Annotated in this window: 58 protein-coding genes, 4 tRNA genes, 1 pseudogene and 1 riboswitch; of the genes and pseudogenes, 26 read left to right on the plus strand and 37 right to left on the minus strand. The window is 32.5% G+C overall.

The window, feature by feature from the left end; all coding sequences use genetic code 11:
• Positions 1-23: 23 nt before the first annotated feature.
• The 6 genes from OWK30_RS09735 to OWK30_RS09760 all read right to left on the minus strand — a co-directional run bounded on the left by OWK30_RS09735 (position 24) and on the right by OWK30_RS09760 (position 1876).
• Positions 24-97: transfer RNA gene (locus OWK30_RS09735), tRNA-Thr, on the minus strand.
• A gap of 67 nt (positions 98-164) precedes the next feature.
• A tRNA-Gly gene (locus OWK30_RS09740) sits at positions 165-238 on the minus strand.
• A 6-nt stretch (positions 239-244) separates the two neighbouring features.
• Positions 245-327, minus strand: a tRNA-Tyr gene (locus OWK30_RS09745).
• Positions 328-337: 10 nt separating this feature from the next.
• Positions 338-410: transfer RNA gene (locus tag OWK30_RS09750), tRNA-Thr, on the minus strand.
• A 192-nt stretch (positions 411-602) separates the two neighbouring features.
• Positions 603-1070 carry a universal stress protein gene (locus OWK30_RS09755; RefSeq protein ID WP_423326004.1) on the minus strand — a complete coding sequence of 156 codons (468 nt, stop codon included), beginning with the start codon at positions 1068-1070 and terminating at the stop codon, positions 603-605.
• Positions 1071-1156: 86 nt separating this feature from the next.
• Complete coding sequence (locus OWK30_RS09760) at positions 1157-1876, minus strand: SDR family oxidoreductase (RefSeq protein ID WP_423326006.1); 720 nt, start codon at positions 1874-1876, stop codon at positions 1157-1159.
• Positions 1877-2174: 298 nt separating this feature from the next.
• Between OWK30_RS09760 and mazG the strand changes: the two genes are divergently transcribed.
• The 3 genes from mazG to murI all read left to right on the plus strand — a co-directional run bounded on the left by mazG (position 2175) and on the right by murI (position 4196).
• The gene (gene mazG / locus OWK30_RS09765) at positions 2175-2948 is read left to right on the plus strand and encodes a nucleoside triphosphate pyrophosphohydrolase (protein ID WP_423326008.1); all 774 of its coding nucleotides are present in this window, start codon (positions 2175-2177) and stop codon (positions 2946-2948) included.
• Between the two features lie 81 nt (positions 2949-3029).
• A complete protein-coding gene (locus OWK30_RS09770) occupies positions 3030-3290 on the plus strand; it encodes a hypothetical protein (RefSeq protein ID WP_423326010.1) in 261 nt (86 codons plus the stop codon).
• A 135-nt stretch (positions 3291-3425) separates the two neighbouring features.
• Complete coding sequence (gene murI / locus OWK30_RS09775; protein WP_423326012.1) at positions 3426-4196, plus strand: glutamate racemase; 771 nt, start codon at positions 3426-3428, stop codon at positions 4194-4196.
• Here murI and OWK30_RS09780 read toward each other — a convergent pair.
• From OWK30_RS09780 to OWK30_RS09870, 19 genes and pseudogenes are all read right to left on the minus strand, one after another.
• Positions 4183-4353: a uracil-DNA glycosylase gene (locus OWK30_RS09780; RefSeq protein WP_423326014.1), complete on the minus strand. Its 171-nt coding sequence runs from the start codon at positions 4351-4353 to the stop codon at positions 4183-4185. The two genes, murI and OWK30_RS09780, sit on opposite strands and share 14 nt — an antisense overlap.
• A complete protein-coding gene (locus OWK30_RS09785) occupies positions 4340-4645 on the minus strand; it encodes an MTH1187 family thiamine-binding protein (RefSeq protein WP_423326016.1) in 306 nt (101 codons plus the stop codon). Before OWK30_RS09785 ends, OWK30_RS09780 begins: the two co-directional genes overlap by 14 nt.
• 60 nt (positions 4646-4705) lie before the next feature.
• Entirely contained in the window at positions 4706-5407 is a 702-nt protein-coding gene (locus OWK30_RS09790) for a tRNA1(Val) (adenine(37)-N6)-methyltransferase (RefSeq protein ID WP_423326018.1), read from the minus strand.
• A 29-nt stretch (positions 5408-5436) separates the two neighbouring features.
• The gene (locus OWK30_RS09795; protein WP_423326019.1) at positions 5437-5853 is read right to left on the minus strand and encodes a F0F1 ATP synthase subunit epsilon; all 417 of its coding nucleotides are present in this window, start codon (positions 5851-5853) and stop codon (positions 5437-5439) included.
• 2 nt (positions 5854-5855) lie between these two features.
• Positions 5856-7262, minus strand: coding sequence for a F0F1 ATP synthase subunit beta (atpD, locus tag OWK30_RS09800; RefSeq protein WP_423326020.1), 1407 nt, complete (start codon positions 7260-7262; stop codon positions 5856-5858).
• A gap of 22 nt (positions 7263-7284) precedes the next feature.
• Positions 7285-8142, minus strand: coding sequence for an ATP synthase F1 subunit gamma (gene atpG, locus OWK30_RS09805; RefSeq protein ID WP_423326021.1), 858 nt, complete (start codon positions 8140-8142; stop codon positions 7285-7287).
• 13 nt (positions 8143-8155) lie between these two features.
• On the minus strand, positions 8156-9664 hold the full coding sequence (atpA, locus tag OWK30_RS09810; protein WP_423326022.1) for a F0F1 ATP synthase subunit alpha: 1509 nt from the start codon (positions 9662-9664) through the stop codon (positions 8156-8158).
• A 22-nt stretch (positions 9665-9686) separates the two neighbouring features.
• Positions 9687-10229 (minus strand): ATP synthase F1 subunit delta, encoded by a 543-nt coding sequence (gene atpH / locus OWK30_RS09815; protein ID WP_423326023.1) that lies wholly within the window; start codon positions 10227-10229, stop codon positions 9687-9689.
• Positions 10226-10783, minus strand: a complete 558-nt coding sequence (locus OWK30_RS09820; RefSeq protein ID WP_423326025.1) for a F0F1 ATP synthase subunit B family protein — start codon at positions 10781-10783, stop codon at positions 10226-10228. The genes atpH and OWK30_RS09820 overlap by 4 nt, the downstream gene beginning before the upstream one ends.
• Before the next feature lie 9 nt (positions 10784-10792).
• A complete protein-coding gene (locus OWK30_RS09825; RefSeq protein ID WP_423326027.1) occupies positions 10793-11215 on the minus strand; it encodes an ATP synthase F0 subunit B in 423 nt (140 codons plus the stop codon).
• Between the two features lie 116 nt (positions 11216-11331).
• Positions 11332-12483, minus strand: coding sequence for a phosphoglycerate kinase (locus OWK30_RS09830; protein WP_423326029.1), 1152 nt, complete (start codon positions 12481-12483; stop codon positions 11332-11334).
• 62 nt (positions 12484-12545) lie between these two features.
• Entirely contained in the window at positions 12546-13544 is a 999-nt protein-coding gene (gene gap, locus OWK30_RS09835; RefSeq protein WP_423326031.1) for a type I glyceraldehyde-3-phosphate dehydrogenase, read from the minus strand.
• Positions 13522-14859 carry a PAS domain-containing protein gene (locus tag OWK30_RS09840; protein ID WP_423326033.1) on the minus strand — a complete coding sequence of 446 codons (1338 nt, stop codon included), beginning with the start codon at positions 14857-14859 and terminating at the stop codon, positions 13522-13524. Before OWK30_RS09840 ends, gap begins: the two co-directional genes overlap by 23 nt.
• Positions 14856-15302, minus strand: coding sequence for a ComF family protein (locus OWK30_RS09845; protein ID WP_423326106.1), 447 nt, complete (start codon positions 15300-15302; stop codon positions 14856-14858). Before OWK30_RS09845 ends, OWK30_RS09840 begins: the two co-directional genes overlap by 4 nt.
• A 114-nt stretch (positions 15303-15416) precedes the next feature.
• A pseudogene (locus OWK30_RS09850) lies at positions 15417-15524 on the minus strand (ComF family protein); the annotation flags it as partial.
• Positions 15514-17037: a 2,3-bisphosphoglycerate-independent phosphoglycerate mutase gene (gpmI, locus tag OWK30_RS09855; protein ID WP_423326035.1), complete on the minus strand. Its 1524-nt coding sequence runs from the start codon at positions 17035-17037 to the stop codon at positions 15514-15516. The pseudogene OWK30_RS09850 and the gene gpmI, both read right to left, overlap by 11 nt.
• Position 17038: 1 nt before the next feature.
• Positions 17039-17401, minus strand: coding sequence for a TraR/DksA family transcriptional regulator (locus tag OWK30_RS09860; protein WP_423326037.1), 363 nt, complete (start codon positions 17399-17401; stop codon positions 17039-17041).
• A gap of 10 nt (positions 17402-17411) precedes the next feature.
• Entirely contained in the window at positions 17412-17843 is a 432-nt protein-coding gene (locus tag OWK30_RS09865; RefSeq protein ID WP_423326039.1) for a 23S rRNA (pseudouridine(1915)-N(3))-methyltransferase RlmH, read from the minus strand.
• Between the two features lie 170 nt (positions 17844-18013).
• Positions 18014-18619 carry a LolA family protein gene (locus tag OWK30_RS09870; protein WP_423326041.1) on the minus strand — a complete coding sequence of 202 codons (606 nt, stop codon included), beginning with the start codon at positions 18617-18619 and terminating at the stop codon, positions 18014-18016.
• Between the two features lie 69 nt (positions 18620-18688).
• Here OWK30_RS09870 and OWK30_RS09875 point away from each other — a divergent pair, with 69 nt between their 5' ends.
• Positions 18689-19036, plus strand: a complete 348-nt coding sequence (locus tag OWK30_RS09875) for a response regulator (protein ID WP_423326043.1) — start codon at positions 18689-18691, stop codon at positions 19034-19036.
• Between the two features lie 5 nt (positions 19037-19041).
• Here the strand turns inward: OWK30_RS09875 and def are convergent, their stop codons facing one another.
• The 6 genes from def to OWK30_RS09905 form a co-directional block, all read right to left on the minus strand.
• Positions 19042-19560 (minus strand): peptide deformylase, encoded by a 519-nt coding sequence (gene def / locus OWK30_RS09880; protein ID WP_423326045.1) that lies wholly within the window; start codon positions 19558-19560, stop codon positions 19042-19044.
• 44 nt (positions 19561-19604) lie between these two features.
• Complete coding sequence (locus OWK30_RS09885; RefSeq protein WP_423326047.1) at positions 19605-20057, minus strand: DciA family protein; 453 nt, start codon at positions 20055-20057, stop codon at positions 19605-19607.
• Positions 20044-21057 (minus strand): GTPase ObgE, encoded by a 1014-nt coding sequence (obgE, locus tag OWK30_RS09890; protein ID WP_423326049.1) that lies wholly within the window; start codon positions 21055-21057, stop codon positions 20044-20046. Before obgE ends, OWK30_RS09885 begins: the two co-directional genes overlap by 14 nt.
• A gap of 80 nt (positions 21058-21137) precedes the next feature.
• Entirely contained in the window at positions 21138-21398 is a 261-nt protein-coding gene (gene rpmA / locus OWK30_RS09895; RefSeq protein WP_149266071.1) for a 50S ribosomal protein L27, read from the minus strand.
• Between the two features lie 10 nt (positions 21399-21408).
• Positions 21409-21723, minus strand: a complete 315-nt coding sequence (gene rplU, locus OWK30_RS09900; RefSeq protein ID WP_423326051.1) for a 50S ribosomal protein L21 — start codon at positions 21721-21723, stop codon at positions 21409-21411.
• A 132-nt stretch (positions 21724-21855) separates the two neighbouring features.
• The gene (locus tag OWK30_RS09905; RefSeq protein WP_423326053.1) at positions 21856-22917 is read right to left on the minus strand and encodes a DUF362 domain-containing protein; all 1062 of its coding nucleotides are present in this window, start codon (positions 22915-22917) and stop codon (positions 21856-21858) included.
• A gap of 90 nt (positions 22918-23007) precedes the next feature.
• Here OWK30_RS09905 and OWK30_RS09910 point away from each other — a divergent pair, with 90 nt between their 5' ends.
• From OWK30_RS09910 to OWK30_RS09970, 13 genes are all read left to right on the plus strand, one after another.
• Positions 23008-23517: a nitroreductase family protein gene (locus tag OWK30_RS09910; protein ID WP_423326055.1), complete on the plus strand. Its 510-nt coding sequence runs from the start codon at positions 23008-23010 to the stop codon at positions 23515-23517.
• The gene (locus OWK30_RS09915) at positions 23510-24988 is read left to right on the plus strand and encodes a mechanosensitive ion channel domain-containing protein (RefSeq protein WP_423326057.1); all 1479 of its coding nucleotides are present in this window, start codon (positions 23510-23512) and stop codon (positions 24986-24988) included. Before OWK30_RS09910 ends, OWK30_RS09915 begins: the two co-directional genes overlap by 8 nt.
• A gap of 33 nt (positions 24989-25021) precedes the next feature.
• Entirely contained in the window at positions 25022-25903 is an 882-nt protein-coding gene (gene argB, locus OWK30_RS09920) for an acetylglutamate kinase (protein WP_423326059.1), read from the plus strand.
• The gene (locus OWK30_RS09925) at positions 25900-26502 is read left to right on the plus strand and encodes a protein-L-isoaspartate(D-aspartate) O-methyltransferase (RefSeq protein WP_423326061.1); all 603 of its coding nucleotides are present in this window, start codon (positions 25900-25902) and stop codon (positions 26500-26502) included. Before argB ends, OWK30_RS09925 begins: the two co-directional genes overlap by 4 nt.
• Before the next feature lie 62 nt (positions 26503-26564).
• Entirely contained in the window at positions 26565-27005 is a 441-nt protein-coding gene (locus OWK30_RS09930) for a TIGR00725 family protein (protein ID WP_423326063.1), read from the plus strand.
• Complete coding sequence (locus OWK30_RS09935) at positions 27002-27907, plus strand: sigma-70 family RNA polymerase sigma factor (RefSeq protein WP_423326065.1); 906 nt, start codon at positions 27002-27004, stop codon at positions 27905-27907. Before OWK30_RS09930 ends, OWK30_RS09935 begins: the two co-directional genes overlap by 4 nt.
• Positions 27904-29088 carry a M24 family metallopeptidase gene (locus tag OWK30_RS09940; protein WP_423326067.1) on the plus strand — a complete coding sequence of 395 codons (1185 nt, stop codon included), beginning with the start codon at positions 27904-27906 and terminating at the stop codon, positions 29086-29088. The genes OWK30_RS09935 and OWK30_RS09940 overlap by 4 nt, the downstream gene beginning before the upstream one ends.
• Before the next feature lie 8 nt (positions 29089-29096).
• On the plus strand, positions 29097-30635 hold the full coding sequence (locus OWK30_RS09945; RefSeq protein WP_423326070.1) for an AAA family ATPase: 1539 nt from the start codon (positions 29097-29099) through the stop codon (positions 30633-30635).
• A gap of 147 nt (positions 30636-30782) precedes the next feature.
• A riboswitch (SAM riboswitch) is annotated at positions 30783-30891 on the plus strand.
• A gap of 65 nt (positions 30892-30956) precedes the next feature.
• Positions 30957-32087, plus strand: coding sequence for a homoserine O-acetyltransferase MetX (gene metX / locus OWK30_RS09950; RefSeq protein WP_423326072.1), 1131 nt, complete (start codon positions 30957-30959; stop codon positions 32085-32087).
• A complete protein-coding gene (locus tag OWK30_RS09955; protein WP_423326074.1) occupies positions 32087-32800 on the plus strand; it encodes a class I SAM-dependent methyltransferase in 714 nt (237 codons plus the stop codon). Before metX ends, OWK30_RS09955 begins: the two co-directional genes overlap by 1 nt.
• A complete protein-coding gene (locus tag OWK30_RS09960) occupies positions 32797-33489 on the plus strand; it encodes an ABC transporter ATP-binding protein (RefSeq protein WP_423326076.1) in 693 nt (230 codons plus the stop codon). Before OWK30_RS09955 ends, OWK30_RS09960 begins: the two co-directional genes overlap by 4 nt.
• The gene (locus OWK30_RS09965; protein WP_423326078.1) at positions 33473-34255 is read left to right on the plus strand and encodes an ABC transporter permease; all 783 of its coding nucleotides are present in this window, start codon (positions 33473-33475) and stop codon (positions 34253-34255) included. The genes OWK30_RS09960 and OWK30_RS09965 overlap by 17 nt, the downstream gene beginning before the upstream one ends.
• Positions 34248-36032, plus strand: coding sequence for a chloride channel protein (locus OWK30_RS09970; protein ID WP_423326080.1), 1785 nt, complete (start codon positions 34248-34250; stop codon positions 36030-36032). The genes OWK30_RS09965 and OWK30_RS09970 overlap by 8 nt, the downstream gene beginning before the upstream one ends.
• 39 nt (positions 36033-36071) lie before the next feature.
• Here OWK30_RS09970 and ade read toward each other — a convergent pair whose 3' ends face one another.
• Both ade and OWK30_RS09980 read right to left on the minus strand, forming a co-directional pair.
• Entirely contained in the window at positions 36072-37694 is a 1623-nt protein-coding gene (gene ade / locus OWK30_RS09975) for an adenine deaminase (protein ID WP_423326082.1), read from the minus strand.
• Complete coding sequence (locus tag OWK30_RS09980; RefSeq protein WP_423326084.1) at positions 37695-38993, minus strand: NCS2 family permease; 1299 nt, start codon at positions 38991-38993, stop codon at positions 37695-37697.
• Between the two features lie 453 nt (positions 38994-39446).
• Between OWK30_RS09980 and katG the strand changes: the two genes are divergently transcribed.
• Positions 39447-41648, plus strand: a complete 2202-nt coding sequence (katG, locus tag OWK30_RS09985; protein ID WP_423326086.1) for a catalase/peroxidase HPI — start codon at positions 39447-39449, stop codon at positions 41646-41648.
• Between the two features lie 204 nt (positions 41649-41852).
• Here the strand turns inward: katG and OWK30_RS09990 are convergent, their stop codons facing one another.
• Positions 41853-42401, minus strand: a complete 549-nt coding sequence (locus tag OWK30_RS09990; protein WP_423326088.1) for a hypothetical protein — start codon at positions 42399-42401, stop codon at positions 41853-41855.
• Between the two features lie 212 nt (positions 42402-42613).
• On the opposite strand from OWK30_RS09990, the gene OWK30_RS09995 reads away from it, so the two are divergent.
• Genes OWK30_RS09995 through OWK30_RS10010 form a run of 4 tightly spaced genes read left to right on the plus strand, consistent with a single transcriptional unit; the run spans position 42614 to position 46372 of the window.
• Positions 42614-43093 carry a 4Fe-4S dicluster domain-containing protein gene (locus OWK30_RS09995; protein WP_423326090.1) on the plus strand — a complete coding sequence of 160 codons (480 nt, stop codon included), beginning with the start codon at positions 42614-42616 and terminating at the stop codon, positions 43091-43093.
• A gap of 1 nt (position 43094) precedes the next feature.
• Positions 43095-44891 (plus strand): aldehyde ferredoxin oxidoreductase family protein, encoded by a 1797-nt coding sequence (locus tag OWK30_RS10000; protein ID WP_423326092.1) that lies wholly within the window; start codon positions 43095-43097, stop codon positions 44889-44891.
• Between the two features lie 10 nt (positions 44892-44901).
• A complete protein-coding gene (locus OWK30_RS10005; RefSeq protein ID WP_149266093.1) occupies positions 44902-45141 on the plus strand; it encodes a hypothetical protein in 240 nt (79 codons plus the stop codon).
• A gap of 1 nt (position 45142) precedes the next feature.
• Complete coding sequence (locus tag OWK30_RS10010) at positions 45143-46372, plus strand: NAD(P)/FAD-dependent oxidoreductase (protein WP_423326094.1); 1230 nt, start codon at positions 45143-45145, stop codon at positions 46370-46372.
• A gap of 233 nt (positions 46373-46605) precedes the next feature.
• Here OWK30_RS10010 and groL read toward each other — a convergent pair whose 3' ends face one another.
• Positions 46606-48237, minus strand: coding sequence for a chaperonin GroEL (gene groL, locus OWK30_RS10015; RefSeq protein ID WP_423326096.1), 1632 nt, complete (start codon positions 48235-48237; stop codon positions 46606-46608).
• Between the two features lie 30 nt (positions 48238-48267).
• Positions 48268-48561, minus strand: a complete 294-nt coding sequence (gene groES, locus OWK30_RS10020) for a co-chaperone GroES (protein WP_149266096.1) — start codon at positions 48559-48561, stop codon at positions 48268-48270.
• A 349-nt stretch (positions 48562-48910) separates the two neighbouring features.
• On the opposite strand from groES, the gene leuC reads away from it, so the two are divergent.
• The 4 genes from leuC (at position 48911) to ppdK (ending at position 55958) form a co-directional block, all read left to right on the plus strand.
• A complete protein-coding gene (gene leuC / locus OWK30_RS10025; protein WP_423326098.1) occupies positions 48911-50302 on the plus strand; it encodes a 3-isopropylmalate dehydratase large subunit in 1392 nt (463 codons plus the stop codon).
• Between the two features lie 95 nt (positions 50303-50397).
• Positions 50398-51000: a 3-isopropylmalate dehydratase small subunit gene (gene leuD / locus OWK30_RS10030; protein ID WP_423326100.1), complete on the plus strand. Its 603-nt coding sequence runs from the start codon at positions 50398-50400 to the stop codon at positions 50998-51000.
• Between the two features lie 256 nt (positions 51001-51256).
• A complete protein-coding gene (glyS, locus tag OWK30_RS10035) occupies positions 51257-53308 on the plus strand; it encodes a glycine--tRNA ligase subunit beta (protein WP_423326102.1) in 2052 nt (683 codons plus the stop codon).
• A 25-nt stretch (positions 53309-53333) separates the two neighbouring features.
• On the plus strand, positions 53334-55958 hold the full coding sequence (gene ppdK, locus OWK30_RS10040; protein ID WP_423326104.1) for a pyruvate, phosphate dikinase: 2625 nt from the start codon (positions 53334-53336) through the stop codon (positions 55956-55958).
• Between the two features lie 106 nt (positions 55959-56064).
• Here ppdK and OWK30_RS10045 read toward each other — a convergent pair whose 3' ends face one another.
• Positions 56065-56214: a hypothetical protein gene (locus tag OWK30_RS10045; protein WP_423326108.1), complete on the minus strand. Its 150-nt coding sequence runs from the start codon at positions 56212-56214 to the stop codon at positions 56065-56067.
• Between the last annotated feature and the right edge of the window lies 1 nt (position 56215).

Here is a 56215-nt window from a genome sequence, read left to right on the forward strand (position 1 = left end):
GTTCTCCCTCCAACGTCTTTAAAAGCCCACGACCGGAATCGAACCGGTGACCTCGTCCTTACCAAGGACGCGCTCTAACCGACTGAGCCACGTGGGCATCTATATACAAAAAAATCAGGCGAAGACATCACGCACTTCGCCCTTTTATATCTCCTATTGAAAAAAGCGGGCGACGGGATTTGAACCCGCGACCCTCAGCTTGGAAGGCTGATGCTCTAGCCAGCTGAGCTACACCCGCTTTACATGGGGAGAGGAGGATTCGAACCTCCGAAGGCAAACGCCAGCAGATTTACAGTCTGCCCCCTTTGGCCGCTTGGGTATCTCCCCTTACCAATAAAGCTGGCGAAGGGACTTGAACCCCCAACCTGCTGATTACAAGTCAGCTGCTCTACCGATTGAGCTACGCCAGCTTATGTTTTTAGCGGATGTGGATACTATAAAAAAAAGAATATCTTGTCAAGTACTTTTAATAAATTTTATAAAAAATCTCTACCATCCTCAAATTGGATATTACATAATATAATAACATAACATCACTAAACAAATAACTAACTTCTTGACATATTATATATTTACAATTTTAAACCATAAAACTCAGTAAATTAAGGCATTACAAATTTATGCCCCTTAAGTCTGACTGAAAACACTGGACAAGGAGACTTTCTCACCACTTTTTCTGCTGTCGATCCAAATAACACATGCTCAAGTCCTGATCTTCCATGCGTCCCTATAACAATCATGTCAAAATTATTTTCTTTAGCTTCATTTATTATCTCCAAAAAAGGTGTGCCTTTAGCAAATTTAGTGGTAAATCTTATTTGATTTAATGCTGGAAAATCATCAATCAATTTGTTCATCTCCTTTTCAGCTGCATCTTCAAGCTCTTTATCAAAGTTTTGAAATGTTACCTGTGGTAGATAAAATGCAACAATCTGAGTCTCGTCAAAAATAACATGGAATATTTCTAACTCAGCATTAAAAACAATCGCAAAATCAATAGCATATTTTAATGCAAATCTAGAAGTCTCAGAAAAGTCTACTGGACATAAAATTTTCCTTATACTCACCATTTTAGCACCTCTCTATAAACTTTATTAAAGTATAACATATAATACTAAATAATCAAACTTATACTTAAAAAATATCACAAACACTATTATCTTGGCTGATTTGTAGGTCTAATCAAAATTTCATTTAAACTAACATGTTCTGGTTGCTTCAATACAAATAATATTGTTTCAGCAACATCTTCGGGTGTCAGCATTTTTACACTTTTTTTATATTCTTTAAACCCTTCAGGTAAATTCTCTCCCCAATCCGTATCCACAAGTCCAGGCTCTACAGTAATAACTCTTACATTTTTGGAGCATAATTCATCTCTTAAACTTTCGGAAAAACCAACTACAGCCCATTTACTAGCACAATAAACCGATAAACCTGCAAATCCCTTCCTACCAGCAACTGAAGCGATATTCACTATTGTCCCTTTATTATCAATTAAATCTTGAATGAATAAAGATGTTAAATAAATTAATCCTGTAACATTTAAACTTATAATCTCATTTATCGTTTCAAAACTTTCATCCTTTAGAAAATTAAATATACCTCTACCCGCATTATTTATCAAAATATCAATCACCCACCCATTTTTCTTCACATTTTCATAAACTCTATCCGCACCATCTCTTGTAGAAAGATCAGCATCGACAAAAAGAGGCTCAATCCCTAAATTCTTAAAGTAATTTCCTAACTCACTATTACTACTAATATTCCTAGCAACAAGTACTATCTTATTAACAATCTTTTGTTCTGCCATTTTTTTTGCAATATGATACCCAATCCCTTTGCTTGCTCCAGTGATCAATGCAATCTTCATTGTCTCCTCCCACATTTGTTATATATAACCCTAAAATAATTCTTACCATAAATATTGCAATATAAACTAGTTACATCAAAACCATCTCCAATATACTTATGTAACTCGTTAATCCATATATGAACCTAGTTAAATATAAACTAAACTAGTATTTGACATAAAGATGTGAAATTAATAAAATTGAGTATTGTAAAAAAATATAAATATGTCTTAACTCTAATAATAACAAAGATTTTGAACATAAAGCAGTTCTAGCTAATGGAAAAAATTAAATTAAAATTAAAAATTAGGAGCAAAAATGGAAAAAAAATTCAGAAACCTTGTAAATATTATAAAAAAATTAAGAGCTCCAGATGGTTGTCCTTGGGATAGAGAGCAAAATCTTTATTCACTTAAAGATTACATCATCGAGGAAGTGTTTGAGTTTATTGATGCTTTAGATAGAAAAGATATAACTAATATTATAGAAGAACTTGGAGATATTTTATTACATGTACTATTTCATTCTATCATAGCTGAAGAAGAAGGGCTTTTCACATTAAATGAAGTTATCGATACAATTTCAGAAAAACTGATAAGAAGGCATCCACATGTTTTCGGAGACATAAAAGTTAAAAGTACGGATGAAGTCATGATAAACTGGGAAAAAATCAAGGCTGAAGAAAAAAAGAAAGGAAAAAGATCAATATTAGATGATATTCCTGCAAAAATGCCTTCCATTCAGCGTTCTTACAAATTACAAGAAAGAGCCAAAAAGGTCGGTTTTGACTGGCAAAGTAGTGACGAATGTATGATGAAAGTTCATGAAGAATTCAACGAGTTGCAGGACGCCATCAAAACAGGAAACTTAAATGATATTGAGCACGAATTTGGTGATTTATTATTTGCACTCATAAATTTGTCCAGATTTTTGAATGTAAATGCGGATGAAGCTTTAAGAAAAGCAAACAACAGATTTGTAGATCGCTTCAAGCATATTGAAAATAGACTTGCCGAAAAAGGTTTGTCTCCTGAAGATGCAACTCTAGATGAATTAGAACAACTATGGAAAGAAGCGAAAAAAGTAAAATAATAAATTTAATATTCTGCTATATTTTTATTGCATTAAATCAAAATAAAAGTAGATTAGTCTTAAAAATAACAGGAGATTAAAATGAGTAGAGAAGATTTACTTGAATTAAAAAAAGAAATAACAATCGTGGAAGACTTTGCTGAGGAACTTGACGAACAGGAATTGAAACAATTGGATGAACTGAAAAAAATGTTTGATGATGGATTTAATAAGTTATCAGATGATGATAAAAAATGGTTGAATATGGAATTCTTCAAATGGATTGAGCTCTATATTAACGAAGTTTCCTGCACTGCTAATGGATGTTCCTGTTGTGCTGGCGGATGTGATATCGAATTTTAATCATTAAATCAAAATTTATGCGCTCAATTTACTTATAAATTGAGCGTCCTTCTTCCCTAATTTTATCAAATTCTTTTGTTGCAAACTTAAAAATAAAAAGTAATATACCCGTCAAAATAAATATTGAGGTATTTTATGGCAATTGGTGTATTTGATTCAGGGGTTGGCGGATTAACTGTTTTTAAAAGTATTGCTAACTATTTCCCAACACTTGACATCTTTTATTTAGGTGATACGGCTAGAGTTCCTTACGGCATAAGGTCTAAAGATACCATAATCAAATACAGTATTGAGTGCGCCCAATATTTGTGCAATCACTATAACATAGAAGCCTTAATCATTGCATGTAATAGTGCTTCAAGTTGTGCCATTGAGGCTTTAAAGGAAAAGTTTAATATTCCTGTGATAGGTGTGATTAAACCAGGTATTAGAGCCGCTTTAAAAACAACTAAAAACAAAAAAATACTTATAATCGGTACACAAGCTACCGTTAATAGCAACGCTTATTTACAAGGTATCAAAGAAATTGATCCATCCATTCAGATATTCCAAAAAGCCTGTCCACTATTCGTACCCATAGTTGAAGAAGGTTTATTTAACCATCCTGTTGCCACACTAATGATTAAAGAATACCTTGAAGATTTTATCTCAAAAAATATAGACACAATAATTTTAGGTTGTACCCATTATCCTTTATTAAAAAATAAAATTAAGGAAATTTTCACAAACATTAATATTGTAGATTCTTCTACTGCAATCTTAGAAGATATTGAAAAGCTTAACATAAATTTCGACAATTCAGGAAAAAAGTTGATTCATATAACCGATTATTCTCAGTCTTTTGAAAATCTAAAAAATACTCTCGTTGGTCAAATACCTTACAGAATTATTTCTATTTCTGAGTAAAATACATACATTTCACACCTGAACTTTTGTATACCTCCACTGATGGCAAATATTTCGACTTAAATCCTAAAATTCTACATCCATAAGGGAAATTTTTATCCCAGGTTATATAAAATCCTTTACATTTATGACAATTTACTTTTTTATCTGACTTCATCAATTTTGTTCATCACACTCTTAACTTTATTTTCCATTCCACTTTTCCTATCTCTACGATAATCTATTTTTATTGAAATCGACAGTCTATTACAATCCTTCAGCTCTTCTGCACCCTCATTTATCACTTTCAAAACATCTTCCAATGTCTCTCCTTCAATTACTGTTCCCATAGGTGTAAGTGTCCATTGCAAACCACTTTCTTCAACTTTTTTTACAACTCTTGCCACATATTTAGATACACTTTCCTCTTTACCTATGGGGGTAATACTAAAAAACGCCATCGCACTCATTCTTCCCTCCACATACTTAATAAGAATATCCAACGCTATTTACAGAAAAGTTAAGTGATTTTATTTTGATTTCAATAGATTTTCAAATTCTTCACTTTTTTGAATAAGAGGTGGCTCAATTCTCAATTCAGCACCACCACCCAAGATAAACTCTACAAATGCCAATCTTGCTTGCTTTTCAAGAGAAGAGTGCAAAAATCTAATCCTTTTTGGCTCAAGCCTTTTTTCCCTTCCAAAGGAAATTATATCCACTAACATATCTGCATCATAACTCAAATAAAATAATCCTCTATTCTTCAGTACCTTACTTACATAATCCATTAAATCTTCAATATTCATACTTTCATTGAATCTTGCTATATTTTCTCTATCTTCTTTACACAACCTACCTGTACCAATTTTTCTGTATGGCGGGTTACAAACAACTAAATCATACTTTTTGGAGGGTTTAAATTTAAAAATGTCACCATGATATGGCATTACACTATCGGATAAACTGTTAATTTCCACCGTCTTACACAGACATTCAAACATCAAATTATCTATTTCCACAGCATCAATTTGAGCTTTCGAAAACTTTTTTAACAAAAGTACAGAAAGAATTCCGCTACCACTTCCAATATCAAGTATATTTTTAATACCAGCTTTTTTTCTTACAAATTGATAAAGTAACGGAGAGTCTATAGAAAACCTAAAACCATTTATGGGTTGAACAATCTTAACATCAGAATATATAATCGAATCGATAGTAAACCATGACATAAAAAAAAAAAAAACGGCCTAGCGGCCGCTTATTTTTTATATTTTTCTGCTACTGCTATTCTTAGTAACTCTCTTTGTAGTTGGGCTTCCACTTTTCTAAACTTAATCTCATCCTCTTTTCTAACTGACTCAAGCTCTTTTTCAGCTTCAAGCTTTCTTCTGATAGCTTCTTCTAAATTTATTTCGCGCCCAAGCTCAGCACTCTCTGCTAAAACAGTTACCTTATTATCAGAAACTTCTAAAAAACCTCTATCAATAGCTACATACTCTTCTTGTCCATCTTTTTTATATACAAGCTCACCTACTCTTAATGCAGTTAAAAAAGGTGTATGCCCTGGCAACACACCAAAATCCCCTTCTACTCCAGGAGCTATAACTTCATCAACTTCTTCATTTAACAGTTCTCTCTCCGGCGAAACAAGTATAAACTGCAATTTATCTGCCATTTTTATCCTCTTTTCTTCAGTTGCTCAGCCTTTTCATAAACCTCTTCAATCCCACCTACCATATAAAAAGCCTGTTCCGGTAGATCATCACACTTACCATCAAGTATCTCTTTAAAACCTCTAATAGTATCTTTAAGTGGTACATACTTACCTGGCATACCAGTAAACTGCTCAGCTACATGAAATGGTTGTGACAAAAATCTTTGAATCTTCCTTGCCCTAGAAACAGTAAGTTTATCCTCTTCAGATAATTCTTCCATACCCAAAATAGCAATAATATCTTGTAATTCTTTATATCTTTGAAGAACAGCTTGAACACCTCTCGCCACAGAGTAATGCTCTTCACCAACTATATTAGGATCAAGGATTCTTGAAGTAGAATCCAATGGATCTACTGCAGGATAAATACCAAGCTCAGCGATTTGACGAGAAAGAACTGTTGTAGCATCAAGGTGAGCAAATGTTGTAGCTGGAGCTGGGTCAGTAAGGTCATCAGCAGGTACGTATACAGCCTGAACTGATGTAATAGAACCTTTTTTAGTAGATGTAATCCTTTCTTGCAGCTCACCCATTTCAGTACCCAGTGTTGGCTGATAACCAACAGCTGAAGGCATACGTCCAAGTAACGCTGAAACCTCAGAACCTGCCTGAGAGAATCTAAAAATGTTATCTATGAAAAGAAGAACGTCTTGCCCTTCAACATCTCTAAAATATTCTGCAATGGTCAAACCTGTAAGACCTACTCTCATCCTTGCACCAGGTGGTTCGTTCATCTGACCATAAATAAGTGCAACTTTGTCAAGAACTCCTGCTTCTTGCATCTCTAGCCAGAGGTCATTCCCCTCTCTTGTTCTTTCACCAACACCACAAAATACAGAATAACCACCATGCTGCTTTGCAATATTATTAATTAATTCCATGATCAATACTGTCTTACCAACACCAGCACCGCCAAAAAGCCCAGTTTTACCACCTTTAGTATATGGTTCTAATAAGTCAATAACCTTAATACCTGTCTCAAGAATTTCATAGCCAGTTTCCTGATCTTCAAGTTTTGGTGCCGATCTGTGAATTGGCCAATAATCATCAGCTTTAACTTCTCCCGCTTCATCCACAGGTTCACCAACAACATTTAAAATTCTACCCAACGCTCCTTTTCCAACTGGTGCAGTTATTGGTTTACCTGTATCAACCACTTCCATTCCTCTTACAAGACCATCTGTAGATGTCATAGCAACAGATCTGACAGTGTTTTCACCTAAATGCTGCTCAACTTCACAAATGATTACTCGATTATGAACCTTATCTTCAATTTTTAATGCATTATAAATCTCAGGGAGATTCCCTGATTCGAATTTTACGTCCACCACCGGACCAATAATCTGAACAATTTTACCTACATTTGCCATTATATACACCCCATAAATTTCATTATTTTAATGCTTCAGCACCATTAACTATATCAAGTATTTCTTTGGTAATTGCCGCTTGGCGAGCTTTATTAAAACTTAGTACTAATTTATCAATAAGCTCACCTGCGTTTCTTGTCGCATTGTCCATCGCCGCCATCCTAGCACCGTGTTCACCAGCAATCGATTCAAGGAGAGCTCTATAAATTGTAAAACTAATAAACTTAGGCATAATATTCTTAAGTAAAATATCCGGTTTTGGCTCATAGAGATAATCTATTAACACATCATTTTCCTCTTTTTCAAAAGACAAAGGAAGCATCTTCACCACTTTTGGCACATGATATACGATGGATTTAAACTCATTAAAAAGAAGATAAACTTCATCAAATTCTCCACCTAAAAATCTATCTACTATAACTTTCCCAATCTTAATAGCATCATCGTACGTTACTTTACCACTAAAATTTGTATATTTTTCAACTATTTCAACATCTCTGTTTTTAAAAAAATCGTAACATCGTCTACCAATACATATTAATTTAATATTTTTATCGCTATTTTCATGAATAAATTTACTTGAAGCTTTAATGACATTTGCATTAAAAGCACCACACAAGCCTCTATCAGAGGTAAAAACAACTAAACATAAATTTTTCACCTCTTCCTTAGGCTGCAAAAACGGATGAAGTTCAGGATTTACTCTCTTACCAATAGATGAAACTACTTCGTATATTTTGTTAGCATAAGGCCTAGCTGCCTCCATGGCTTCTTGTGCCTTTCTCAACTTAGCAGCAGAAACCATTTTCATGGCCTTTGTAATTTTTTGTGTACTTTTTACTGACTGTATTTTTCTTTTAATATCCCTCATTCCGGGCATTATTATCTCCTAATTATGCACTAAACTGCTTTTTAAATTCTTCAACAGCAGCTTTCATTTTATTGGTTAATTCATCATCTAAAGCTTTCTTTGTTCTTATATCTTCCAGTATATCTGACTTATTTGTTCTTACATAATTAATAAATTCTTTCTCAAATCGTTGAATACTCTTAGTTGGAATATCATCAAGATAACCATTAACTCCTGTAAAAATAATCAAAACTTGCTCCTCTACTGGTACTGGTTGATATTGCCCTTGCTTCAAGATTTCAACAAGCTTTTCACCTCTATTAAGCTGGGCCCTTGTTGCAGCATCAAGATCACTACCAAATTGAGCAAACGCAGCTAACTCTCTATACTGAGCAAGATCAAGACGTAAACGCCCAGCTACTTGCTTCATAGCCTTGATTTGTGCAGAACCACCAACCCTTGATACAGATAAACCTACGTTTACTGCCGGTCTAATTCCTGAATAAAATAGATCTGTCTCAAGATAGATCTGACCATCAGTAATAGAAATAACGTTCGTAGGAATATAGGCAGAAACGTCGCCTGCTTGTGTTTCAATAATTGGAAGAGCAGTTAAAGATCCAGCCCCATTCTCATCATTAAATTTAGCTGCTCTCTCCAGTAATCTCGAATGAAGATAAAATACATCTCCAGGATAAGCCTCCCTACCAGGTGGTCTCCTAAGAAGTAGAGACATCTGTCTATATGCTACTGCGTGTTTTGAAAGATCATCATAAATCAAGAGTGCATGTTGCCCTCTATCTCTAAAATATTCACCCATTGTACAACCAGCAAACGGAGCAATAAATTGTAATGGTGCAGGATCACTTGCCGTAGCAGCAACAACAATTGTGTAATCCATAGCTCCATGTTTTTCAAGTATATCTACAACCCTTGCAACGGTAGATCTTTTTTGACCTATTGCAACATAAACACAAATAACATTCTGACCTTTTTGGTTGATAATTGTATCAATTGCTACAGCAGTTTTACCTGTCTGTCTGTCACCGATAATCAATTCCCTTTGTCCTCTACCAATAGGTATCATTGCATCAATAGCTTTAATACCGGTTTGAAGTGGTTCATGAACCGGTTTTCTTTTAACAATTCCTGGAGCAATTTTCTCAATAACGTCATACTCTTTAGCCTCAATAGGTCCTTTACCATCAATTGGTTGACCTAAAGGGTTCACAACCCTTCCTACAAGTTCTGGACCAACAGGAACAGAAGCTATCCTACCAGTTCTCTTTACAACATCTCCCTCTTTAATGTGCTCAAACTCACCCATGATAACAATACCAACGTTATCTTCCTCAAGGTTAAACACAATACCATAAACCCCACCAGGAAGCTCAACAAGTTCTCCAGCCATTGCATTATCAAGGCCATAAACCTTTGCAATACCATCACCGGCACTAATAACAGTACCTATCTCTTCCATTTCAACTTTCTGTTCAAAATGTTCAATTTGTTCTTTAATGATTTTGCTTATTTCTTCAGCCCTTATTTGCATACAGCATAACTCCTTTTTTTATTTATACTTGTAATAAAGTTTCTTTTAATTTCTTTAGCTGCCCTTTTATACTTGCATCATACAAATTGCTTTTAATCTGAGCAACAAATCCCCCTAGCACCGTTTTATCTATCTCAACATTCAAATTCACTTTCTTACCAGTAACTCCTGACAAGACATTACTAATTTCCTTTCTCAGCTCATCATCATACTCATCAGCAATTTTCACATAAGCATCAACTTCTCCTTTTTCTTCCATCAAAAGTATCCTATAATATACATAAATCTCAACAATTAAACCCAACCTATTTTTCTCTGTTAGCATTAATAAGAAATTATACAAGGTCTCGCTTATATTATTTCTATTTTTTAACTCACCAAAAACTTTTTCTTTTTCCGTTTTTCTGATTAAAGGATTTCTTATTAACTCTTTAAAATCGACTGAATTATTATACAAATCAACCAGCATTTTCAGTTCACTCAATATTTGCTCTACGTTATTTTTCTCTTTTGCATAACCATATAGTGCATTAGCATATCTTTTTGCAACTATAGTAACTATCAATTTTGCACCTCTAATAACTTTTTAATATATTCTCTAGTTAACTTCTCCTTAACATCTTTGTCAAGAGAAGCATTTAGCCTTTCTTCCGTAAGCTTCATCGAAAGCTCAACAGTTTTTTCTTTTAGCTCTTGTTTAGCCTTAGCAAGCTCAGAATCTATAAGGTTTTCAGCAAACTTCTTAAGCTTTTCAATATTTTTTTCTGCATCTTGTAAAATTTGTTCTTTTTCTTTCTCAATCGCTTCAAAAGCTCTTTTCTTCATAGTTTCTAGCTCTTGTTCCATAGTTTCTAACTTATGCTTATAGTTAGTCAACTCTATTTCCGCTTCCTCTCTTGCCTTAGTTGCACTATCAATCAATTTTTTAATTTCATCAGCTCTATTGATTAAGTATCTGCTCAATGGATTTTTGAGTAGTTTTACAATAATAAAAACAAAAACAGCAAATGTAATTAATCTCCATACAAACCCTTTTATATCAGGACCGCCATGACCAGTTTCTTCAGCCAAAGCAACATACGGAATTAACATCAACACAAAAGCAAAAACTCTATACACACAGACCTCCTATGCAACCTTGGTTATTTTTTTAACAATAATATCAGCTATAACTTTAGCCTCTCTTTCAAGTGTAACCTTAGCTTTTTCTTTCTCTAATTCAATCTCTTTCCTTGCATTCTCCACTTTTTCATCAATCTCTGCCTTAACTTTACCAACCATTTCATTCGCTTCAGATATCGCCTTTTGCCTTATATTATTTTGATATTCAGCAATCTCTTTTTTAACATTAGTCATCTTTTCTTCGTACTCTTTTTTAAGTTTATCAAGCTCTCTCTGCAACTCTTCAGCAGATCGTTTTAAATCATTAATTTTCCTATTTCTACTCTCCATTGTCGAAAGTATTGGATCATAAATCATTTTCTTGCCAATAAGAAGTATTAGCAAAAAATTAACCATCTGTAAAAATACAGTCACATCAATATTTATCATTTTACCTCCTAATTTATCTTAATCAGATTGTATACTGTACACAATTACTAGAACCCAAGGCTTTCTTATCAAAACTAATAATTATTGTCAACCTTTTTTTACTGCTTATTAAAACGTTATTTTAATACATCTATCCCAGGCAAACTGCCAAATTCTATGTACTCCAGAGATGCTCCTCCTCCCGTAGATATATGATCAATCTTATCTACAACTCCAGCTTTTTTAACAGCACTAACTGAATCACCACCTCCTACTACAGTAACTGCATCAATGGTAGCTAGAATTTTAGCAATACTGAATGTCCCTTCAGAAAACTGCAACTTCTCAAAAACACCCATCGGCCCATTCCATAACACCGTTTTACTCTTTTTTAATATTTCAATATAAGATTTTATTGTCTTTTGCCCAATATCTAACCCCATTTTACCTTCAGGTATATCTATATTATCAACATATTCTGCTTCTCCATCAAGCGAATCACTCACAACATGATCCTCAGGCAATAATATTGAAACATTTTTATCATTCGCCAACTTTATAATCTCTTGTGCTAATTCTACATAATCATCCTCTACCAAAGAACTACCTATTTTATGCCCTTGGCTTTTTAAAAAAGTATATGCCATTGCTCCACCAATCAATATATTATCCACAAGATTAATCAGACTCTTCAAAACCCCTATTTTATCACTAACCTTAGCACCACCTATAATAGCAGTAAATGGCTTTTCAGGTGATTTCAACAACTTCTCAAAATATATCACTTCTTTCTCAATGAGAAATCCAGCCCCCTTTTCTTTCATAATTTTAGGCAAACCATAAACAGACGCATGCTTTCTATGGCATGTACCAAAAGCATCATTTATATAAACATCTCCAAGCTTTTTCAACTCATTTACAAAATTTTCAAAGTTTTTCTCTTCACCTTTATAAAATCTAAGGTTTTCTAGTAAAACTACATCACCATTTTTCATATTTTTTGTGTAGTGAACAACTTCCTCACCTATACAGTCATTTAAGAAAGGCACATTTAAATAATCTGCTATTGGCTTTAAAGAAAGCTCAGATTTTCTCTCACCTTTCGGTCTTCCTAGATGACTTGCCAGAATTACTTTTCCTCCGTTTTCTTTTATAAAGTTTATTGTTGGTAGTGCTTCTTTTATCCTTGTATCATCTAAAATCTGACCATTTTCTATAGGTACATTAAAATCTACTCTTACAAAAACACGTTTATTTGTCAAATCAAGTTCAGTAACTTTTTTAATCATACCAATCCTCCTAATCAACTAAATCAAAAAAACAAAAAGTAACTCTCCTAAAAGGTATTATATTAAAGAACCTTAGTTGCTAGCTCAACTATTCTGTTTGAATAACCCCATTCATTATCATACCAACTAAAAACCTTTACGCAATTCCCCTCCACAACTTTCGTTAATTTAGCATCAAAAATACTTGAATGAGGATTACCGTTAAAATCAACAGATACTAAATCTTCTTCTACATACTCCAGAATACCCTTCATATCATTCTCAGCAGCTTCTTTGACAGCATCATTTATTTCATTAACAGTCACATTTTTTGATAGCTCACATGTTAAATCAACAATAGATACATTAGGTGTGGGAACTCTAATAGCAAGTCCATCCAGTTTACCTTTCAATTCTGGCAAAACTAACCCAACAGCTTTAGCAGCCCCTGTAGAAGTTGGTATCATAGAAACTGCTGCTGCTCTAGCTCTTCTTAAGTCTTTATGAGGTAAATCCAAAATTCGCTGATCGTTCGTATAAGAATGAACTGTAGTCATAACTCCTTTTATAATTCCGAATTTATCATTTAGTATTTTTGCAATAGGAGCAAGACAATTTGTTGTACAAGAAGCATTAGAAATAATATTATGCTTTTCCTTATCATATTTATCAAAATTAACACCCAAAACTACCGTAATATCTGGATTTTCCGCTGGAGCAGAAATAATAACCTTTTTAGCACCTGCTTCTAAATGTTTTGAAGCCTGCTCCCTTTTTCTAAATAAGCCAGTAGATTCTATCACAACATCTATACCCAATTCTTTCCAAGGTAAATTTGAAGGATCTTTTTCAGCATACACTCTTATTCTCTTACCATCCACCACTAAAAATTCACCATCAACTTCAATACTAAAACCACTCCTACCATGAACTGAATCCCATTTTAACAAATGTGCTAGTGTAGCAGCATCTGTTAAATCATTAATAGCTACAAAATCGATATCAAGTTTTCTTTCCATTGCTGCTCTAAACGCACAGCGACCAATCCTACCAAATCCGTTAACTGCCACTTTTACTGACATTACCGTCCTCCTTTATATCCAATTTATTTTTAAGATACTCCAACTGAGTACTAATATAGTTAAAAACTTTTTCATACTCTTCTTTTTTAAAGTCTTCTCTTTTTGTAATCATATTAAATAATCTGTCAATACTGTATACAGATTTTTTTAAATTTTCCCGCTCACTTTTTCTAAGATTTTCAATTTCACTTCTCAATTTTTCTACTATTGTATGTGATTTTTCTAGCTTTACTCTTAAAGAATTATTTTCTTTTTTTAACTCTAAAACTTGCCCTACATGGCTTTCTTTTAGTAGTTTCTCAATTACATCCGTAAGTTTTTGATTTCTTTCTACTAAAGAATTATACTCTTCTAACAACCTTTGGTACTCACCTTTTAATTGATTGATTTCATTTAACGCATGTATTCTATCTTTAGAAATTTTCTTTACTCTATTTTGTGTTTTTTCCAAATTTTTCACAAGTTCATATTGCGCGGTAATATCTTGTAAAATCTCTCCGACCTCAACAACTCTATCCTCTTCATCAAATATAGGATACATCGTTTGCTCAAACCAAACAAGCTTATCACCTTTGCTAACAGAAATATGCTGACTCACGCTAATTTTATTATCTACTACTTCATTTAATTTACACCATTTACAAGGTTGTTCAAAGTTAAATATTGTCCGATAACATTTACTACCAATAAATTTTGGTAAACTGTCAACACCAGTAAAATCACCTAAAGCTTTATTCACATTGTTTAGTTCATAATTTAAATCAACAGAAAAGAGAGGATTTTTCATTCCATCAATAAGTTTTAACATTTTTTTTCTACTTTTTCCCAAAACCTGTATACTTTCTTCTAACCCCTCAATCCTAAGCCTGTAATCATCATTCAAAGTTTCTAAGCTTTTAACCTGCTCATCCAATTTATTTACAGTTGTTTCACACTCATTCAATTCTTCTCTTAAAAATTCTATTTCTTTTTTAAACTGCACAACATTAACTTGTAACATCATAAACTGCTTAAGAAATACACTTAAAAATTTCGTTATATTCTCAAGATACTTGGTATCATACAACACTAAAACATATTTACTATTAGATAGATTAAGTTGTATAAACAAAAAAACTACTTGGTTTTTCTTTTTAGCAAAAAATTTAGCACCACTATAATTTTCAAGCAAATAAGGCTTAATAATACTTGGTATTTGTATATCATCTATTTTATCTACTCCTATTTTATAAAATAGGTTATTTCCTCTATTATAGAGAAAAAAAACTTTATCATAATATTTCCTTACTAACTCAACAAATTCTTCCATCTTCATAAAAACATCCCTTTACTAAGGCAAAAAACATCAACCTTTTTTGCCCCAGACTTTTTCAAAATTTTTGCACATTCATTAATAGTAGATCCCGTTGTGATTATATCATCCACAAGCAATATTTTCAAATTATTTACATATCCTATACATTCAAATGCACCCTTTATGTTTTTTATTCTTAAATTTTTTCTTAGTTTCCACTGATACTCCGTCATTCTAACCCTTTTTAAAATAGTTTTGTAACGTATGCTAAACTTTTTAGAAATAAGTTTCGATAAATAATAAGCCGGTTGAACCAATCTCACAAATCTTCTTAAAATATAGACAGGAACTGGAGTCACAACATGATAATTATCACTTAAAGTTAATCCAGTCAGCAGTCTATCAAAAATCGTTAACTTCTTAAAACCAAAGTGAAATTTATAATATTTTAATAAAGATCTCATTTCATAATTGTACCAGTATAAAACAATCATCTTATCATAATATCTATCCTGAAAACAATTTTTACAGATACTATACTCTAACTCCAATGGGTAGCCACAAGTCTGACATGAGTGAGCAACCCGATTGAATTTATTATAACAAACTTCACATATTAAATCTGTAAAACTAATTTTTTGTTTTTTGCACAATAAACATTCAGAATAAAAAACTTCATTTAACAATTAATGATTCACCTGTCATATCTTCAGGTTTTTTAATGTTTAGCATATCCAGCATAGTCGGTGCAATATCAGCAAGTACTCCGTTAACATCTTTTAATCTACATTCATAATTATAAATTATAAAAGGTACTGGATTTAAGGTATGAGCTGTATGAGGCTGATCACTTTCATAATCCCACATCTGTTCAGAATTACCATGATCAGAAGTAACAATCAATACAGCATCCATTTCATCTGCAACAGTCATAACCTTACCCAGAGCTTTATCAACTGCGTTACAAGCCATAATTGCAGCTTCTTCTACCCCAGTATGACCTACCATATCTGGATTAGCAAAATTCATAATCACTACATCAATATCACCCTCAGTAAAAACTTTTTCAAATTTATTAACTACCTCAAATACTGACATTTCAGGTTTTAAGTCATATGTTGGAACATCTTTCGGTGATGGAACAAGTATTCTATTCTCATTTTCAAAAACAAGTTCTCTTCCACCATTAAAAAAGAATGTAACATGAGCATACTTTTCAGTTTCTGCAATTCTAAGCTGCTTTAAACCCTCCTTACTAATCACCTCTCCAAAAATGTTCTTTAAATTTTCAGGCGGAAACGCCACCAAAACATCAAAATCTTTACTATATTCAGTCATAGTTATAAAATAAACTAAGGGCATACCTTTTCTATCAAAATGCTCAAAGTCTTTATTAATAAAAGACATTGTTAGCTCACGAGCTCTATCAGCCCTAAAATTAAAAAAGAAAACCCCATCACCATCTTTTACTACACCATTTTTATCAATAATAGTAGGCATTATAAATTCATCTGTTTCTTCCCTTTCATAGGCAAGTTTCACAGCTTCAATTGGATTATCAATTTCAATCCCTTCCCCATGACGTATAGCATCAAAAGCTTTCTTAACCCTATCCCAACGCTTATCCCTATCCATAGCATAGTATCTGCCTGAAATTGTAGCTATTTTACCAAAACCTAAACTTTTTAAAAAACCATCTAAATCCTTAATATAATCAATTCCACTTTTTGGTGGTGTATCCCTACCATCCATAAATGCATGAACAAACACTTCTTTTATACCATTTTCTTTAGCCAATCTAATTAAACCTTTTAATTGATCAATATGACTATGTACTCCACCATCACTAACAAGTCCCAAAAAATGCACTCGACTTTGATTTTTACTTACCAACTCAAAAAACTTTAATATGTTTTTATTATCTTTTATTGTTCCAGTTTCTAATGCTTTATTAATTCTTACGATATCTTGATAGACAATCCTACCAGCACCAATATTTGTATGACCTACTTCAGAATTTCCCATCTGACCTTTTGGTAAGCCAACCCATTCTTCACTGGCATTTAAAAGAGTATGCGGACAATTATTCCATAAATAAATAAAATTTTTAGGATCGCACAATAATATAGCATTATTTTTCTTTTCTTCTCTATAACCCCAACCATCTAATATGAGAAGAATTAGCTTTTTCTTACTCACTTTACATCCTTATAAGCCCTTTTTTTTCTAACTCCGTTTTACATTCTGTGCAATACCTTGCAAACGGTACATATTCTAATCTTTTCTCATCTATTTTTTCTTCACAACTTATACATATCCCATACGTACCCTTTTCAATTCTCTTTAAAGCATCTTCAACTAATCTTAATTTCAATGCATCTGTTTCAACTTTACCGAGCATAAGATTTCTATTATAAATCTTATACGCTTGATCAGCCGAATCCTGTCCTTCCCCTTTGCCTAAATCGATAGCTTCTTGATATTTTTTTTGCAACCTATCTATTAGTTCACTTCTCAGTTTTAGCAATCTACTTTTATAATATTCCAATCTCTCTTTATTCATAAATTACCTCCTACTTATGATAGGGATGTCCCTTCATAATAGTATATGATCTATATATCTGCTCACTCAGCAAAAGTAATGCAAGTTCATGAGCAAAGGTTAATTTTGATAAAGAAAATAGCTCATTACATTTTTTCTTCAACACATCACTTAACCCTTCGGCTCCACCTATTAAAAAAGCAATATTTATATTTTGCTTTTCCTCAAACCATCGAGCGAAAGATTTTGAATCAAATTGCTTTCCTTCTATAGCTAAAGCCACTCTATAAAACCCCTCCGATAATCTCATAAACTTCTCACAAATCTTCAATTTATTTCCCATAGGCTTAAAATCAATCATCTCAATTTCAACTACAGAACTTAAACGTTTAATATATTCATGCACCATAGCTTTTAAACAGTTACTGTTAATTTTTGACCCCACAATTATTCTTATTTTCATAAGCTGAAGTCTCTATAAACTAACGACCTCTTAATGTCAATGATTATTGACAATGGAGTCGCTGTCATTAGTACTAGTCACGGCATTTATCAAGCAATTTATTATATCAAAACATTTATTAAGAGCATAATAGCTAATACTAAACCTATATACAGTCATTGATATCAGTTTTAATAAGTGAAAACCTCCGTATCTAAAGGTACAATAGGTTTAAAAACTCTCTCTTCTATCAATTCATTTATTTTAATATCTGTAAAAATAATTTCTGTAACATTACCAGCATTATCCTCACTAACAATTTTTTTAACAAATTTATTTCCTAACTTGAGATCAATATATTTTAAATTTATATTAGATTTTGGAATTAGCCTGACTCTTTTTTTATCCAAAGATATAATTTGAAAATTCTCACCTATTGTTGAAAAATCCATAATTATTTGTAAAACCACATTATCCTCTAAACTAATTTTCTGTCTTATTAGCTGCTTTACACTACTGTCGTAATATTCCATTTTATCTTTTTCAAAAAGATAATACTGTCTATATGGTTTTTTATAGTCCCACATTAGTTTCTCTCCTTTTTTCAAATAAACAGTACCTTCATAGTAATCTTCTCCAAACCCTTTAATTGTTGTTTTCTGAACAAATTTTGCTTCAAATGTCCTAATGTTTGAATAATTTTTCAATATCGATTCTACAGATTTATCTTTAGAAAATGCATTAAACACAATTACAAAACAAAAAACTAAGATTTTTAGAATTTTAATAATTTTCATTTACATCACCTCTCTTTTTATGCTATTATAAATATAATACAAACATTAAACATTCAATAGGGTAATAAAATGAATATATTATTGATTGATGATGAAAAATCTTTTCATAATATTTTAAATATATTATCCAAACAATTCGGTTTCAATGCATTTTTATGCAGCGATCTAAATAATGTGAAAAATATCATTGAGAAATATGTTATTGATATTGCATTAATCGATATAAATCTACCTACCTGCAGCGGTGATCAAATTATTACCTATATCAAAAATCATTCGCCAAAAACACTATGTTATTTATTCACAAGCGATTTCTCAAAAATACATCTATATAAAAAGCTAGTAGAAGGATATATTGAAAAAGATAAGCTGGTAGTTAAGTTACCAAAAATCCTAGAAAACAACGAAAAAAAATAGTAACTTCAATCTATTATATAATCTCCTGCTGCAATTCTTTTTTTAATATGCTTATGAATTGTTTCTCTTTTTGTAGGAGAAAGTCTATCAAGAAACAAAACACCATTTAAATGATCAATTTCATGCTGAAAAACTCGTGCTAGCAGATCCTCAGCTTCAATTTCCAATTCGTTACCATTTTCATCCAATCCCCTTATTAAAACCTTTGCAGCTCTCCTTACATTGGCATATTCACCAGGAATACTAAGACAACCTTCCTCCTCTATAACCTCACCTTCAGCATCAACAATTACAGGATTTATAATTTTAATTAGCTGATTCTTATCCTCACCTGCAGTGGGGTTTATTACCAGCAACCTCTCATTAACCCCTACCTGCGGAGCTGCAAGTCCTACACCAGGTGCGGCATACATTGTTTCTGCCATATTATTTAAAAGTTCAACTATTCTGCTATCTATATTTTTTACTTCAACACTTTTCTTTCTCAAAATAGGATTTGGAAATTTTAAAATTTTTAAAACCATAAACCCCTCCATCTGCTTTGATATAATATCTACCTTATTTGGAATTATTCAACATCTAATTTATTGTTTATAAAATCTGCAATAGAATATCTGCCAAAAAAACTCAACATAGCACTTCTAAATTTTTCTCTTAAACTCGCATCTTTAATAACCTGAGAAAAACGGTCCACAATGTCAATCTCCTTTTTACTAATTTCACGTTTCACCTTTCTCATATTTTTAGCAGGTGTATTATAACTCAAAAAAAATTTTAAATCTTTAACATCAAAACCTTTCTTTTTTAACTTTTCTATTATCTCATCTTTCATAAAATGGAGTTCATTTTTTAAAATGTGATCTGAAACTCCTATATATAAAACCCTATTTTTTACTACCGTTGGAACGGTCGATGATGCTATAAAATCCCCAACAACATACTTCCAGTTCTTAGATATTGCTAATGTCTTATACACAGATTCAGAAAAAGCATTTTCTAAAATATCACTAACCTTCTTCATTTATTTTTTTCAATTCCTCTTCAATCCTTAACAACAATTGTTTTACACCATTTTTGGTAACAGAAGAAATTTCGAAATAATTTTTATCTATCCCAAGATTTTTTACATATTCTCTAAATTGAAAAAGGTCATTCTCATTTTTTGAATCAATCTTCGTAGCCACAACAATCTCTTTTTTATCTGTTAAATCTTTAGAATACTTTTCAAGTTCTTTTCTGATCTTCTTATATCTCGTAACCATAGACTCTTCATTGTAAGATGAATCAACAAAGTGGAGCAACATCTTGGTTCTTTCAATATGCCTTAAAAACTGAGTTCCTAATCCAGCACCAGCATGTGCTCCTTCAATCAGACCAGGCATATCAGCAAGCACAAAACTCTCACCATAAGCCCCTTTTACTACACCCAAATTAGGACTCATAGTAGTAAAAGGATAATCAGCAATCTTAGGTTTAGCTGCAGAAACAACTGAGATAAAAGTTGACTTGCCCGCATTAGGATAACCGATAATACCTACATCCGCAATTAATTTCAACTCAAGTAACAAAATCTTTTCTTCCCCGGGTTTCCCTTCCTCTGCATACATTGGTGCCCTATGTGTAGGAGAAACAAACATCATGTTCCCTCTGCCGCCCTTCCCCCCTTTAGCCACAACTACTCTCTGTTTATGTTCTGTAATATCAGCTATAATTTCATCAGTTTCTAAATCTTTTATTATTGTACCCACAGGTACTTTAATTACTATATCATCACCTTTTTTACCGTGCTGATCCTTACCCTTACCGTGTTCCCCTCTTTTTGCTTTATATATAGACTTAAAAGTAATATCTAAAAGTGTTGACTTCCCTTCATCCCCTTCAATTATCACATCACCACCATCCCCACCGTTACCGCCATTAGGACCACCTCTGGGAACATATTTTTCTCTACGAAAACTTACACAACCGTTCCCACCATCACCTGCTTTAACATGTATTTTGACAATGTCGATAAATTTCATATGACTTTACCTAATATTTGCTCAAACCAATTTGATATTTCAGAGGATATAAAAAAAGCCCCTTTTCAGGGGCTGTTAATTCATACTCTTTCAGGATAAACTGATATAAACTTACCCATTCGACCTTTATCTTCAAATTTTACATAACCTTCTATCAAAGAAAAAATTGTATAATCTTTACCTAAACCAACATTCCTACCTGGTTTAAACTTAGTCCCTCTCTGCCTCACAATTATATTCCCAGCTTTAACATATTCACCACCAAACTTTTTAACACCTAACCTTTTACTATGGCTATCCCTACCATTCTTTGTACTACCACCAGCCTTCTTGTGAGCCATTTATATCCTCCTAACTAACTTTAATTTCTTTAACTCTTATCTTTGTATAATGTTGCCTATGACCATATCTTTTTTTATAATCTTTTCTTCTTTTTTTCTTAAAAACTAAGATCTTTTTATCTTTAACATGTTCAAGTATCTCAACTTCAACTTTCGCATTATCTACTTTTGGTGCGCCTAAAATTAGATCTCCGTCTTTTGCAACAGCAAGCACCTCATCAAGCTCAAGAATTGAACCTTTATCAGCATTAAGTTTCTCAACTTTCAACACATCACCAACCTTTACTGTATATTGTTTACCGCCTGTTTTTAATATAGCAAACATCTATTATCACCTCCATATTAGCACATTGGGAAGAGGTTTATATAACATTTTAACACATTAAGTCAACAAAAATTTTATTTCTTAGGTAAAAAACAATTTCAAAATATAGTCAACAATAAAATTTTAAAAGAATCACTTTATTTCCTTCATTTCGTAATCCAAATTTCCTAACCCAATTTTTTCAGCGTGTTTAAGCTGAACAATGGGATCAATATAATCATATATCTTTTTAAAAGGATCCTCTCCTACCCTTTTTAAAACCATATCATAGCATGCCTTATCCAAAGCTACTGGATCTGTTGATGCAAAAAATCCTATATCCTCACATACCGCCTTATCATTTCCTGGATAACAGTCACAAGCAGGAGAAATATTTGTAGCAATTGTAACATAAAGGATTTTACCTCTTAAAGCCTTGTGTACACCATAGGCATATTCAGCCATTTTTAACGATGTATTTTCAGCTGTTTCATCCCAATTTATCCCAATCGCACCCTCAGGACATACAGCTATGCATCGTGCACAACCAGTACACTTGTCCGTAATTACAGCAAAACCTTCTATTTTAATGGCTTCTGCAGCACATGAAACCTTACAATAACCACAAGCAGTACATTTATCTTTATGTACTTTTGGACGAGTAACTGAGTGCATCTCTAGTTTACCTTCCCTTGAAGCACAACCCATAGAAAGATTTTTTATAGCTCCACCAAACCCCGATACTTCATGCCCTTTAAAATGATTCACACAAACCATTCCATCTGCATGTACAATATCTGCAGCAAGTTTTACTTTATCCAAATATTCACCATCAATAGATATTTTTACACTGTTTTCTCCTCTAAGGCCATCAGCAATAATTACAGGAACCTGCAAAGTAGAATAATTAAAACCATTTAAAAAAGCATTATGTAAGTGATCCACACTATTTGTTCTCATACCAACATAAAGTGTATTTGTATCTGTTAGAAAAGGTTTTGTTTTCAAATCCTTTAGTATTTCAATAATAGGTCTCAAATAAATAGGCCTAATAAAGGCAGTATTGCCAAATTCTCCAAAATGAGTTTTTATTGCTATGAGCTTATTTTTACCAAAATATTTTTCAGGTGATAATTTTCTAAAAAGTTTTTTAACTTTATTCAAAGGTGAGTTCAATTTTTTATTACTCACACTTGAAAAATAAACAACTGACATTAACACCCCCTAATACTTTACATTGTTTTAATTAATATATATAATTATAATTGTAGTTTTTTTAATTATCAACTTTTGTTGGAGGATACAATGAAGAATTTTTTAGATTTAGTAAATAAAAGATACAGCTACAGAGGATATCTTAATAAAGATGTCGAACAAGAAAAAATTGATTATATCTTAAAGTGTGCAAATCTTGCCCCAAGTGCTGCAAATAGACAACCATGGAAAATCTATTTAGTTAAAAATTATGAAACAAGAAAAAAACTTGCAGAGGCATACCCCAAAGAATGGTTAATTGAAGCTCCGATTATTGTTGTTTTCACTGGAATCAAGGATAATAACTGGATTAGAAATGACGGGAAGAATTATTTAATGTGTGATGTTACAATAATCGCTGACTATTTTATTCTTGCTGCAGCAGAAGTAGGACTTGGCACATGTTACATTGCAGCATTTGATGAAAAAAAAGTTATCTCTACACTGAAATTACCTGAAAATGAGATCCCTTTTTTAATAACACCTCTTGGATATCCAAAAGAAAATGTCATTAGACCACGCAAAAGAAAAGACCTGGAAGAAATAATAGTTAATGTTTGATATTAATTGGTTCAAATCACACTATAGTGATATTTTAATAATAGCACTCATTATAATCATTTTTTTTATTTTTAAACTAATAATCTCAAAATTCACAAAACGCTTTAATTTAAATAAATCTATCGGACGAGTTTTAAATTATACTTTTATAATAATTATTATTGAGTTTGCAAAACCAAAAATAGTATTATCATCTCTTCTTGATACTGTAAGTATTTTTATTGAAGTTTCTTTAATAATATTTATTTTTTACAACTTAATAATAAATGTCTATATCAAAGATTATCTCATAGCATACAAAGGTAAACAGATAAAACATATCCTTATTGATATCATTAAACTCATATTTCTTACTTTTTTTATCCTCATAATTTTAAGAACTGTTTTTAAAGTAGATCTAATTACTATTCTTACTCCTTCAGCAATTCTTACTGCAATAATTGGTCTTTCAATGAAAGACACTATAGGGAACCTTATCTCCGGGCTTATTATTCAAATTGAAAAACCATTTGATGTAGGAGATTGGATCAAAATAGACGATTATGTTGGTCAAATTGCTGAAATTAACTGGAGATATACCAAACTAAAAACCCTAGATAACACTTTCTTAATTATACCAAATAACAATATTTCTTCAGGAAATCTTTTAAATTATAACAGACCTGAGAAAGAAATGAGAATCTTACTAGAAATAGGGGTTAGTTATGATACCCCCCCAGATAAATTAAAAAGCATTATTAAAAAGGTGTTATCTTCATCTGTTCATGTGGCTAAATCAAAAGATGTACACGTTTATTTAAAAAAATACAATGATTTCACAATAGATTACGATATAGCGTTTTGGATAAAAGAATACAAATTTACACGGGAAGCAAGAGATGAAGTTTATTCAGCTCTATGGTATGAGTTTAAACTGGCTGGTATCGAAATACCTTATCCTATAAGAACAATTATAAATAAAGAGTCAAAGCAAAATGAAACTGAAATGGACAAGATATTAGTATCTGATTTCAAAAAATTAGAAATCTTTAATACCTTATCTGAAACAACCATTGAAAATATTATACGATTTTCAGCTATTCACAGTTATCCTAGAAATTTTATTATAATAGAAGAAAATGAACACGGTGAAAGTATGTTTATTATTTTAGAAGGAATTGCTGAGGTATTCAAAAATAACAAAAAAATTTCTGAACTTAAAAGTGGTGATTTTTTTGGTGAAATGAGTCTCCTAACAGGTGAAAGACGCTCTGCAACAGTCATAACAAAAACTGAATGCAAAGTTGTCGAAATCTCAAGACCTGTTTTTAAGGTCTTCTTAGAAAGAGACAAAAAATTAATCGATGCTGTAAACAAAATTTTTAAACAACGTATCGATAAATTGAAAAAAAACCGAATAGAATCTAACGACATCAAAGAAATAGAAAAAAATTTGTTTGCAAAATTTAAAAAATTATTCAATTTTTCTTAGTTGTAAAATATAAAATTGTATGGAGAACAAAAAATGGAAAAAATAATCGAAAAGGCAAACATTTTAATTGAAGCTCTTCCCTATATCAGAAAATTTTACGGCAAATCAATTGTTATAAAATATGGCGGTCATGCAATGGTGGATAATGTATTAAAAAGTAGCTTTGCCGAAGATATTATATTACTTAAATATGTAGGGATAAATGTTGTTGTCGTCCATGGCGGTGGACCACAAATAGGTGAAATGTTAAAAAAATTAAATATTGATAGCAAGTTTGTTTCAGGTATGAGAGTTACTGACAAAGAAACCATGAACATTGTAGAAATGGTCCTTGCTGGTAGTGTTAATAAAGAAATTGTAAAACTCATAAATAAACACGGTGGTAAAGCAATAGGTTTATCAGGAAAAGATGGAAATTTAATTAAGGCAAAAAAACTTTTAATTACCAAACAAAATAATTTTGTTAAAACACCTGAAATAATAGACATTGGTCACGTCGGTACTGTTGAAAGTGTCAATATAAACGTATTAAAAAGTATTATGGAAAATTTCATACCAGTTATTGCTCCTATAGGAGTAGATGAAAATTTTGAAACTTATAACATAAATGCTGATTTGGTAGCTGCAAGCGTAGCCAAATTTTTAAAAGCTGAAAAACTTATTCTATTAACCGATGTCCCAGGCGTTTTAGACAAAAATAAAAATCTTATTAGCAGTATAAAAACATCACAAATAGAATCTCTCAAAAAAGATAAAACTCTTACAGGAGGTATGATTCCAAAAATTGATGCATGTGCAAATGCTGTTTCTGATGGTGTTAATAAAGCTCATATAATTGACGGCAGAATTAAACATTCAGTACTTTTAGAAATCTTTACCGACTCAGGTATAGGTACACAGGTTGTGACAGGATGAAAGTACCTGTAGATTATATTAAAAATATAATATTACCAAATTGTAATTACGATAAAAAAATAGCTGAAGCTTTTGTTAAAATACCCAGACACTACTTTGTAGATGAAGCTTTACATAAACTAGCATATAAAGACGAAGCTCTTCCTATCGGATTTGGACAAACTATCTCAAAACCTTCTATCGTTGCAAAAATGACCTCCCTTTTAGACCCAAACCCCTCCGACAAAATTTTGGAAATAGGAACTGGGTCAGGATTTCAAGCAGCAATTCTTTCAAGGTTAGTCAGTGAAGTTTTTACAGTAGAAAGGATCTCCTCCCTATATTTAAGAGCATCCAATAATATTCGTAAGCTTTTTATTAATAATGTGCGTTTTAAAATTGATAACGGCAAGATAGGCTGGGAAGAACATGCTCCATTTGATAAAATAATTGTTACTGCAGAATCCCAAAACCTACCTAATGAGCTTATTTTTCAATTGAAAAATAAAGGGAAAATGGTAATACCCATAAAAGGTATTTTGAAAGTCATTACTAAAAAAAATAACAGTATTCTTGAAGAATCAGTATCTGAATGTAAATTCGTCAAATTTATCACCTGAACCATTTAAAAAATCGTTTTACTATTGACTAACTCATTAAAAAATAATAAATAATCTTTATTGTGAAGAGCGTATCTGTTATAGGCACTGCTAAATGTGATTATCGCTTTTGTCCCATTGCCGAAACTGTTGGCTCTCTTATAGCCAAAAAAGGATATGTTACTATATCGGGTGGCCTTGGCGGTATAATGAAATACTGCTTCAAAGGAGCAAAAAATAAAGATGGGCTTACTGTAGGGATAATTCCTTCTTATAATAAAAATGATGCCAATAAGTATTGTGACATAGTAATTCCGTCAGGCTTAGGTCATGCTAGAAATATTTTAGTTGTTTCCTCAGGTGATATTGTTATTTCTATTGGGGGAGGATATGGTACAATAAGTGAAATTGCAATAGCTCTAAAGCTTAGCAAACCAGTAATAAGTTACGAATCCCCTATACATCATGAAAACAATTTTTTAGATATTGATCCCTTCTTAATTAAAATAAATGAGGTACTATGAACTTAGAGTTTGATAACGAATTCAACGAATTTGATGATTTGGAAAACATTGAAAAAGAATTAAGCTCAAATGAACTTGAAAGTATTTCTTTATATCTCAAAGAAATAATACAGTACCCTGCTCTCTCAAAACAGGATGAAATAGAAATTGCAAAAAGGATAGAAGCTGGTGATAAAACAGCAAAAGATTTTATGATAAAATGCAACCTCAAGCTTGTTGTCTCTATTGCAAAAAAATACAATAATCGAGGTTTACCTTTAATAGATCTTATTGAAGAAGGGAATATAGGTTTAATCAAAGCTGTAGAAAAATTTGACTATAAAAAGGGGTTTAAGTTTAGCACTTATGCTACATGGTGGATAAGACAAGCTATTGAAAGAGCCATCGTAAATCAATCAAAAATGATAAGAATTCCTGTTCATATGAATGAAAATATCAACAAAGTTAAGAAAGCATCCGAAAAACTTAGAAAAAAATTAAAAAGAGAACCTACTCTCCTTGAATTGTCTACCGAATGTAAAATGTCTCTCCTTGCTATTCAAAAAACTCTTGATGCCATGTTTCAAGACACTTCCATAGATAATACACTTAGCGAGGATGAAACTAGTACACTACATGATGTAATCCCAATGGATGAAGAAAAAAGTGATCCCTTCAAAAGGGTTTTAGTTGAAAAAAATAGAGAATTAATTTTAAACTGGATAGAATGTCTAACTCCAGTAGAAAAAGAACTAATTATCAGAAGATTCGGTCTTCATGGTGGCGATGCAGAAACTCTTGAAACAATTGGAAAAAAACTTGGGATTACAAGAGAAAGAGTAAGACAAATTGAAAAAAGAATACTAACAAAATTGAGAAATCACCTTAAAACTAAAAACATCAATCTGGAGGAGCTGTTATGATCAAAGTCCCTAAAAAAGAACTTGATAGAAGATTACTTCTTTTTATTTCAACAATGTCAAAAATTGATCCAGAATGGAAATTAGCTGTCTTTTTTGATAAAATAAATATCTTTTACTTTACTGGTACAATGCAAAATGGAGTCCTTTTCATCTTTAAAAACAATGGAGCTCATTTTTTCATTAGAAGAAATTTTGATAGAGCAAAAGAAGAATCTGAATTCGATAATCTATATCATGTAAGAAGTTTCAAAGATATCCTTTCTTATTTCAAATCATTCCCTAAAACAGTATACATTACAAAAGAAACCTTGCCATTAATTGTTTTTGAAAGATTTAATAAATATTTTAACTTTCAAAACATCAAATCATGTGATCTTGCTATCAATTACACAAGGGCTGTAAAAAGTGACTTTGAGCTTAATTTTATAAAAAAAGCAGGAGAAATTCACCGAATAACAAAGGAAGAAATTGTCCCAAAGCTTCTAGTTACCGGTATGAGTGAGTTTGATTTTGCCAGAGAGCTTTTAAATCAAATGCTACGTCTTGGACATCAAGGCATCACTCGTATAAGAAGTTTTAATGGAGAACTTTATCTTGGTAATATTTGCTTTGGTGAAAATTCTAATTATTACAACTCATTCGATGGCCCTGGAGGTATTAAAGGCGTTTGCCCTGCCGTGCCACTCTTTGGGAACCCTGACACAATACTTCAAAAAAACATGCTCATTTATGTGGATACCGCATGTGGATATATGGGTTATTATACTGATAAAACTCAGATTTATGTCACTGGGAACCTACCACAATATGTTTATGATGAACATAAAAAGTGTGTTGAAATTCAAAACATGATAGCAGAACATTTAAAACCTGGTATAACCCCTTCAGAAATCTACGAAATAATTATGTCAAAAATTGATAAAAAGTTTTTACCAGGATTTATGGGATACAAATCGAATCAGGTAAAATTTCTGGGGCATGGTGTTGGTCTTCATGTAGATGAATATCCTGCCATTGCAAAAGGGTTTGATATACCCCTTGTAGAAAATATGGTTATCGCTGTAGAACCAAAAAAAAGTATTGAAGGTATAGGTATGGTAGGGATAGAAAATACTTTTTTGGTAACTGAAAAGGGAGGTATATGCCTAACCGGTAATAATCATGAAATTATTAACGTTTAAACAAAATCATGTTACTCGATTTTAATGAAGAGTTTAAAAAGGCTTTCGAGCTAGCTACAAAATCTCCAAAGTCGTTGTTTATTACAGGAAAAGCTGGCACTGGCAAATCAACTTTCCTAAAATATCTAATTAATTCTTACAATAAAAATTTTATTGTTCTTGCTCCCACAGGTGTAGCTGCACTCAATATCGAAGGACAAACAATCCACTCATTTTTTAACTTTCAGCCAAACATTTCTCCTCATAATACAAATAATGTATGGGTAGAAAATCCTGAACTTTATAAAAACATAGAAACAATAATCATAGATGAAATCTCTATGGTAAGAGCAGATTTACTTGATTGTATAGATATCTTTCTACGACGTTTTAAAAACAAAAATAAACCATTTGGTGGAACAAAAATGATTTTTATCGGTGACCTTTACCAACTTCCACCAGTTCTCACATCTAGCAACAAAAAAATTTTTTTAAAAGAATATGATAGCCCTTATTTTTTCGACGCAAAAGTTTTTAAAGAACTTGACCTTGAACTCATAGAATTTACTAAAATTTACAGACAAAAAGATGATTTTTTTGTAGAAATATTGAATAAGGTAAGAAATAATACCATTACAGATGAAGACCTTATCATTCTTAACAAAAGAGTTAGGCCGAATTTTAAAGAAGATGATGGATACATTTATCTCACCACAACAAACAGCCTTGCTGAAAAAATAAATAGTGAGAAATTAGAAAAACTTAAAGGTAGAAAATACCTATTTGAAGGTATTATAAATGGAAGGTTCACCGATGAAAACTTACCTACAATGAAAATTTTGACACTTAAAAAAGGAGCTCAAATCATGCTGCTGAATAATGATCCTGAGGGGAGATGGGTAAACGGCTCTATTGGTTATATCGTAAATATTTTTGATAAAAATGAATTGGTTGAAGTAGAATTAACAAATGGAAACCGAGTAATGGTAGAGCCATTCAAATGGAATATGTATCAATATTATTACGATAAAGTTGAAAGCAAAATTAAATCAAAAATTGCTGGTTCATTTACCCAGTTCCCTATAAAGCTAGCCTATGCTATTACAATTCATAAAAGTCAGGGTAAAACTTTCGACAAAGTCATTATTGATCTTAGTCGTGGTATTTTCTCTCCAGGGCAGCTTTACGTTGCACTGAGCAGGTGTACAAAATTGGAAGGAATCATACTTAAAAAACCAATAAAAAAAGGGCATGTAATGCTTGATAAAAAGGTTATAAAATTTATGACATCATTTCAGTATCACCTATCCGAAAAAAAATATCCACTAGAAGAAAAACAAAAGTTTTTAGAAAAAATGATAGAAAAAAAACAGCCAATAAAAATTATTTATCTGAAAACAAATGACCAAAAAAGTATAAGAACAGTAACTCCTCTTTATGTAAAAAAGATGGAATTCTCAAATAAAAAATTCTTAGGTTTAAAAGCTTATTGTCACTTAAGAAATGAAGAAAGAGTCTTTAGACTAGATAGAATCCTTGAAATATATGAAAAATATAAAGAGGAATAATTTTTCTTAAATTATAGTGCTGTAAAAAATGGGGTAACTCCAGGTGAATAATCAATTGACATTTAATAGCAAAAGTAGTAACACTTTTAAGTTAAAAAAATATGTTTGTGTTAAGCCTGCCTGACGGTAGCTTGACACGGAGAAAAACTCTTATCAAGAGTGGTGGAGGGAACGGGCCCAGTGAAGCCACAGCAACCGGTTCACAAAAAGTGAACGACAGGTGCTAATTCCCGCCCTGAAAGGGGGAAGATAAGAGGTTAGTAAAAACGAGCCTCTTTATCTTCGCATAAAGAGGCTTTTTTTGTTATAAGGGGAAGTGATATGGATAAAAATTCTGTAGGATTAGTAAAAACAAAGTATGTTACTTTTAAAGAAGATTTTTATTTTGAGAGTGGACGCATTCTCTCTCCTATCACCGTTGCATATGAAACCTACGGCAAACTGAATAAAGAAAAAAACAACGCCATACTCATTTGCCATGCCCTTACAGGCAGTGCCCATGCAGCAGGTTATAATTCTCCAGATGATCAGAAACCTGGTTGGTGGGACAGCATGATTGGTCCTAATAAGGCTTTTGATACCGAAAAATATTTTATAATATGCTCAAATTTTCTTGGGAGCTGTTATGGAACCACAGGTCCAGCTTCTGTTGACCCTAGTACCGGAAAGCCATATGGGCTGAAGTTTCCTGTTTTTACAGTAAAAGATATGGTAAAACTCCAAAAAAAACTTATAGATTATTTAGGTATTGAAAAACTACTATGTGTTGCCGGTGGCTCTATGGGTGGAATGCAGGCTCTCGAATGGGCAGTTACTTTTCCTGAAAAAACTAACTCCATCATACCAATTGCCACTGCAGGAAGAATCACTCCAATGGCCATAGCTTTTAACACTATTGGTAGATTTGCTATAATGAAAGATCCAAACTGGATGAATGGAGATTATTATGGAAAAGCTATTCCAAGAGATGGGCTTGCTATTGCTAGAATGGTCGGTCACATAACATATATGTCTGATAAATCATTTCATAAAAAATTTGGTAGGAGATATGCCACATTTGGTGGTATTTACGACTTTTTTGGTTACTTCGAGGTAGAAAACTATTTAAAATATAATGGTTACAAATTTACTGAACGCTTTGATGCTAATTGTTATCTCTATATTATTAAGGCAATGGATATTTTTGATCTCTCATACGGGTATGGTTCTTATGAAGAAGCTGTAGGAAGAATTTCTGCTGATACTCTTTTCATAACCTTTACATCTGATTTTCTATTTCCATCTTACCAAACAGAAGAAATAGTAAGCATTATGAAAAATCACGGCAAAAATCCTGAATGGGTGGATATAGAATCTGATTATGGTCATGACGCATTTCTTTTAGAGTTTGACACACAATCTGCCTATATTAAAGAATTTTTGAATAATGTTTATAATAAGGTTATAAGCTAATGATATTTGATAATGTAGCAAACAATTACTTTGTCAGCTCGGATCACAGAAAAGGGGAAGATTTAGATTTTTGCACCCATTACTTTAAAAATTATCATTTCAAAAATTCCTTAGATATAGCCACTGGAGCTGGACATTTTACAAAACCTTTTTCTGCATCAATGAAGATAGCAACCGATATAAGCTTCAATATGTTGAAAACTGCAAAAGAAAAAGTTTATTTATCACATTTAGTTCAGTGCGTTGCAAAATCTTTACCTTTCAAAGAAAAAAGTTTTGATATCGTAACATGTAGAATCGCACTACATCATTTTAAAAAACCTAAACTGTTTTTTGACGAAGTTTATAGGATTTTGATTGAAAAAGGATTTTTTGTATTGATAGACAGTATTGTCGATGAGGATGATTCCTATTTAAATGTAATTGAATATATTAGAGATAATTCACATCGTAGAAGTTTTACAATCTTAGAAATAATTGAATTTACTTTTAATAAATTCAGATTATTAACATTCCACACTATCTTCAAAAAACACAACTTTATTGAGTGGGCTACCAGATTAAATCAGGATTCTACAACAGTAGAAAAAATAGAAAAAGCTTTTTTAAATTTACCTGAAAAAATAAAAGAAGAGTTAAATTTAGAAATTCATAAAAATAAAGTTATGTCTTATACTGATAAAAAAGGGATTTTCATTTTTCAAAAGTTATGATTGAACTCATAAATGTTTCTTGTTCACTGAAACAAACAACTATTTTAAAAGATATTTCTTATTCATTCAATAAACATCGATTTTACTCCATTTTTGGAAAAAGTGGTAGTGGAAAAAGCACCTTATTGAAATGTATAGTAAACCTTCTCCCCTTTGATGGTAAAATAAAATTTCACAATAAAAATATTATTGACTACAATCCAGCAGACCTAAGAACATCAATTATTTATTTGCATCAAGAACCAGCACTGTTGGGACATACTGTAGAAGATGATATACACACCGTCTTTAATCTGAAAACAAATAGGAGAAAAATGTTTGATAGAAAGTTATATCTCAGTTATTTAGAAATCTTTGGCTATGATGAGCAATTTTTTAAGAAAAAAACTGATGAATTATCAGGAGGGCAAAAACAGATTGCAGCTATTTTAAGAAGTATTATTTTACAACCTGATTTCATACTTCTTGATGAACCAACATCAGCTCTTGACATTAATACTGAAAATCAACTAATTTCACTGCTAAAACAGATAAAAAATACAATAACTGTTATCACAGTATCTCACTCGGTAAATCTTATCAAACAATCAGATATCAAAATTCTTTTCAAAGATGGCAAATTATATAAAGCATTTAGTACAATTAATGAGACCAAAATAAAGCAGGTGTTAGGTGAAAAATATAATTGATATCTCATTCCAAGGAATACTAATTATTTATGGACTTGTTTTTCTAAACCTTATTCTTGTAGAACTTTTAAAATTTAATCTTTTAAAGAATTTTTTAGTAGCAATCGTAAGAATGTCTTTACAACTATTCCTAGCAGGACTCATTTTAAAATTTATTTTCAAGCTTAATACTCCAAGTCTAATTTTTTTAATCTTTTTCATAATGGCATTTTTTGCCAGTCATATTATTCTCAATAAAGCTAAAATACCTATTGTGAAGATTTTTCCATATATTTTCATATCCATAACAGTAGTAACATTACTCATCGGTTTTCTGTTTATCAGAATCGTTATAGGTTTAACACCTTGGTACGAAGCAAGATATTTCATTCCATTGATGGGCATGATTCTGGGCAATTCGATGAACGGTTGTGCCTTAGCCATAGAGAGATTTTATTCTAATGTAAATGAAAACAAAATGGTAGTGGAAACATATCTTTGTCACGGAGCTACCACTTTTGAAGCCACAAAAAGCTTCATAATTCAATCTTTAAAAGCTGCTACCCTACCATACATTACTTCTATGAGTGGGATAGGACTTGTGTTTTTACCGGGCATGATGACTGGTCAAATACTATCAGGAACAAATCCAATAATTGCCGTAAAGTATCAATTATCTATAATGATAATAATTTTTACCAGTGTAGTTTTTTCCTCTTTACTTGTTGTATACTTTAGTTATAAATTGTTTTTTGATAAATTTGGAAGAATTAGAGTATATGAATAATTTTTTAAAAAATATAAATTTCCCTATAATAGGCAGATGGTTTATCTTAGGTACTATAGTTGGGATCATTGCTGGACTTGGTGCAATTTTATTTTTTATTTTATTACAAGGGACATCATATTTTTTTATCGATTATTTGACGGGGTTAAGAATAGGTGAAACAGGTGGAGAGCCATCACTTTTTGGTCATGCGACCACCGAGTTCAAACGCTGGATGCTGTTTTTAATCCCAACAATTGGTGGATTAATCAGTGGTTTCTTAGTTTATAAATTCGCTCCTGAAGCTGAAGGGCATGGCACAGACGCTGCTATCGAAGCTATTCATTTTAAAAATGGATATATACGCTGGCAAGTCCCCATTGTAAAAACTATCGCCAGTGCCATAACTATTGGGACAGGTGGATCAGGTGGTAGAGAAGGACCTATTGCACAAATTGGAGCAGGATTTGCCTCTTTTCTTGGTAGAAAACTTAATATAACAGATAGAGAAAAAAGAATTTTAACTGCTGCCGGCATGGGAGCCGGAGTAGGTGCTATTTTTAGAAGTCCACTTGCAGGTGCTATTTTTGCAGCCGAAGTACTATATTCATCCAGTGATCTCGAAGCTGAGGTGTTATTACCATCCACAATTACATCTATCATTGCTTATTCCATTTTTTGCAGTATTTTTGGATGGGATTCGTTATTTTTAACACCTGATTTTAGATTTACAAACCCATTAGAATTATTCCCATATACAATTTTAGGATTTGCCTGTGCTCTTTTTGGTTATATCTATGTAAATATCTTTTATAAAACTCATCAAACCTTTAAAAATCTTAAAATCTCAAATTATATGAAACCCGTAATTGGCGGCTTCTTGACAGGAATAATAATTTTTTTAGTCCCTCAAGCATTGGGTGGCGGTTATTCCAATATTGAAAAAGCAATGCATGGAGAACTTACCATTGGATTTCTTTTCATTTTAATTTTTGCTAAAATTTTCTCCACTTCATTTACTATAGGAAGTGGAGGTAGTGCTGGTATTTTCGGACCTTCTATGGTTATCGGAGCCTCTGTGGGTGGTTTTATGGGGCTTGTCCTCGAAAAGATTTTTCCCGCTGTTGTTTCTAATCCTGGTGCTTATGCATTAGTGGGCATGGCAGGTTTTTTTGCTGGCATTGCAAATACTCCTCTTTCCACAATCATAATGGTTTCAGAGATGACTGGTAATTATCATCTTCTTGTCCCTGCCATGTGGGTATCCTCTTTATCTTTCCTAATTCTAAAAAATACAACTATTTATAAGTCTCAAGTAAGAGCAAGAAGTGATTCTCCCATCCATAAAGGAGAATTTTTTATTCAGATTTTGCAAGAAATTAAAGTAGGTGAAATTATGAGGAAAGATCCTCTTGTAATTAGAGCTGATATGCATTTTAAAGAAATTTTAGAATTTATCCCCACTACAAAACATAACAGTTTTCCAGTCATTACAGAAAATAACAAGCTAGTAGGAGTTTTAAGGTTTGAAGAAATTAGGGAATTCGTGTTTGAAGAAGGTCTAGAAGATATAGTAGTGGCGGGCGAAATTTGTGATACTGAAACTCCAATAATTACCCCTGATGTCACACTGGCAGATGCCATTGAAACCATCGGTTTTAAAAATATAGAGCTTCTCCCCGTTGTAAACAATAAAGATGAAAAAAAATTGGAAGGAATCATTACAAGACGTGATATTATAACCATTTATAACAAAGAAATGATGAAACAGAAAAAACTGGAAGAAACACTATTTTAATGAGTTGCAATTTTTCTTGTGACAATGTGTTATATCCTGTTACACATAACTAAACTTATCCACATCAAACAAACCTCTATCAGTCAGCTTAAGATGAGGAATAACTTCCAAAGCCATAAATGTAAGAGTAGAAATAGGATCGGTTAAATATCCATGACTAATTGATTTTGCTCTTTCTTTGATCAAAGACAATTTTTTAGCAAGTTCATAAGGATCTTGAGCAGATACAACTCCTCCCACTTTTAAAGGAACTGTATAAACAGTTTTTTCATCAAAAACAGCAAGCCCCCCACTATCTTCAATAATGGCATTTACAGCTTTTCGTATAGCATAATCTGAAGTACCAACAGCTATAATATTATGACAATCATGGGCTAAAGAAGAAGCAATTGCTCCCCTCTTTAACCCAAAACCAGTTATTCTTGCAGCTGATTGATAACCATAACCGTATCTTTCAAAAATTACTATTTTCAACAAATCCTTTTCCAAATCAAATTCAGGTCTATTTTTATCAACAAATAACTTGTCAGTAATTAAGCTTTTGTCATTTACTTTTATACAGATATGCTTAATTTTCTCATCAATATTAGGCACATTCATTATTTTATTAATTCTTAATGAATTAACCAAATGTTTAGGTATTTCACCCACTTCAAAAGTCTCTATAAACGGTTTACCATTAATTATACTAAATTCTACATTAAACTCTTTCTCACTGTTAAATAAAACCAAATTTGCAATATTTCCCTCTTTTACTTCTGCATATTTATCTAAACCATAATACGTTAGCCCATTGTATGAAGCAACTTTTAAGGCCAAAACAGGATTAATACCATTCTTAACCGCTTTTTTTAGATGATAATTTATATGCCCATTTTCCAGTATATCGTTCAATGTCTTATCATCCGTACAAAACATTATTTTTTCAGAAAAATCTTCTAAAGCCTTATAAGCACTTGCATGAGATTGCTCAGCAGAACCTTCCCTTAAAAAAATATACGCTCCCACTGAAATCTTTTCAGCAATCTCACTATACTCTTCATTTTCGTGGTCATCGTCAATACCAATGGCAAAATATGATTTTAACAAATCACTTCTTAGTTTTGGAGCATGACCATTAACTTTTTTATTCAGTTCCTTTGCCTTTTTAATTATGGTTAACACACTCTTATCTCGATTTAAAACAGCGGGGATATTCATAAGCTCACCGAGAGCAACAACTTTATTATTACTCAATAGATCCAATATATCGTTTGTATCTAACCTGCCCCCTGATGTTGCAAAATCAGTGGCCGGTACACATGATGGAACAGCATAAAAAATATTACATACTGATAGATTGCCATTGTTTATAAAAAATTCTAGCCCTTTTTTACCTGCAACATTTGAGATCTCATGGCAATCAGCAACAACATATAATGTACCAAAACCTGTTATAATATTACCAAACAGAGATGGTATAAGATAAGAACTTTCAATATGACAGTGACAATCTATAAGCCCTGGAGAAAGTACACCATTTTTACAATCAATTGTTTGTGCCCCAGATATGTTATCTGTAGAAATCTTCGCAATCACACCACCTTTTATTCCAACATTTACTTTCTCAAATTTTAATTTGCCAAAATTAGGTATTTTAGCATTTTTTAAAACAAAATCCATTTAACCTGTCCCCAAATAAATAAATCTTGCAATAAATATTATAGCAAGAATCCACACCGGCCATGACACTTCTTTTCCTCTACCAGCTAATAATTTTGTTAAAGGATAGAATATGAAACCCAGCGCAATTCCTGTAGCAATACTGTATGAAAATGGCATTGAAACCATAACAATAAAAGCTGGTAATGCCTCAGTAAAATCATCCCAATCTATCTTTGCAACAGTTTTCAGCATTAATACTCCTACTATAATTAAGGCTGGTGCAGTAGCAAAAGGAGGGATTGACTCTGCAAGAGGAGCTATAAACATTGAAAGCAAAAACAGAACTCCAGTAGTAACAGCTGTGAGCCCGGTTTTCCCACCTTCGGCAATACCTGAAGCACTCTCTATATATGTGGTAACCGTTGATGTCCCTAACAAACTGCCAGCAACCGTACCTATAGCATCGATAGATAATGCTTTATTTACCCTAGGAAATTCTCCATTCTCCTTTATAAAACCACCCTGTTTAGCAACCCCTACTAATGTACCAGTTGTATCAAAAAGATCCACAAATAAGAAGGCAAAAACTATTCCAAAAAAACCGATGTTCAACGCATCTTTTATATCAAGCTTAAACAAAACAGGAGAAATATCAGGCGGCATCCCAACAATACCTTTAAACTTTGCAAATCCCAAAATAATCCCTAAAATCCATATAAATATAATACCAATCAAAATAGCACCACGCACTCTTCTTGCTATAAGTGCCCCTATTATTATTACACCTATAATGGTGAGTAATGGAGAGTGTTCTGTAATATTACCTAAAGAAACAAGCGTAGCAGGGTTATCTACAACTATACCAGCCTCTTTCATTCCTATTAATGCAATAAATAATCCTATACCACCTGCTGTAGCTACCTTTAAATTATCAGGAATTGAATAAACTATAATTTGCCTTACTTTTAAAAAGGTTAAAAGTAGAAAAATAATACCTGATAAAAACACTGCACCAAGAGCTGTTTGCCAGGCATACCCCATTTGCATAACTACTGTAAAAGTAAAATAAGCATTTAATCCCATCCCAGGAGCTAAGGCAAAAGGATAATTAACCAACAATCCCATCAAAATAGTAGATAAACCCGCTGCAAGAACTGTAGCCATCATTACAGCACCAAAATCCATACCAGTTTTAGAAAGGATAGCAGGATTTACAAAAATGATATAAGCCATCGTCATAAATGTGGTAATACCAGCTATAACCTCAGTTTTTACATCGGTATTATTTTCTTTAAGCTTAAATAGCTTATCCAACATATTGACCTCTCAGAAATTTATTAAGATTCGTATAATAATAATGCAAGGATGTATGTCAATACTTTGTTACCCCTGGAGTCACCCTATTTTTTTGGTTACTAATATAATTAATACATAAATTTCAAGAAGTTATACTTTATTATTTGCTTGAAATAGTTTTTCACACAAAAACATAAACACTCTTTATGATATATTTACACTAACTGTCTAATAAAAATATTTTTTAAAATTTTGTTTAAACAGTTATATTAAGTAGACAAAACGCAATTAAAATATTAAACTTAAATAAAAGGATGCGAGAAAACATATTCAGATTAACTTAAAAATTAATAATTGGACAACATTACAAATAAATGCAATCTATTAATAACATACAAACAGTAAAGGAGTTAAATTAAATTAGCGCAGTTTTATACAAAACTAAATAAGCAATAGTATATAAAGGGGTAAAATATGAAAGATGAAAAAAATCTCAGAAAAAGATGGATTACTGATTGGTGGCCACAAAGATTGAACTTAAAAATCCTTAAACAAAACTGTCCAAACTGGCATCCTTATGGACAAAATCACAATTACATCAAAGAAATTCAAAATCTTAATGTTGATACATTGATAAAAGACTTAAAAGAACTGATGAAAAAAAATCAGGACTGGTGGCCTGCTGATTTTGGACATTATGGTCCACTTTTTGTCCGACTTGCATGGCATAGTGCAGGAAGTTATAGAATTCATGATGGAAGAGGTGGGGCAAGAAACGGAAGTCTACGCTTTCCACCAAGAATAAACTGGCCTGACAACATAGGACTCGACAAAGCAATAAAACTATTATGGCCAATAAAAAAGAAGTACGGAAAAAAAATTTCATGGGCAGACCTTATTATTCTTGCTGGCACAGTAGCATTAGAAGATATGGGTATGGAAATTATGGGATTTTCTCTAGGTAGAGAAGACATATACGAACCTGATGAAAGCACTGACTGGGGACCTGAAGAAAAAATGCTTACAGGTAAAGAACGTTTTAAAGATAATGAGCTTAAAAAACCTTATGCTGCAACAGAAATGGGACTAATTTATGTAAATCCTGCTGGTCCAGAGGGGAATCCGGATCCAGTTGAATCTGCAAAAGAAATCAGGCTTGCCTTTGCAAGAATGGGAATGAATGATGAAGAAACAGTTGCATTAATAGCTGGAGGTCATGCATTTGGAAAATGCCACGGAGCTGGTCCTAATAAATTTCTAGGCACTGATCCTAGTTCTTCAACACCTGAGCATCAAGGACTCGGTTGGAAATATAATTATAAACATGGAAAAGGCTCTGACACTTACATTTCAGGATTTGAAGTTACATGGTCTTCAACTCCTACAAAATTTGGGATACAATATCTACAATTTCTTTTCAGATATGAATGGGAGCTGGAAAAAAGCCCTGACGGTAAACCCCAATGGGTTGCAAAAGATGCTCCTGAAATTATACCCGATGCTCACAATTCTAGCAAAATGCACAAACCAAAGATGTTAACAGCTGATCTTGCCTTAAGATATGATCCAATATATTCAAAAATTGCAAAAACTTTTCTTGAAAAACCAAAAGAATTTGAAAAAACCTTTGCTAAGGCATGGTTCAAACTTACCCATAGGGATATGGGACCTAAAAAATGTTATTTTGGTCCATATGTTCCAAAAAATGAATTTATATGGCAAGATCCTATGCCTAAGTGGAATTATGACCCAATTGATCATAACGATATAAATATACTAAAAGAAAAAATACTTTCAACTGAGCTTACCGTTTCACAGCTTGTTTATACCGCTTGGTCTTCTGCCTCAACCTATCGAGATTCTGACAGGAGAGGAGGAGCTAATGGAGCAAAAATAAGACTTTATCCCATGAATAATTGGAAAGTAAATCATCCAGATGATTTAAAGCAAATAGTTGTACTTTATGAAAAAATTCAGCAGGAATTCAATAACGAGCAAAAATCTAAAGGAAGCAATAAGAGAGTTTCTATTGCAGATCTTATCATTATTGGAGGATGTGCAGCAATAGAAAAAGCAGCTCAGAAGGCAGGATTTAATGTGGAAGTTCCAGTAACTCCGGGAAGAATAGATACAACACAAGAGCAAATAGAAGTAGACTTTTACAAAGAAATAGAACCCTTTGCCGATGGCTTTAGAAACTATTTCAAATATAGTAATAGATTTGATGAAAACGACATTTACACTACACCAGAATACTTTCTGGTGGACAAAGCTAACCTACTTACTCTTACAATACCGGAAATGGTTGTACTTATTGGTGGTTTGAGAGTATTAGGAGCTGTTTATAATTATTCTAACTATGGTGTACTTACAAATACACCTGGTGTGCTTACCAATGATTTTTTTGTAAATCTTCTTGATATGAAAATAGAGTGGAAACAAGTTGATGAAAACCGCTATTTGTTTGAAGGTTATGACAGAAAAAGTGGTAATTTAAAGTTCAAAGCGACAAGAGTCGACCTTATAATTGGTCATCATGATGAATTGAGAGCTGTAGCCGAAGTTTACGCCAGTGACGATGCTAAGGAAAAATTTATTTACGATTTTATAAAAGCGTGGAATAAAATTGTAAATTTAGACAGATTTGACTTAAGATTCGAAGGACTCGATAACTAATTGGGGCAACTCATGAATTGCCCCAATATCAATACAAAAACCAGGTAGATAAAAGATGATAAAGTTCACGAAATATCTCTTTTATCTCTCCTAATCTCTTAATAAAATTGAGGTGTTTCTTGGAAAGTCCATTACCGTAATACTACTATTTTTGCAAAAAAAATATCAAAATATTAGTTGTTTTTCAACAGCAATTATTTACCTCTAATCTTTCTTATAAATATATAGAACATCTTGGAAACCAGGAAAAGAATATGGGAGGTGTTTCTTCATCAATAAATATTTATTATTTTCTTTGAAAAAAATCTTATTACCAGATACTTTAAAATTTTTATCTGCAATAATAACAAGATAATTTTTTTCTTTCACCACATCAAAACAATTCATAAGAAAATCATCTTCAGGAGGCGGCCAACTTATAAATGCCACATCAGGATTCTCATCTTTTATTGTTTTAATAGCATCCTGTTTATGAACTTTTATAGGTTTTTCCGTTTCAGTCAATTTTTCCCATGAAAAATCATCAACCACCTTATCAATCTTCAATCCCATTCTATTTAAATAATAGCTCACCCAACCATTCCCTGCCGCTAATTCATAAACACTTTTTTTCTTAAACTGTGCTAATATTCTTTTTATAAAAACGATATTCTCCCAACATAAAGGAAAATATGTATATCTAACGTATTCTTGCCTTATTAAAACACTTACCTGTGGTGGACATCGTTTAACCCAACTAAATATTTTATCCAAAAAGCTCGATGTTAATAAGTTACATTTAAAAAATGTACAATAAAACAAGTTTTCTAATTGTTTATAAAAAAAATAATTATCGCTATCCAGAAAAAAGCTAACGTGTTTTAAAATATTTTTATGAAAATATCTATTAAATTTCAGCAAACTCATCATTTCTATGTTATAATATTATTTAGATTTTGTTATTCTTGTCAATAAGGAGGTTTGCCATGCAAAAGCTAATCAGAGTAGAACCAGAAAAGTGTATAGGTTGCAAAACATGTGAACTGGCATGTTCATTTAAACACACAGGTGAATTTTCGCCAGCAAAATCAAGAATTATTAATGAAGTTTATCTTGAAGAAGGAGTATTTATCACAGCAACATGTATGCAGTGTGACGACCCATGGTGTCTTAAAGCTTGCCCAAAAAGCGCTATAGTAAAAGATGCTTTAACTGGAGTTGTAACAGTAATTGATGATAGATGCGTAGGATGTAGAACATGTGTCAGTGCTTGTCCATTTGGAATGATAAAATATGCTCCATGGAAAAATAAAGTTGATAAGTGCAACCTCTGCGGTGACGATTATCCTGAATGTGTAGCTTTTTGTCCAACAGGTTGCCTCACCTATTCCGAAGAAGACACTCCTACTAGAAGTAAAATAAAAAAATTTCTAAACGTATTAAAAGAAGGAAACTTGGAGGTGTAATATGTTTGGTGGATGGACTGGTAAAATATTGAGAGTAAATTTAACAGATAAAACATATAAGATCGAAAACTTGAATTATGATTGGGCTAAAAAATTTATAGGAGGGCGAGGACTTGCTGTAAAATACTTCACCGAAGAAGTGTCTCCAGATGTGGAACCTCTATCTCCTGACAATAAGCTTATTATGGCGACAGGTCCCCTTACAGGCACATATGGTGCCGCAAACGGTAGATATATGGTAATTACCAAAGCACCTTTAACAGGAACTATTGCTTCATCCAACTCAGGCGGTTACTTTCCATCTGAAATGAAATATGCAGGATTTGACATGATAATATTTGAAGGTAAAGCTGATAAGCCTGTTTACGTTACAATTTATAACCAAAACATTGAAATTAGAGATGCTTCACATTTATGGGGAAAAACCACAGATGAAGTAGAAGACATCATTAAAGAAGAATTTCATGGTGATGCAAAAATTGCTTCCATAGGCCCTGCAGGAGAAAAACTCGTAAAATTTGCGTGTGTTATGAATGACAAACATAGAGCCGCAGGCAGAAGTGGAGTTGGAGCTGTAATGGGAAGCAAGAACCTAAAAGCAATAGCTATAAGAGGTACAGGTGGTGTAAAAATTGCCAAAAGAGATGAATTTAGAAATGCAGCTTTTAATGCTTACAAACTAATGAAAGAAGCTCCTGTTACTTCTCAAGGGCTTCCATTGTATGGTACCGCAGTGCTTGTCAATGTAATTAATGAAAACGGATTATTGCCAACCAATAACTTCCAATTTGATACTTTTGAAGGAGCTCAGAATATCTCAGGAGAAAAACTAGCCCAAACTTATTTAAAAAGAAACAAGGCCTGTATGGGCTGTATTATAGGCTGCGGTAGAGTCACTCAGTTAGTAGGAGAAGTGGTTAAAGAAGGTCCAGAATATGAAACTATCTGGGCATTGGGGGCTGATTGTGGTATCAACGACCTTAAAGCAGTAACGAAAGCAAATTATATCTGTAACGAATACGGCATGGATCCTATAACAGCAGGAGCCACCCTTGCATGTGCTATGGAAATGTACGAAAAGGGGCTTATCCCCGATACTGATGTTGATATGCCTTTGCGCTTTGGAGACCCCGAAGTTCTTGTTACTATGATAGAAAAGATGGCTAAGAGAGAAGGTTTTGGCGATAAATTAGCTGAAGGTTCTTATAAGTTATCTGAGATGTATGGAGATACTTACTATTCTATGTCTGTAAAAAAACTCGAGTTCCCTGCCTATGACGGAAGAGTGGCTCAAGGTATGGCAATAAACTATGCTACAAATAACAGAGGAGCTTGCCATGTAAGAGGATATCTCATATCTCCGGAAATATTAGGTATCCCCGAAAAACTAGATCCAACATCCACTGATGGAAAAGCCGAATGGTGTAAAGCTTTTCAAGATGTAACATCCTTAGTGGATTCCAGTGGTATCTGCCTTTTCACAACCTTTGCAATCACAGCAACTCAAGTGACGGATTTCCTCAATGCAGCAATCGGATTTAACTATCCCGAAGAATACTATGTTAAGTGCGGAGAAAGAGTATGGAATCTTGAAAGACTTTTTAACTTAAAAGCAGGAATCGATCCAAAGCAGGATACACTACCAAAGAGAATTCTTGAAGAACCTGTATCTGACGGCCCTCATAAAGGTAGTGTAGCAAAACTTTCCGAAATGTTACCAAAATATTATGAAGCTCGTGGTTGGTCAAATAATGGTATTCCAACCGAAGAAAAATTAAAAGAATTGGATTTGGCATAGGGTACTCCCTATGCCCCTTTTAAAATTTATTGGTTTACTTCAAAAAAAATATGGTGAAAAAATTTTTCTTAATTATGAGGGTAAGTTAAGCCTCATTTTGCAACGTATTATGGAAAAAGAAGATATGGAAAACGAATATCTTCAAATTCTAGTTAATGGGAAATACACAAAAGATTTAAGTTTGCACATTAATCAAAACGATATTATTACACTATATATTATTGGTGGTACAGGATATCCCGGAGGATGAAATGAAAAAATACGATATTGTAGTCTTAGGTAACAGCGCAGCAGGCTTAAGTTTCATTAATACAATAAGAAAATATAATAAATCCCTATCTGTACTTTTGATAGACAGAGAAGAATATGCTGCTTACTCACGAGTACTTACCCCCTATTATATTTCAGGGAAAACGGATAGAAATGGAATATTCATTGTTGATAAAGAATATTATTCAAAAATTAACGTAGACACAATTCTTGGAGAAGCAGTTATAAATGTAGATTTTGAAAAAAGAGTTGTTACTACTGATAAAAGGAACGAAATCACTTACAACTATCTTTTTATCGGTTTGGGAGCAGAAGCTAAAAGAACGGGCTTTGAATCTGATAAAATCCTAAACCTCAGACACTTGGACGATGCTGATAAGCTCCACTATTTTTTTAACAATGCAAAATCGGTGGCAGGTTTCGGTGCAGGCCTTGTTACAATACCTTTACTTTCACACATGAAAAACGAAATAGATAAACATTTAATAATTTCTTCAGATAGGGTATTTTCACGAGTTATAGATAGTGAAGCCTCTCAATTTGTAGAAGAAGCCATGTTAAAAGCAGGGGTAAAAATCTATAAAAAGGATGACATAGTTTCTACAAACGAGAAAAATGACAAAATAACCATTACTCTTAAATCAGGAACATCCATTGATGTGGATTTTGCTATCATCGGTAAAGGTGTCTCACAAAATATTAAACTCTTCGAAAAAACACCTCTTGAAATCGGATGGGGAATTAAAGTGGATAAATATTGCAGAACAAATATAGAAAATGTTTATGCTGGAGGAGATATTGCACAAGATTTTGATTTCATTACAAAAGAAGATACCACTCAAGGCAACTGGATTACCGCGGTAGAACACGGAGGAATAGCAGCAAAACATATATTAAGTTTAAACGAAGCATATGAAGGTAGCCTAAAAAACAACACTACTGAGGTATTTGGTATTGAGGTAGCAGTAGTAGGTTATTTTAAAGAAGATGTAAAAACCGTTACATATTACAATAAACAGGGAAATATTTTTAGAAAAATATTCCTAGACGATGACAATACTATAATTGGCTGTACAATGATAAATGAGACTAATGATGCCGGTATCTATTATGGGCTTGTAAAAAGAAGAGTAAAATTTAACGAATATTACAAACCAAACAAATTTTATAATTTTTCAAAAATTCATTATGCCACAACCTACATTGAATGACAAATGGCTACTTTCAAGATCTCAGTATAACATAACTAAGCACTTTATTAATATAATTGAATACAAATTAAATTTTCTTATACAGAGAATATGTCCAATATTGAAAAAACATAAAACGAATTTTTTTAATCTTATATTTGAATTAAAAAAATAATAATATTTATTGTAAACAAGTTGCAAACAAAAAAGCCGGGCTTTAGCCCGGCTTTTTAACACACATTTAAACAGACAAATTACATCATATCCATTCCACCACCCATTCCTGGAGCCGCAGCTGGAGCCTCTTTCTTCTCAGGAATTTCTGTAATAAGCGCTTCTGTTGTCAACATCAAGCTTGCTACTGAAGCAGCATTTTGAAGAGCACTTCTTGTAACTTTAGTTGGGTCAATTACACCAGCTTTTATCATATCTGTATATTCTTCTGTAGCTGCATTAAAACCAAAATTAACATCTTTTTCCTCTTTGATTCTATTTACAACTACACTACCTTCAAAACCAGCATTCTCAGCAATTTGTCTAAGAGGATATTCAAGAGCTTTTCTGATTATTTCAACACCAATCTTTTCATCCCCTTCAAGTTTCAATTCTTCAAGAGCTGTAAGTGCCCTAATAAGAGCCACACCACCACCAGGAACAATACCTTCTTCTACAGCAGCTTTAGTAGCATTTAATGCATCTTCTACTCTTGCTTTCTTTTCTTTCATCTCAGTTTCTGTTGCAGCACCAACTTTAATAACTGCAACACCACCCACTAACTTAGCAAGTCTTTCTTGAAGTTTTTCCCTATCATAATCGCTTGTTGTTTCTTCAATCTGTTTTTTGATTTGATTTACTCTAGCTTGGATATCTTCTGGTTTACCAGCACCTTCAACAATAGTTGTATTTTCTTTATCTACAACAATCTTTTTAGCTCTACCAAGATCACTAAGTTTTACATTTTCAAGTTTCAAACCTAGATCTTCGCTAATCACCTGACCACCAGTTAAAATTGCAATATCTTTCAACATTTCTTTTCTTCTATCACCAAATCCAGGAGCTTTTACTGCACAGCAGTTAAGTGTTCCTCTCAATTTATTTACTACCAATGTTGCTAAAGCCTCACCTTCAACATCTTCAGCAATTATTAAGAATGGAGCATTTTGTTTTGCTAATTGCTCTAAAATTGGTAGTAAATCTTTCATGTTAGAAATTTTCTTTTCGTGAATTAAAATATATGCATTTTCAAGTACTGCTTCCATATTATCAGGATCAGTAACAAAATATGGAGACAAGTATCCTCTATCAAACTGCATACCTTCAACTACTTCAAGTACTGTTTCTGTAGTTTTATTTTCTTCAATTGTGATAACTCCATCTTTTCCAACTTTTTCCATAGCATCAGCTATTATGTTACCAATTTCTTCATCATTGTTTGCAGAAATTGTACCAACTTGAGCAATTTCTTTTTTATCTTGAATAGTCTTAGAAATTTCTTGAAGCTTTTTTACAACAGCATCAACTGCTTTATCAATACCTCTTTTAATTTCCATTGGATTAGCACCAGCAACAACGTTCTTCATACCTTCTTTATAAATTGCTTGTGCTAAAACAGTAGCTGTAGTAGTACCATCACCAGCAACATCACTTGTCTTAGAAGCTACTTCTTTCACCATTTGAGCACCAAGATTTTCTAGCGGATCTTTAAGATCTATTTCCTTTGCAACGGTTACACCATCTTTTGTTACAAGAGGAGAACCAAACTTTTTCTCAATAACAACATTTCTACCTTTAGGTCCAAGTGTTACTTTTACAGCATCTGCTAATTTATCAACACCTCTTAAAATAGCCTGTCTTGCTTCTTCACCAAATGTAATTGATTTTGCCATATCATCACCTCCTTGTATTCTTTAAATTAATTATTTCTCAATAATACCAAGAATATCATCTTCTCTCATGATAAGATATTCTTCACCATCGATTTTAATGTCAGTCCCAGCATATTTACTGAAAAGAATTCTGTCGCCAGGTTTAACTGTAAGCTCAATCTTTGTTCCATTTTCTAAAACTTTCCCTGGCCCTACTGCAATAACCTCTCCCTCTTGTGATTTTTCTCTTGCAGTATCTGGAATAATTATACCTGATTCAGTTTTTTCTTCTACTTCAATCCTTTTAACAAGAACTCTGTCCTGAAGTGGTTTGATGTTTGCCATGGTTACCTCCTCTATTTTTATTATTAGCAACCAACCTTGTCGAGTGCTAGCAGAGTAATATATATAAACTACAACAAAAAAATCAAGAGTTTTTTTATAAAAAACACTTTTTTTATGAAATCTTGTCAAAATCTACAAATAGAAATTAAATAACAACAAAAGCAAAAAGCACTTTATCTTCGAAATTATAATACTACAAAAACATATTTATAAACAGATATATACCAAAACGTTATTTCTATTATAACTAAACTTTATACAGTAAAATTAAACTTAGTATTGATATAATCTAAAATTTATTTTATACATTAATTATTGAAAAACAATTAAATTAAGTGAGGTAGAAATAATGGGAAAAACGTTACTGAAAAAAGTTTGGGAAATCCACAAAGTAGCAGAACTTTCTGGTGGTAGAGATCAGTTATTTATAGGTCTCCATTTAATACATGAAGTTACAAGTCCCCAGGCATTCTCTATGTTACGTGAATTAGGTCTAAAAGTTTTATTTCCTGAAAGAACATTTGCCACATGCGACCATATTATACCAACAGATGACACTTCTAGACCTTTCAAAGACCCCCTCGCTGAAGAAATGATGCAAGCCATCGAAAAAAATACAAAAGAATTTGGTATAAAATTTTTCTCACCAGAAACAGGCAAACAAGGAATCGTTCATATTGTAGGTCCAGAATTAGGATTAACACAGCCAGGAATGACGATAGCATGTGGAGATTCTCATACTGCTACGCACGGAGCCTTTGGTGCAATTGCATTCGGTATTGGAACATCACAAGTAAGAGACGTTCTTGCTACACAAACATTAGCTATGACACCATTGAAAGTAAGACGTATCGAAGTAAACGGAATGCTCAAGCCAGGCGTTTATGCTAAGGATATTATATTATATCTCATAAAAAAACTAGGGGTAAAAGGTGGTATAGGTTTTGCCTATGAATTTGCAGGAGAAGCCATAGAATCACTTTCAATGGAAGGAAGAATGACCGTTTGTAATATGGCTATCGAAGGTGGAGCAAGAGTTGGATATATAAATCCTGATGAAATTACATACAACTATTTAAAAGGAAAAGAATACGCCCCAAAAAATAGTGAATGGGAAAAAAGAAAAAGCTATTGGGAAAACATCAAATCAGACCCAGATGCAGATTATGATGACGTAAAACAGTTTGAAGCAAATGATATTGAACCAATGGTAACATGGGGCATCAGCCCAGAACAATGTATATCAATTTTAGAAAAAATCCCTGAACCTAAAAATGATGGAGAAAAAGAAGCTTTAGAATATATGAAGTTTAAACCTGGAATGCCTATTAAAAATGTCAAAATTGATGTAGCTTTTATAGGTAGTTGCACAAACGGTAGGATAGAAGATTTGAGGGAAGTAGCTAAGTATATAAAAGGTAAAAAAGTTGCAAAACATGTTAAGGCATTTATTGTCCCTGGGTCTATGGGGGTAAAACTTCAAGCAGAAAAAGAGGGTTTACATGAAATATTTCTAGATGCTGGTTTTGAATGGAGAAACCCTGGCTGCTCAATGTGCCTTGCGATGAATCCTGACAAACTTATAGGAGACCAAATTTCTGCATCTAGTTCAAACAGAAATTTCAAAGGAAGACAGGGCTCATCAACAGGGAGAACATTGTTAATGAGCCCTGTTATGGTAGCCGCAGCAGCAATAACTGGCTATATATCTGATGCAAGAGAAGTTTTTAACATTAAATAAGTGGATATGAAAATGAAATCAAAAAATGCTTATTACTTGTCTTACGTTTTCATTTCCACTTACACACATTAGCAAAATAATTCAGGAGGAATTTTATGAACATGAGTTCAATAAAGAAAATAAGTGGACGAATTGTACCAATACTAGGAGACGATATAGACACAGACAGAATTATTCCAGCAAGATATCTCAAATGCGTGACATTTGACGGACTCGGAAAATTTGTATTTTATGATGAAAGGTTTGACAACAAAGGCAAACACCTAAATCACCCCATTGATAATCCAAAATACAAAGGTGCAAATATTATTCTAACCGGAAACAATTTTGGTTGCGGATCATCAAGAGAGCACGCCCCACAAGCAATAAAAAGAGCTGGATTTGATGCTATCATTGCAGAAAGTTTTGCCGAAATATTTCTAGGAAATGCAACTACTTTAGGAATCGTGTGTATAACTTTGCCTAAAAAAAGAATACTAGAAATAAAATTTATTGTAGAAACTGACCCTAGCTCAGAATGCCTCATTGATTTGGAAAAAAAATTATTAAGTATTAAAGGCAAAAATTACAATTTTGAAATAAAAGAAACAAATAGACAAGCATTTTTAAACGGCACCTATGATAGTCTTTTTGAGTTATTACAAAACAAAAACAAAATAATCAAATTAGAAAAATCACTACATTACAGATTTATATAAACAGCTGGTCTTAAATCCAGCTGTTTATATGAAATTCATAAGCCTTCACTAACGTATCAAAACACTTTTTTAGTAATGAGTAACTTTACTAGTTGACTCTATATCTTTCCTTTTCCATTTTACAAAAAAAATTTACGGAGTCATCCCACCCTTTTTTTGTAAAGCCTTGTTTAAAATTGTTTATGAAAAAAATTTTTCCTTGAAAAACTGCTCCCCTCTAATATATAACATTTCAAACTGTATTATAGGGGGTATTATGTCTTTTTATATCTTGGAAATTGGTACAGAAGAAATTCCAGCATCATTTATAAATCCAGCAGCCGATTATTTGAAAAATAAAACAGCTGAAGAATTGGGAAAAAACAGAATAAAATTTGACAGTATTATCTCTGGAGGAACACCAAGAAGACTTTATCTTTTCATAAACGGCATTGAAGATAAACAGATGGATTTACAAGAACAAATAGTCGGCCCACCCGCAAATATTGCATATGATGAAAACGGTAATCTCACTAAAGCAGGGTTAGGCTTCGCAAAATCAAAAGGCCTTGATATAAACTCACTAAAAAAAATATCAACAGAAAAAGGTGAATATCTGGCAGGTATTAAACATGTGGAGGGAAAAGAAACCACAAAAATATTACCAGATTTAATCGTTAAAATAATAAAAACTATCCCGTTTCCTAAGAGTATGAAATGGGGTACTAAGAGATTCAGATTTGCAAGACCTGTACATTGGTTTTTATCCGTTTTCAATGGTAAAGTCTTACCGTTTGAAATAGACGGAATCAAAGCTTCAAATCATACATACGGTCATAGATTCATGGGAAATGAAAAAATAGCCATTTCAAGTTTTAACGATTATAAAACAAAATTACTCAATGCTTTTGTCATAATAGATTTTGAGGATAGAAAAAAAATTATAAACAACACCCTCAAAACTTTAGGTAATGTAATTGTTGACGTAGAACTTCTTAATACTGTAACTAACTTGGTAGAGTATCCCTATCCAGTTATGGGACACTTTCCTGAAAATTTTTTACAACTACCCAAAGAAGTACTTATAACTTCAATGAAAAATCATCAAAAGTATTTTTATGTCGTGGACGAAAACGGCAAAATAACAAATAAGTTTGTAGGCATCTCAAATACTAAGCCAAAAGACGATTCTTTGATTAGGACAGGTTACGAAAGAGTGTTAAAAGCAAGATTAAATGATGCCATGTTTTTCTTTGAAAATGATAAAAAGATCCCTTTGACTGAAAGAGTTGAACAATTGAAAAGCGTAATTTATCAAGAAAAACTTGGAACATCTTATGAAAAAATGCAAAGATTCAGAAAAATTGCAAATTATCTTGCCAAAAAATTAAACCCATCAGTAATAGATACAACAGATAGAACTGCATACCTATGCAAAGGGGATTTGATGACTGAAATGGTATACGAATTCCCAGAATTACAGGGAATAATGGGCAGAGAATATGCTCTTATTCAAGGTGAAAATGAAATAGTAGCCAAAGCAATTTTTGAACATTATTTACCTCGATTTGCTGGGGATGATCTCCCAAAAACTGATGAAGGTTCTTTTGTATCAATTGCTGACAAAATCGACACCATTGTTGGTTGTTTTATAATCGGTCTTACCCCTTCAGGTAATAACGATCCATATGCTTTAAGAAGAAGTGCTATCGGCATTATAAATATAATTTTAAACAAAAATTACAAATTAGATATAAATGAACTAATCACTGTTACAATGGAAAATTATGTAGGAAAACTTAACTTTAACCAAAGTGATATCTTAAATCTTGTGAAAGAATTTATCTTTACTAGAAGCAAGCAGATAGCACATTCACAATACGGTATTAGAAGTGATATCTTTGATGCAGCTGCAAATAATTTTTCTGATATTGTTGTTATGTTCAAAGCTGCTAAAGCATTAAATGAAGTTAGAGAAAAAGATGATTTTATAATTCTATCTACAAGCTTTAAAAGAATTTCTAACATATTGAAAAAAAACAACTGGAAATCAAAAAATTATAACCCCAACCTTTTCAAAGAAGAAGCAGAAAAACAATTGCATTCTTTAATGATTCAAAAAGAAAAAGAAATTGATGATTGTATTAGTAGTGAAAATTTTTCCAAAGCAATAAATGCACTTTTGGAATTCAGAGAACCTGTGAATAATTTTTTTGATAATGTTCTAGTTATAGCTAAAGATGAAAATATTAGAAATAATAGACTTGCCCTACTCGCATCATTAAAGCACATCTTTAACAAAGTGGGAGATTTAAGTTACATAAATTAAAATTAATATAATGGGGGTAAAAGGGATGAAAAAATACGTTTACTTTTTTGGTAATGGTAAGGCTGAAGGCACTGGAGATATGAAAAATCTTTTAGGGGGGAAAGGCGCTGGACTTGCAGAAATGACAAATTTAGGAATACCCGTTCCTCCAGGTTTTACTATTACAACTGAAGCATGTATTGAGTATTATAAAAATAATAAGCTCTACCCAGAAGGTATGTGGGAACAAGCATTAGAGGCTCTCAAAAGACTAGAAGAAGCTGTCGGTAAGAAGTTTGGAGATTCATCAAATCCTCTTCTTGTCTCTGTAAGATCAGGAGCTAGAGTTTCTATGCCTGGAATGATGGATACAATCTTAAACCTTGGACTAAACGACGAAACTGTAAAAGGGCTCGCTAAAATATCAAACAATGAAAGATTTGCTTATGATTCCTATAGACGATTCATCCAAATGTTTTGCGATGTTGTTCTTGGTATTGAACACAACAAATTTGAAAGAGTTCTCGACGAAGTAAAAGAAAATTATGGCGCTAAATACGATACAGACCTTAACGCAGAAAATTTGAAAGAAGTCGTAGAACGTTATAAAAAGCTTGTGGAAGAAGAACTTGGTAAGAGTTTTCCTCAGGACACGATGGAACAGCTAAGACTTGCTATCAATGCAGTGTTTGAATCATGGAACAACCAAAGAGCAATCACCTATAGAAAAATCAATAAGATTCCAGACGATTGGGGTACTGCAGTAAATATTGTTGCAATGGTTTTTGGTAATATGGGTAACGATTCAGGAACAGGAGTTGCTTTTACAAGAAATCCATCAACAGGCAAAAAAGAATTCTTCGGTGAATTTTTAATAAATGCTCAAGGTGAAGATGTTGTTGCAGGTATTAGAACACCCGAACCCATCGCAAAACTAAAAGAACTGATGCCAGAAGTTTTTAAACAGTTAGAGGAAGTATATCAAAAACTTGAAAAACATTATAAAGATATGCAAGATATAGAATTCACAGTAGAAAAAGGAAAGCTTTATCTTTTACAAACAAGAAGTGGTAAAAGAACCGCTCGTGCTGCAGTAAAAATTGCTTATGATATGTATAAAGAAGGGCTCATTGATAAAAAAACTGCTGTATTGAGAGTTCAACCAGAACAGGTCGATCAACTTCTTCACCCAATGATTGATCCTAATGAGAAATACGAAATTTTAGCGAAAGGTCTGCCGGCTTCTCCAGGAGCTGCAGTTGGTAAAGTGGTTTTTACTGCTGAAGATGCAGAACAATGGGCTGAAAAAGGTGAAAAAGTAATTTTAGTTAGAAATGAAACATCTCCCGAAGATATTGGTGGAATGAACGCAGCAGAAGGTATTCTTACTGCTACAGGAGGCATGACAAGTCATGCTGCTGTAGTTGCTAGAGGTATGGGAAAAACTTGTGTCGCAGGCTGTGGGGCAATTAGAATAGATGAGAAAAGCAAGCAATTTGAAGTCAATGGCAAAATCATCAAAGAAGGTGATTTTATTACTATAAACGGTTCCACAGGGGAAGTGATACTTGGTCAAGTAAAACTTATTATGCCAGAACTATCCGGTGAATTTGCAGAAATATTAAAATGGGCAGATGAATTTAGAAAACTAGGAGTAAGAACAAATGCGGACACTCCAAAAGATTCAGAAATTGCAAGGAACTTTGGAGCTGAAGGTATTGGGTTGTGTAGAACAGAGCACATGTTTTTCGAAGGTAATAGAATAGATGCTGTAAGAGAAATGATTTTAAGTGATACAAAAGAAGACAGAATAAAAGCCTTAGAAAAAATAAAACCATATCAAAAAGAAGATTTTATCGGTATTTTTAAAGCTATGGATGGTCTTCCTGTAACAATCAGATTGCTCGATCCACCACTTCATGAATTCTTACCTCACACAGAAGAAGATATAGAAAAAATATCTAAAGCTTCTGGAATATCAGCAGAAGCCTTGAGAAAAAAAGTTGAAGAACTAAAAGAGTTCAATCCTATGCTAGGACACAGAGGTTGTAGATTGGGACTTACCTATCCAGAAGTCTATGAAATGCAGGTTTATGCAATTATGGAAGCAGCATGCGAATGCACAAAAGAAGGAATAAAAGTAAAACCAGAGATTATGATTCCTTTGGTTGGTCATTATAAAGAACTCGCAATATTAAAAGATATGGTAGATAGTATAGCAAAAGAAGTTATGGAACAGTATAATGTAAATGTAGAATATTTAGTAGGTACAATGATTGAATTACCAAGAGCAGCTCTAACTGCTGATGAAATAGCTCAATATGCACAATTCTTTTCTTTTGGAACCAATGACCTTACCCAAACAACACTTGGTCTTTCAAGAGATGACTCAGGAAAATTTTTACCATTTTATGTGGAAAAAGGTATATATAAAGAAGACCCCTTTGTTTCAATTGATCAAAACGGTGTAGGGCAACTTGTAGAAATAGGCGTAAAAAAAGGTAGAAATACAAGACCTGATTTAAAAACAGGTATTTGTGGAGAACATGGTGGTGATCCAGAATCAATTTATTTTTGTCATAAAATTGGGCTCAACTATGTGAGTTGTTCACCATATAGGGTTCCTGTTGCTAGGCTTGCCGCAGCACATGCTGCCCTATTGGAAAAATAATAAATAGCAACTTATGAAGAGGTAGCTGTAAAGCTTCCTCTTCATATTATTTTATACCCGATAATATTGTTTTCTTTATAACGCCATTGAATTTTATGTTTTATTCTTAAATCATTTTTTTAGTATCAAAGATTTCTTCAATCTCCTTCTCAGATAATATTCTTTTTTCTTTCACAACATCTTTAATTTTCATCTTATTTTTAAAAGCATAATAAGCAATTTCAGCAGCTTTGTCATATCCAATTCTTAATGCCAAT

The organism is Deferribacter abyssi (assembly GCF_049472655.1).
Classification (GTDB): domain Bacteria; phylum Chrysiogenota; class Deferribacteres; order Deferribacterales; family Deferribacteraceae; genus Deferribacter; species Deferribacter abyssi.

Coding starts and splice junctions, on each gene's coding strand:
- OWK30_RS09755 (WP_423326004.1), bottom strand. CDS start 1,070: ATGGTGAGTATAAGGAAAATTTTATGTCCAGTAGACTTTTCTGAGACT.
- OWK30_RS09760 (WP_423326006.1), bottom strand. CDS start 1,876: ATGAAGATTGCATTGATCACTGGAGCAAGCAAAGGGATTGGGTATCAT.
- mazG (WP_423326008.1), top strand. CDS start 2,175: ATGGAAAAAAAATTCAGAAACCTTGTAAATATTATAAAAAAATTAAGA.
- OWK30_RS09770 (WP_423326010.1), top strand. CDS start 3,030: ATGAGTAGAGAAGATTTACTTGAATTAAAAAAAGAAATAACAATCGTG.
- murI (WP_423326012.1), top strand. CDS start 3,426: ATGGCAATTGGTGTATTTGATTCAGGGGTTGGCGGATTAACTGTTTTT.
- OWK30_RS09780 (WP_423326014.1), bottom strand. CDS start 4,353: ATGAAGTCAGATAAAAAAGTAAATTGTCATAAATGTAAAGGATTTTAT.
- OWK30_RS09785 (WP_423326016.1), bottom strand. CDS start 4,645: ATGAGTGCGATGGCGTTTTTTAGTATTACCCCCATAGGTAAAGAGGAA.
- OWK30_RS09790 (WP_423326018.1), bottom strand. CDS start 5,407: ATGTCATGGTTTACTATCGATTCGATTATATATTCTGATGTTAAGATT.
- OWK30_RS09795 (WP_423326019.1), bottom strand. CDS start 5,853: ATGGCAGATAAATTGCAGTTTATACTTGTTTCGCCGGAGAGAGAACTG.
- atpD (WP_423326020.1), bottom strand. CDS start 7,262: ATGGCAAATGTAGGTAAAATTGTTCAGATTATTGGTCCGGTGGTGGAC.
- atpG (WP_423326021.1), bottom strand. CDS start 8,142: ATGCCCGGAATGAGGGATATTAAAAGAAAAATACAGTCAGTAAAAAGT.
- atpA (WP_423326022.1), bottom strand. CDS start 9,664: ATGCAAATAAGGGCTGAAGAAATAAGCAAAATCATTAAAGAACAAATT.
- OWK30_RS09825 (WP_423326027.1), bottom strand. CDS start 11,215: ATGATAAATATTGATGTGACTGTATTTTTACAGATGGTTAATTTTTTG.
- OWK30_RS09830 (WP_423326029.1), bottom strand. CDS start 12,483: ATGATTAAAAAAGTTACTGAACTTGATTTGACAAATAAACGTGTTTTT.
- gap (WP_423326031.1), bottom strand. CDS start 13,544: ATGTCAGTAAAAGTGGCAGTTAACGGATTTGGTAGGATTGGTCGCTGT.
- OWK30_RS09840 (WP_423326033.1), bottom strand. CDS start 14,859: ATGAAGATGGAAGAATTTGTTGAGTTAGTAAGGAAATATTATGATAAA.
- OWK30_RS09845 (WP_423326106.1), bottom strand. CDS start 15,302: ATGAGATCTTTATTAAAATATTATAAATTTCACTTTGGTTTTAAGAAG.
- OWK30_RS09860 (WP_423326037.1), bottom strand. CDS start 17,401: ATGAATAAAGAGAGATTGGAATATTATAAAAGTAGATTGCTAAAACTG.
- OWK30_RS09865 (WP_423326039.1), bottom strand. CDS start 17,843: ATGAAAATAAGAATAATTGTGGGGTCAAAAATTAACAGTAACTGTTTA.
- OWK30_RS09870 (WP_423326041.1), bottom strand. CDS start 18,619: ATGAAAATTATTAAAATTCTAAAAATCTTAGTTTTTTGTTTTGTAATT.
- OWK30_RS09875 (WP_423326043.1), top strand. CDS start 18,689: ATGAATATATTATTGATTGATGATGAAAAATCTTTTCATAATATTTTA.
- def (WP_423326045.1), bottom strand. CDS start 19,560: ATGGTTTTAAAAATTTTAAAATTTCCAAATCCTATTTTGAGAAAGAAA.
- OWK30_RS09885 (WP_423326047.1), bottom strand. CDS start 20,057: ATGAAGAAGGTTAGTGATATTTTAGAAAATGCTTTTTCTGAATCTGTG.
- obgE (WP_423326049.1), bottom strand. CDS start 21,057: ATGAAATTTATCGACATTGTCAAAATACATGTTAAAGCAGGTGATGGT.
- rpmA (WP_149266071.1), bottom strand. CDS start 21,398: ATGGCTCACAAGAAGGCTGGTGGTAGTACAAAGAATGGTAGGGATAGC.
- rplU (WP_423326051.1), bottom strand. CDS start 21,723: ATGTTTGCTATATTAAAAACAGGCGGTAAACAATATACAGTAAAGGTT.
- OWK30_RS09905 (WP_423326053.1), bottom strand. CDS start 22,917: ATGTCAGTTGTTTATTTTTCAAGTGTGAGTAATAAAAAATTGAACTCA.
- OWK30_RS09910 (WP_423326055.1), top strand. CDS start 23,008: ATGAAGAATTTTTTAGATTTAGTAAATAAAAGATACAGCTACAGAGGA.
- OWK30_RS09915 (WP_423326057.1), top strand. CDS start 23,510: ATGTTTGATATTAATTGGTTCAAATCACACTATAGTGATATTTTAATA.
- argB (WP_423326059.1), top strand. CDS start 25,022: ATGGAAAAAATAATCGAAAAGGCAAACATTTTAATTGAAGCTCTTCCC.
- OWK30_RS09925 (WP_423326061.1), top strand. CDS start 25,900: ATGAAAGTACCTGTAGATTATATTAAAAATATAATATTACCAAATTGT.
- OWK30_RS09935 (WP_423326065.1), top strand. CDS start 27,002: ATGAACTTAGAGTTTGATAACGAATTCAACGAATTTGATGATTTGGAA.
- OWK30_RS09940 (WP_423326067.1), top strand. CDS start 27,904: ATGATCAAAGTCCCTAAAAAAGAACTTGATAGAAGATTACTTCTTTTT.
- OWK30_RS09945 (WP_423326070.1), top strand. CDS start 29,097: ATGTTACTCGATTTTAATGAAGAGTTTAAAAAGGCTTTCGAGCTAGCT.
- metX (WP_423326072.1), top strand. CDS start 30,957: ATGGATAAAAATTCTGTAGGATTAGTAAAAACAAAGTATGTTACTTTT.
- OWK30_RS09955 (WP_423326074.1), top strand. CDS start 32,087: ATGATATTTGATAATGTAGCAAACAATTACTTTGTCAGCTCGGATCAC.
- OWK30_RS09960 (WP_423326076.1), top strand. CDS start 32,797: ATGATTGAACTCATAAATGTTTCTTGTTCACTGAAACAAACAACTATT.
- OWK30_RS09970 (WP_423326080.1), top strand. CDS start 34,248: ATGAATAATTTTTTAAAAAATATAAATTTCCCTATAATAGGCAGATGG.
- ade (WP_423326082.1), bottom strand. CDS start 37,694: ATGGATTTTGTTTTAAAAAATGCTAAAATACCTAATTTTGGCAAATTA.
- OWK30_RS09980 (WP_423326084.1), bottom strand. CDS start 38,993: ATGTTGGATAAGCTATTTAAGCTTAAAGAAAATAATACCGATGTAAAA.
- katG (WP_423326086.1), top strand. CDS start 39,447: ATGAAAGATGAAAAAAATCTCAGAAAAAGATGGATTACTGATTGGTGG.
- OWK30_RS09995 (WP_423326090.1), top strand. CDS start 42,614: ATGCAAAAGCTAATCAGAGTAGAACCAGAAAAGTGTATAGGTTGCAAA.
- OWK30_RS10000 (WP_423326092.1), top strand. CDS start 43,095: ATGTTTGGTGGATGGACTGGTAAAATATTGAGAGTAAATTTAACAGAT.
- OWK30_RS10005 (WP_149266093.1), top strand. CDS start 44,902: ATGCCCCTTTTAAAATTTATTGGTTTACTTCAAAAAAAATATGGTGAA.
- OWK30_RS10010 (WP_423326094.1), top strand. CDS start 45,143: ATGAAAAAATACGATATTGTAGTCTTAGGTAACAGCGCAGCAGGCTTA.
- groL (WP_423326096.1), bottom strand. CDS start 48,237: ATGGCAAAATCAATTACATTTGGTGAAGAAGCAAGACAGGCTATTTTA.
- groES (WP_149266096.1), bottom strand. CDS start 48,561: ATGGCAAACATCAAACCACTTCAGGACAGAGTTCTTGTTAAAAGGATT.
- leuC (WP_423326098.1), top strand. CDS start 48,911: ATGGGAAAAACGTTACTGAAAAAAGTTTGGGAAATCCACAAAGTAGCA.
- leuD (WP_423326100.1), top strand. CDS start 50,398: ATGAACATGAGTTCAATAAAGAAAATAAGTGGACGAATTGTACCAATA.
- glyS (WP_423326102.1), top strand. CDS start 51,257: ATGTCTTTTTATATCTTGGAAATTGGTACAGAAGAAATTCCAGCATCA.
- ppdK (WP_423326104.1), top strand. CDS start 53,334: ATGAAAAAATACGTTTACTTTTTTGGTAATGGTAAGGCTGAAGGCACT.